Annotated in this window: 54 protein-coding genes, 3 tRNA genes, 1 rRNA gene, 1 pseudogene and 1 riboswitch (1 of these 60 running past the window's edge); of the genes and pseudogenes, 28 read left to right on the top strand and 31 right to left on the bottom strand. The window is 70.3% G+C overall.

Annotation, left to right across the window (positions count from 1 at the left end; all coding sequences use genetic code 11):
• Positions 1-283 (bottom strand): 23S ribosomal RNA (locus tag V3W47_RS10295); the annotation flags it as partial.
• A gap of 220 nt (positions 284-503) precedes the next feature.
• Between V3W47_RS10295 and V3W47_RS10300 the strand changes: the two genes are divergently transcribed.
• Positions 504-1,247: a phosphodiester glycosidase family protein gene (locus V3W47_RS10300; protein ID WP_331825124.1), complete on the top strand. Its 744-nt coding sequence runs from the start codon at positions 504-506 to the stop codon at positions 1,245-1,247.
• Between the two features lie 118 nt (positions 1,248-1,365).
• Here V3W47_RS10300 and V3W47_RS10305 read toward each other — a convergent pair whose 3' ends face one another.
• Positions 1,366-3,672 (bottom strand): DUF937 domain-containing protein, encoded by a 2,307-nt coding sequence (locus V3W47_RS10305; protein WP_331825125.1) that lies wholly within the window; start codon positions 3,670-3,672, stop codon positions 1,366-1,368.
• Between the two features lie 306 nt (positions 3,673-3,978).
• Here V3W47_RS10305 and V3W47_RS10310 point away from each other — a divergent pair, with 306 nt between their 5' ends.
• Both V3W47_RS10310 and V3W47_RS10315 read left to right on the top strand, forming a co-directional pair.
• Positions 3,979-4,737: an NAD-dependent epimerase/dehydratase family protein gene (locus V3W47_RS10310; protein WP_331825261.1), complete on the top strand. Its 759-nt coding sequence runs from the start codon at positions 3,979-3,981 to the stop codon at positions 4,735-4,737.
• 8 nt (positions 4,738-4,745) lie between these two features.
• Positions 4,746-5,135 carry a RidA family protein gene (locus tag V3W47_RS10315; protein WP_331825126.1) on the top strand — a complete coding sequence of 130 codons (390 nt, stop codon included), beginning with the start codon at positions 4,746-4,748 and terminating at the stop codon, positions 5,133-5,135.
• An 8-nt stretch (positions 5,136-5,143) separates the two neighbouring features.
• Here the strand turns inward: V3W47_RS10315 and V3W47_RS10320 are convergent, their stop codons facing one another.
• Positions 5,144-5,338 carry a hypothetical protein gene (locus tag V3W47_RS10320; RefSeq protein WP_331825127.1) on the bottom strand — a complete coding sequence of 65 codons (195 nt, stop codon included), beginning with the start codon at positions 5,336-5,338 and terminating at the stop codon, positions 5,144-5,146.
• A 150-nt stretch (positions 5,339-5,488) separates the two neighbouring features.
• On the opposite strand from V3W47_RS10320, the gene V3W47_RS10325 reads away from it, so the two are divergent.
• Entirely contained in the window at positions 5,489-6,448 is a 960-nt protein-coding gene (locus tag V3W47_RS10325; RefSeq protein WP_331825128.1) for an aldo/keto reductase, read from the top strand.
• 1 nt (position 6,449) lies between these two features.
• Here the strand turns inward: V3W47_RS10325 and V3W47_RS10330 are convergent, their stop codons facing one another.
• Positions 6,450-7,151, bottom strand: coding sequence for a HepT-like ribonuclease domain-containing protein (locus V3W47_RS10330; RefSeq protein ID WP_331825129.1), 702 nt, complete (start codon positions 7,149-7,151; stop codon positions 6,450-6,452).
• 114 nt (positions 7,152-7,265) lie between these two features.
• On the opposite strand from V3W47_RS10330, the gene V3W47_RS10335 reads away from it, so the two are divergent.
• The 3 genes from V3W47_RS10335 to V3W47_RS10345 are packed head-to-tail and all read left to right on the top strand — an operon-like array spanning position 7,266 to position 9,009.
• On the top strand, positions 7,266-7,664 hold the full coding sequence (locus tag V3W47_RS10335; RefSeq protein WP_331825130.1) for a 4'-phosphopantetheinyl transferase superfamily protein: 399 nt from the start codon (positions 7,266-7,268) through the stop codon (positions 7,662-7,664).
• On the top strand, positions 7,664-8,482 hold the full coding sequence (locus tag V3W47_RS10340; protein WP_331825262.1) for an HAD family hydrolase: 819 nt from the start codon (positions 7,664-7,666) through the stop codon (positions 8,480-8,482). Before V3W47_RS10335 ends, V3W47_RS10340 begins: the two co-directional genes overlap by 1 nt.
• 35 nt (positions 8,483-8,517) lie before the next feature.
• Positions 8,518-9,009 (top strand): hypothetical protein, encoded by a 492-nt coding sequence (locus tag V3W47_RS10345; protein WP_331825131.1) that lies wholly within the window; start codon positions 8,518-8,520, stop codon positions 9,007-9,009.
• Positions 9,010-9,318: 309 nt separating this feature from the next.
• Here the strand turns inward: V3W47_RS10345 and V3W47_RS10350 are convergent.
• From V3W47_RS10350 to V3W47_RS10365, 4 genes and pseudogenes are all read right to left on the bottom strand, one after another.
• Positions 9,319-9,987 (bottom strand): annotated as a pseudogene (locus V3W47_RS10350) (MFS transporter); the annotation flags it as partial.
• A complete protein-coding gene (locus tag V3W47_RS10355; RefSeq protein WP_331825263.1) occupies positions 9,981-10,850 on the bottom strand; it encodes an MFS transporter in 870 nt (289 codons plus the stop codon). The pseudogene V3W47_RS10350 and the gene V3W47_RS10355, both read right to left, overlap by 7 nt.
• Before the next feature lie 101 nt (positions 10,851-10,951).
• Positions 10,952-11,422, bottom strand: coding sequence for a MarR family winged helix-turn-helix transcriptional regulator (locus V3W47_RS10360; RefSeq protein ID WP_331825132.1), 471 nt, complete (start codon positions 11,420-11,422; stop codon positions 10,952-10,954).
• Positions 11,423-11,472: 50 nt separating this feature from the next.
• Complete coding sequence (locus V3W47_RS10365; RefSeq protein WP_331825133.1) at positions 11,473-11,937, bottom strand: NUDIX domain-containing protein; 465 nt, start codon at positions 11,935-11,937, stop codon at positions 11,473-11,475.
• A 47-nt stretch (positions 11,938-11,984) separates the two neighbouring features.
• Positions 11,985-12,101: riboswitch (TPP riboswitch) on the top strand.
• A gap of 56 nt (positions 12,102-12,157) precedes the next feature.
• Here V3W47_RS10365 and V3W47_RS10370 point away from each other — a divergent pair.
• From V3W47_RS10370 to V3W47_RS10395, 6 genes are all read left to right on the top strand, one after another.
• The gene (locus V3W47_RS10370) at positions 12,158-13,189 is read left to right on the top strand and encodes a thiamine ABC transporter substrate-binding protein (RefSeq protein WP_331825134.1); all 1,032 of its coding nucleotides are present in this window, start codon (positions 12,158-12,160) and stop codon (positions 13,187-13,189) included.
• A gap of 465 nt (positions 13,190-13,654) precedes the next feature.
• Positions 13,655-15,193, top strand: coding sequence for an ABC transporter permease (locus V3W47_RS10375; protein ID WP_331825135.1), 1,539 nt, complete (start codon positions 13,655-13,657; stop codon positions 15,191-15,193).
• 37 nt (positions 15,194-15,230) lie between these two features.
• Positions 15,231-15,494, top strand: coding sequence for an AbrB/MazE/SpoVT family DNA-binding domain-containing protein (locus tag V3W47_RS10380; RefSeq protein ID WP_331825136.1), 264 nt, complete (start codon positions 15,231-15,233; stop codon positions 15,492-15,494).
• Positions 15,491-15,823: a type II toxin-antitoxin system PemK/MazF family toxin gene (locus V3W47_RS10385; protein ID WP_331825137.1), complete on the top strand. Its 333-nt coding sequence runs from the start codon at positions 15,491-15,493 to the stop codon at positions 15,821-15,823. Before V3W47_RS10380 ends, V3W47_RS10385 begins: the two co-directional genes overlap by 4 nt.
• Positions 15,820-16,797, top strand: a complete 978-nt coding sequence (locus V3W47_RS10390) for an ABC transporter ATP-binding protein (RefSeq protein WP_331825138.1) — start codon at positions 15,820-15,822, stop codon at positions 16,795-16,797. Before V3W47_RS10385 ends, V3W47_RS10390 begins: the two co-directional genes overlap by 4 nt.
• Complete coding sequence (locus V3W47_RS10395; protein WP_331825139.1) at positions 16,794-17,414, top strand: thiamine diphosphokinase; 621 nt, start codon at positions 16,794-16,796, stop codon at positions 17,412-17,414. The genes V3W47_RS10390 and V3W47_RS10395 overlap by 4 nt, the downstream gene beginning before the upstream one ends.
• 54 nt (positions 17,415-17,468) lie before the next feature.
• Here V3W47_RS10395 and V3W47_RS10400 read toward each other — a convergent pair whose 3' ends face one another.
• Positions 17,469-18,845 (bottom strand): alpha/beta hydrolase family protein, encoded by a 1,377-nt coding sequence (locus V3W47_RS10400; protein ID WP_331825140.1) that lies wholly within the window; start codon positions 18,843-18,845, stop codon positions 17,469-17,471.
• Between the two features lie 206 nt (positions 18,846-19,051).
• Between V3W47_RS10400 and V3W47_RS10405 the strand changes: the two genes are divergently transcribed.
• Entirely contained in the window at positions 19,052-19,723 is a 672-nt protein-coding gene (locus V3W47_RS10405; RefSeq protein WP_331825141.1) for a hypothetical protein, read from the top strand.
• Between the two features lie 453 nt (positions 19,724-20,176).
• Here the strand turns inward: V3W47_RS10405 and V3W47_RS10410 are convergent, their stop codons facing one another.
• Complete coding sequence (locus V3W47_RS10410; protein WP_331825142.1) at positions 20,177-20,692, bottom strand: tetratricopeptide repeat protein; 516 nt, start codon at positions 20,690-20,692, stop codon at positions 20,177-20,179.
• A 76-nt stretch (positions 20,693-20,768) separates the two neighbouring features.
• On the opposite strand from V3W47_RS10410, the gene hemL reads away from it, so the two are divergent.
• From hemL to V3W47_RS10425, 3 genes are read left to right on the top strand one after another with little or no spacing between them, the layout of a single operon-like run.
• Positions 20,769-22,127, top strand: coding sequence for a glutamate-1-semialdehyde 2,1-aminomutase (gene hemL / locus V3W47_RS10415; RefSeq protein WP_331825143.1), 1,359 nt, complete (start codon positions 20,769-20,771; stop codon positions 22,125-22,127).
• Positions 22,124-22,552: a CoA-binding protein gene (locus tag V3W47_RS10420; RefSeq protein ID WP_331825144.1), complete on the top strand. Its 429-nt coding sequence runs from the start codon at positions 22,124-22,126 to the stop codon at positions 22,550-22,552. Before hemL ends, V3W47_RS10420 begins: the two co-directional genes overlap by 4 nt.
• A 40-nt stretch (positions 22,553-22,592) precedes the next feature.
• Positions 22,593-23,621 (top strand): NAD(P)/FAD-dependent oxidoreductase, encoded by a 1,029-nt coding sequence (locus V3W47_RS10425; protein ID WP_331825145.1) that lies wholly within the window; start codon positions 22,593-22,595, stop codon positions 23,619-23,621.
• A gap of 79 nt (positions 23,622-23,700) precedes the next feature.
• Here the strand turns inward: V3W47_RS10425 and meaB are convergent, their stop codons facing one another.
• The 5 genes from meaB to V3W47_RS10450 form a co-directional block, all read right to left on the bottom strand.
• On the bottom strand, positions 23,701-24,636 hold the full coding sequence (meaB, locus tag V3W47_RS10430) for a methylmalonyl Co-A mutase-associated GTPase MeaB (RefSeq protein WP_331825146.1): 936 nt from the start codon (positions 24,634-24,636) through the stop codon (positions 23,701-23,703).
• A 207-nt stretch (positions 24,637-24,843) separates the two neighbouring features.
• Positions 24,844-25,173 carry a DUF1905 domain-containing protein gene (locus V3W47_RS10435; RefSeq protein WP_331825147.1) on the bottom strand — a complete coding sequence of 110 codons (330 nt, stop codon included), beginning with the start codon at positions 25,171-25,173 and terminating at the stop codon, positions 24,844-24,846.
• A gap of 47 nt (positions 25,174-25,220) precedes the next feature.
• Complete coding sequence (locus tag V3W47_RS10440; protein WP_331825148.1) at positions 25,221-25,934, bottom strand: histidine phosphatase family protein; 714 nt, start codon at positions 25,932-25,934, stop codon at positions 25,221-25,223.
• Entirely contained in the window at positions 25,931-27,013 is a 1,083-nt protein-coding gene (purM, locus tag V3W47_RS10445) for a phosphoribosylformylglycinamidine cyclo-ligase (RefSeq protein ID WP_331825149.1), read from the bottom strand. Before purM ends, V3W47_RS10440 begins: the two co-directional genes overlap by 4 nt.
• A gap of 229 nt (positions 27,014-27,242) precedes the next feature.
• Entirely contained in the window at positions 27,243-28,088 is an 846-nt protein-coding gene (locus tag V3W47_RS10450) for a 1,4-dihydroxy-6-naphtoate synthase (RefSeq protein WP_331825150.1), read from the bottom strand.
• A 70-nt stretch (positions 28,089-28,158) separates the two neighbouring features.
• Between V3W47_RS10450 and V3W47_RS10455 the strand changes: the two genes are divergently transcribed.
• Positions 28,159-28,692, top strand: a complete 534-nt coding sequence (locus tag V3W47_RS10455) for a DUF6174 domain-containing protein (protein ID WP_331825151.1) — start codon at positions 28,159-28,161, stop codon at positions 28,690-28,692.
• A 121-nt stretch (positions 28,693-28,813) separates the two neighbouring features.
• Here the strand turns inward: V3W47_RS10455 and ribF are convergent, their stop codons facing one another.
• Together ribF and V3W47_RS10465 are read right to left on the bottom strand one after the other, a co-directional pair.
• Positions 28,814-29,725: a riboflavin biosynthesis protein RibF gene (ribF, locus tag V3W47_RS10460; protein ID WP_331825152.1), complete on the bottom strand. Its 912-nt coding sequence runs from the start codon at positions 29,723-29,725 to the stop codon at positions 28,814-28,816.
• Positions 29,722-30,237: an NUDIX hydrolase gene (locus V3W47_RS10465; protein ID WP_331825153.1), complete on the bottom strand. Its 516-nt coding sequence runs from the start codon at positions 30,235-30,237 to the stop codon at positions 29,722-29,724. Before V3W47_RS10465 ends, ribF begins: the two co-directional genes overlap by 4 nt.
• 101 nt (positions 30,238-30,338) lie before the next feature.
• Here V3W47_RS10465 and V3W47_RS10470 point away from each other — a divergent pair, with 101 nt between their 5' ends.
• On the top strand, positions 30,339-31,457 hold the full coding sequence (locus V3W47_RS10470; protein ID WP_331825154.1) for a deoxyguanosinetriphosphate triphosphohydrolase: 1,119 nt from the start codon (positions 30,339-30,341) through the stop codon (positions 31,455-31,457).
• Between the two features lie 91 nt (positions 31,458-31,548).
• Here V3W47_RS10470 and pxpA read toward each other — a convergent pair whose 3' ends face one another.
• The 5 genes from pxpA to V3W47_RS10495 are packed head-to-tail and all read right to left on the bottom strand — an operon-like array spanning position 31,549 to position 38,146.
• The gene (gene pxpA / locus V3W47_RS10475; protein WP_331825155.1) at positions 31,549-32,319 is read right to left on the bottom strand and encodes a 5-oxoprolinase subunit PxpA; all 771 of its coding nucleotides are present in this window, start codon (positions 32,317-32,319) and stop codon (positions 31,549-31,551) included.
• On the bottom strand, positions 32,319-33,578 hold the full coding sequence (locus V3W47_RS10480; RefSeq protein WP_331825156.1) for a hypothetical protein: 1,260 nt from the start codon (positions 33,576-33,578) through the stop codon (positions 32,319-32,321). The genes pxpA and V3W47_RS10480 overlap by 1 nt, the downstream gene beginning before the upstream one ends.
• The gene (locus tag V3W47_RS10485) at positions 33,487-36,519 is read right to left on the bottom strand and encodes an Eco57I restriction-modification methylase domain-containing protein (RefSeq protein WP_331825157.1); all 3,033 of its coding nucleotides are present in this window, start codon (positions 36,517-36,519) and stop codon (positions 33,487-33,489) included. The genes V3W47_RS10480 and V3W47_RS10485 overlap by 92 nt, the downstream gene beginning before the upstream one ends.
• A 39-nt stretch (positions 36,520-36,558) precedes the next feature.
• Complete coding sequence (locus V3W47_RS10490; RefSeq protein WP_331825158.1) at positions 36,559-37,515, bottom strand: 5-oxoprolinase subunit C family protein; 957 nt, start codon at positions 37,513-37,515, stop codon at positions 36,559-36,561.
• Positions 37,508-38,146: a 5-oxoprolinase subunit B family protein gene (locus V3W47_RS10495; protein WP_331825159.1), complete on the bottom strand. Its 639-nt coding sequence runs from the start codon at positions 38,144-38,146 to the stop codon at positions 37,508-37,510. The genes V3W47_RS10490 and V3W47_RS10495 overlap by 8 nt, the downstream gene beginning before the upstream one ends.
• A 53-nt stretch (positions 38,147-38,199) precedes the next feature.
• On the opposite strand from V3W47_RS10495, the gene V3W47_RS10500 reads away from it, so the two are divergent.
• From V3W47_RS10500 to V3W47_RS10515, 4 genes are all read left to right on the top strand, one after another.
• Positions 38,200-39,450 carry a nitrilase-related carbon-nitrogen hydrolase gene (locus V3W47_RS10500; protein ID WP_331825160.1) on the top strand — a complete coding sequence of 417 codons (1,251 nt, stop codon included), beginning with the start codon at positions 38,200-38,202 and terminating at the stop codon, positions 39,448-39,450.
• Between the two features lie 67 nt (positions 39,451-39,517).
• Positions 39,518-39,605: transfer RNA gene (locus V3W47_RS10505), tRNA-Ser, on the top strand.
• Positions 39,606-39,643: 38 nt separating this feature from the next.
• Positions 39,644-39,735, top strand: a tRNA-Ser gene (locus V3W47_RS10510).
• A 29-nt stretch (positions 39,736-39,764) separates the two neighbouring features.
• A tRNA-Arg gene (locus V3W47_RS10515) sits at positions 39,765-39,841 on the top strand.
• Positions 39,842-39,852: 11 nt separating this feature from the next.
• Here V3W47_RS10515 and V3W47_RS10520 read toward each other — a convergent pair.
• From V3W47_RS10520 to V3W47_RS10540, 5 genes are all read right to left on the bottom strand, one after another.
• Positions 39,853-40,926, bottom strand: coding sequence for a LacI family DNA-binding transcriptional regulator (locus V3W47_RS10520; RefSeq protein WP_331825161.1), 1,074 nt, complete (start codon positions 40,924-40,926; stop codon positions 39,853-39,855).
• Between the two features lie 136 nt (positions 40,927-41,062).
• Entirely contained in the window at positions 41,063-42,670 is a 1,608-nt protein-coding gene (locus V3W47_RS10525) for an FAD-dependent oxidoreductase (RefSeq protein WP_331825162.1), read from the bottom strand.
• 4 nt (positions 42,671-42,674) lie between these two features.
• On the bottom strand, positions 42,675-43,565 hold the full coding sequence (locus V3W47_RS10530; RefSeq protein ID WP_331825163.1) for a carbohydrate ABC transporter permease: 891 nt from the start codon (positions 43,563-43,565) through the stop codon (positions 42,675-42,677).
• On the bottom strand, positions 43,555-44,469 hold the full coding sequence (locus V3W47_RS10535) for a carbohydrate ABC transporter permease (RefSeq protein WP_331825164.1): 915 nt from the start codon (positions 44,467-44,469) through the stop codon (positions 43,555-43,557). The genes V3W47_RS10530 and V3W47_RS10535 overlap by 11 nt, the downstream gene beginning before the upstream one ends.
• A gap of 28 nt (positions 44,470-44,497) precedes the next feature.
• A complete protein-coding gene (locus tag V3W47_RS10540) occupies positions 44,498-45,730 on the bottom strand; it encodes an ABC transporter substrate-binding protein (RefSeq protein WP_331825165.1) in 1,233 nt (410 codons plus the stop codon).
• A gap of 80 nt (positions 45,731-45,810) precedes the next feature.
• Between V3W47_RS10540 and V3W47_RS10545 the strand changes: the two genes are divergently transcribed.
• From V3W47_RS10545 to V3W47_RS10555, 3 genes are all read left to right on the top strand, one after another.
• The gene (locus tag V3W47_RS10545) at positions 45,811-46,515 is read left to right on the top strand and encodes a hypothetical protein (protein WP_331825166.1); all 705 of its coding nucleotides are present in this window, start codon (positions 45,811-45,813) and stop codon (positions 46,513-46,515) included.
• Between the two features lie 194 nt (positions 46,516-46,709).
• Entirely contained in the window at positions 46,710-48,068 is a 1,359-nt protein-coding gene (locus V3W47_RS10550) for a phosphotransferase (RefSeq protein ID WP_331825167.1), read from the top strand.
• A 248-nt stretch (positions 48,069-48,316) separates the two neighbouring features.
• Complete coding sequence (locus tag V3W47_RS10555) at positions 48,317-49,243, top strand: hypothetical protein (RefSeq protein ID WP_331825168.1); 927 nt, start codon at positions 48,317-48,319, stop codon at positions 49,241-49,243.
• 398 nt (positions 49,244-49,641) lie between these two features.
• On the opposite strand, the gene V3W47_RS10560 is transcribed toward V3W47_RS10555, so the two are convergent.
• Positions 49,642-50,838 (bottom strand): aminotransferase class V-fold PLP-dependent enzyme, encoded by a 1,197-nt coding sequence (locus V3W47_RS10560; protein ID WP_331825169.1) that lies wholly within the window; start codon positions 50,836-50,838, stop codon positions 49,642-49,644.
• 93 nt (positions 50,839-50,931) lie between these two features.
• Between V3W47_RS10560 and V3W47_RS10565 the strand changes: the two genes are divergently transcribed.
• The gene (locus tag V3W47_RS10565; RefSeq protein WP_331825170.1) at positions 50,932-52,281 is read left to right on the top strand and encodes an FAD-dependent oxidoreductase; all 1,350 of its coding nucleotides are present in this window, start codon (positions 50,932-50,934) and stop codon (positions 52,279-52,281) included.
• 69 nt (positions 52,282-52,350) lie between these two features.
• Here V3W47_RS10565 and V3W47_RS10570 read toward each other — a convergent pair whose 3' ends face one another.
• Positions 52,351-52,644 carry a recombinase family protein gene (locus V3W47_RS10570; RefSeq protein ID WP_331825171.1) on the bottom strand — a complete coding sequence of 98 codons (294 nt, stop codon included), beginning with the start codon at positions 52,642-52,644 and terminating at the stop codon, positions 52,351-52,353.
• Positions 52,645-52,657: 13 nt separating this feature from the next.
• Between V3W47_RS10570 and V3W47_RS10575 the strand changes: the two genes are divergently transcribed.
• Complete coding sequence (locus V3W47_RS10575; protein ID WP_331825172.1) at positions 52,658-52,861, top strand: hypothetical protein; 204 nt, start codon at positions 52,658-52,660, stop codon at positions 52,859-52,861.
• A gap of 177 nt (positions 52,862-53,038) precedes the next feature.
• Here V3W47_RS10575 and V3W47_RS10580 read toward each other — a convergent pair whose 3' ends face one another.
• Positions 53,039-53,677 (bottom strand): SDR family NAD(P)-dependent oxidoreductase, encoded by a 639-nt coding sequence (locus tag V3W47_RS10580; protein ID WP_331825173.1) that lies wholly within the window; start codon positions 53,675-53,677, stop codon positions 53,039-53,041.
• 193 nt (positions 53,678-53,870) lie between these two features.
• Positions 53,871-54,860 carry the 3' portion of a low temperature requirement protein A gene (locus V3W47_RS10585; protein WP_331825174.1) on the bottom strand. 291 nt of this gene lie beyond the right edge of the window, so 990 of the gene's 1,281 nt are visible here — the last part of the coding sequence; its start codon lies off the right edge, out of view; it ends in the stop codon at positions 53,871-53,873.

The raw sequence follows: 54,860 nt of genomic DNA on the forward strand, positions 1-54,860 counted from the left end.
TCCTACAACCCCGGAGGGTGAACCCTCCGGTTTGGGCTGATCCGTGTTCGCTCGCCGCTACTGACGGAATCGATGTCTCTTTCTCTTCCTCTGGGTACTGAGATGTTTCAGTTCCCCAGGTTCCCTCCCACTTGCGTGGGTCCCCCTTGCGGGGTGGGTTTCCCCATTCGGAAATCCCCGAGTCAACGCCTCTCTCCGGCTCGTCGGGGCTTATCGCAGGTAAGCGCGTCCTTCATCGGCTCCAGTGCCAGGGCATCCACCGTGGACCCTTGCTATCTTGACCCTTCCTCTTCACACACCCAGGCTCCGCAGAACCTGGGCGTGAACAACGCTATTTCTCGCACACCTCTTCGCTTGTCATGCTCCGCGCCTCAACTGAGGCTCAGAAAAGATACAGGCCAAGTTCAGAGCTGTCAACTCCCCCTCGACCCGTAGGTGAAGAGGCGTGGTGAGCGGCCTTACCGTCACCCGGACCTCATGGCAGGCGGGCATCATCGGCGCTGATGAGGTCCCTTCGCCCACGCGCCCTGCTGGCCGCCGCCCTTCTCTCCGCCCTCACCGCGTGCTCGGGAGCCGGGGGACTGGCGGTGGAGCGCGTGGAGGCTGGAGGGCGGCTATACACGGTGGCAGTGGTGGACCTGCGGCGGGACACGTTGCGGCTGCACTGGAAGGACCCGGCGACGGGGGAGCCTTACCGCACCCTCCGGGCCGTGCGGGAGCGAATGGGCCGGACTGGACAGAACGTCGGGTTCGCCACGAACAGCGGTATCTACGCGCCGGGACCGAGACCGCTCGGACTGCATGTAGAGAATGGGCGGACGCTGGTGAACGTGAACAACGCGCGTTCGGGGGGCAATTTCGCGCTGCTGCCCAACGGCGTCTTCTGGGTGAAGGGCGAGCGGGCGGGCGTGACGGAGACGCAGGCCTACCGCCGCCTGAACGTGGCCCCGACCTACGCCACGCAGTCCGGGCCGCTGCTCGTGCAGGGGGGTCGCCTGCACCCGGCCTTCAACCGAGGCGGGACGAGCTTCAAGGTGCGGAGCGGCGTGGGCGTGTGCCGGGACGGGCAGGTGCGCTTCGTGGTGAGCGCCGGGCCGGTCAACTTCTACACCTTCGCGGTGTTCTTCCGGGACACGCTGGGTTGCCCGGACGCCCTCTACCTCGACGGCAGCATCAGCGCCTACGCGACGCCGGGAACCGACACGCAGTTCGCGGATTTCGCGGGCATCTGGACGGTGAGCCGCTAACGGGGTGGGTCGCCGGTCGTCAGGTTCCAGTCGCCAGAAGAACAGGGGCAAGAGAAGGAGGCCATCCCCGGTGGAACGGCCCCCTCATTCCTCATTGCTCGGCACTCGTCACCTGCTCCTATGGACGAACTGTCAAATTCACCACGCTCAGCGGCTCGGCCTGCGGGTCGTTCAGCGGGCGGACCTCGTAGGTGACGCGCCCCACGCCGGGGCGGCTCTGGTAGCTCCAGCCGCAGGAGGGGTCAAGGCGAATGGTCCTGGTGCCGACGACGCGGGAGCCGCGCCGGATCGTGACCTGGTAGCCCTGGCCCTGACCCTCGCCACCGAAGCGGAAGGGCTGAGTGACCGTCTGGCCGTCGCCGATGCTGAGGGTGTAGTCGCGGGTGCAGGCAACGGTGCTGTCCGCCGCGTTGAAGGCCTGCACCGTGACCTCCACGCGGGCGAGTTCGGGAGTACCCGCCCCGTAGAGCGTGTAGGCGTGGGGACCCTCGCCGGGGCTGGGCACCGCCAGGCTCCAGGTGCCGTCGGTGCCCACGGGTACACTGCCGAGGCTGGTGTCGTCCTCCAGCACCTGCACGATCTGGCCGGGAACGCCCGTGCCGCGCAGGGTGAAGCCCCCGGCGGGCAGGGTCGCCCCCGAGGTGGGGTCGCTGATGGTGTAGTCGTCGCTGGCGGAGGCACCGGACGCTGTGCCCGCGTCGGTGCCTCCCGAAGCGGTGCCGCCCGTCGTGTCCCCCACCGCCGCACCCTCCCCGCCCGCGCCGCCGGCGTTCGTGCCACTTCCCTCCGCACCCACGTTGACGTTGACCTCGCCGCTGGTCGCCCCATTTCCGCCGCGCACCTCGTAGGTCTGCTCGCCCGGCGCGGGGGCGGGGACGGTGGCCTGCCAGGTGCCGTCGTCCCCGACCTGCGTCGTGGCGACCTCCTGACCATCACTTCGAATGGAGAGGGTGTCGCCCGGCGTCCCCTGCCCGGTCATGGTGAACGCGGCGGCGGGGACGCTCGCCCCGGCGGCGGGCGTGGTGACGGTGAGGCCGCCGGCCTCCCCTCCGGCCCCGGTCCCAGTCCCGGCGACGGTGGGCGTGGACGGACGCTGGGTCAGCAGGTAGCAGCCCCCCAGCAGCAGGAGCAGCAACGGCACCCACCACCAGCCCACGCGCCGCCGCCCGTCCGAGGTGGGCGGCGGAGGAGTCGGGGCGGCCTGGACAGGTGTCGTGCCCGGCGCGGTGCGGGCGACGAGCCGTTCCCCGGCGGGGGTGGCCGTCGTCGGGATGGTGACGGTGGGCGCGTCGGCCCTGAGCAGCGGCGCGAGGCTGGACATCCCCGCCGGGAGCAGGCCCGGAAGTTGCCCCTCCAGGTTTCCCAGCAGCGAACTGAAGCCGGACGCGTTCAGGCCCGCCGAGCGGGCGCGGCCCACGACCAGCCCCAGCACGAGCGGCGTGAGGAGGGCGAGCAGCCGCCCGGTGTTCTCCCCCGAACCGCCGATGGCCGATCCCAGGCGGCCCCGCACCCGGTCCGCGTCGCCGAAGAGGGTGCCCAGCAACCCCCGGCCCTGCCCCTCGATCTGCGCGACGCGGGCGGGATCGTCGAGCAGGTGGGGGTTGAGTTCGCCGTTCGGCTCGGCCAGCCGCTCGAAGTCGCGCGTACGGTCGAGGAAGGTGCCCGCTCCCGCCTCAGTGCGGCCCCTCTGGACGAGGCCGCCGAGAATGACGGGCAGCGCGGCCTGCGTGGCGCGGGTGGCCGAGGCACCGCTGAACCCCGCCAGCGTGCCGAGGCGGGTGGCGGTGGTGCCGCCCAACTGCGAGCGCAGAACCTCGACCAGCGCCGGGGCGGTGAGTCCGGCGGCGGCTCCGGTGGTGGCTCCGGTGGCAGGCGTGGGGCCAGGAGTCACGGTGGGCGGAGTGACCTCCGGTGGCGTGATCGTCGGCGGAACGATGGTCGGTTGGGAGGTCACGACGATGGTCTCGATGGGAGCTTTCCCCGCTCCCGCTGTCAGATTCCCGAGGTCCCCGGCCCCCACGCCGCGCTGACGCAGGAAGCTCAGGAGCAGGGGGAGAGCCATGTCGAGGAGGTTCTGTATGGCGGCGGGAGAGGAAGTGCCCGCCACCTCCCGCGCGATGGTTCCCGCGCGCTCCCCCAGCAGGGCGGGGCCGAGAAGCCCTCCGGCCTGTTGCAGGGTGTCCGCCCCTCCGGGTTCACCCAGCGCCGCCCCCACGCCCCCGAAGGCGGGCAGGCTTTCCATCGCCTCGGTGAGTTGCTCCCGTCCCCCCGGCGTGCGGGCATGGTCGGCGAGGGCGGCGAGTTGGCGGGGCAAGCCCTCGCGCAGGGCGCGTTCGGCCTCGGCCCCGCTCAGGCCCGCCGCACGCCCCAGCCGCTCGGCGTCGGCGGGACCAAAGTACGTTTGCAGCAGCTCGGTGACGTTCATTCCTCACTCCTCACGGGAAGGCGGCGTTCAGTCCGTCCCACTCCAACGAATCCCGCGCCGCACCGGGACCTCATCTGTGGACACCTTAACGCGCCGGGGGGCCGAAATGTGAGGAAGTTCAGGTGAGCGGCACGATGGATTTCCTGCGGAGGTCGCAGAACCCCATGCTCTCGCCCTCGGCCTTCTGCATCCTCAGCATCCACCCTCGCAGGAGGTCTAATGGACTGACATGACCTTCTTCTCCCCTCCCCCCTTCCTCCCACGCCGCCTCCTGATCACCAGGACGCCGGAGCAGTCGGCAGCGCCCTGCGCGATTTTCTCCCCGACGATTCCACCGTCCTGCGCCTGATCGACGTGCGGGACCTCGGGGACGCGCGACCCGGCGAGGAACTCGTAACCGCCGACCTGACAAGCTCCACTGAGATGCGGGCCGTAATGGAGGGCGTGGACGCCGTGATCCACCCCGGAGGAATCGCCGGCGAGGACACCTACGGGCACATCCGGGACGTGAACGTGGACGGGACCTATGACGTGCTGAAGGCCGCGCGGCAGGCGGGGACGCGGCGGGTCGCCTTCGCCTCCAGCATCCACGCGGTCGGGCTGTACCCGCGCACCGATCTCATCGGGCCGGAGGTGCCCGTGCGCCCCGACACCTCCCACGGGGTGAGCAAGGTGTACGGCGAGGCGCTGGGGCGGATGTACGCGGAGAAGTACGGCGTGACCTTCGTGAGCGTCCGCATCTGCTCCTTCCGGCCCAGGCCGCGCGACACCCGGCACCTCAGCACGTGGCTCTCCCCGAGGGACGCCGCCCAACTCTTCGCCCGCGCCGTGACCGCGCCCCCCGAGGTTTTGCCGCACGGCTTCCGCAGCGTCGCGGGCATCAGCGGAAATGCCCGGCGCTGGATGACCCCGGAGAGCTGGGACGCGCTGGGCTACGTGCCCCAGGACGATGCCGAGAGCCACGCCGCCGAGGTCGAGAGCCTGCGCGGGGACCCCGACGACCTCACCGAGCAGCGGCAGGGCGGGGTCTTCGTCTCGCCGAACTATCGGGGACGGACGGGGTAGGCTCCCCCATGAGACGGAATATCGGCGGTTCCTCCCCCTGGGAGGCCGTGGTCGGCTACTCACGCGCCGTGCGGGCGGGGAACGTGATCCACGTCGCGGGCACGACGGCCACCGTGAACGGCGAGGTCGTGGCCATGGGGGACGCCTACGGGCAGACGCGCGTGATTCTGGAAATCGTCCGGCAGGCTCTGGAAGCGGCGGGCGCGGGCCTGGAACACGTCGTCCTCACGCGGATGTACGTGACCGACATCTCGCGGTGGGAGGCCGTCGGGCGGGCACACGGGGAGGTCTTCGCGCACATACGCCCCGTCTCCAGCATGGTGCAGGTGGCGGCCCTGATCGACCCCCGGCACCTCGTGGAGATCGAGGCGGAGGCGGTGGTGCCGGAAGGGACGTGACCGCCGCTTCAGGCCGTGAGGCGTGGGGCGCTGAACGCCCGCTGCCGCATCAGCAGCCCGAACCCCACGCTCTCGCGCGGAAGGCGACCGACGGCGTTCAGCGCCCGCAGGGTGGGCAGGTGGTACAGCTCGCCGTCCTCGCCGCGCACGATGTCGGCGGAGTCGTAGGGAACTACCTTGAGGGCTTTGCTCGTGGGGTCCATTCGCTCTCCTCCTCGCCCGCCGCACCAGATGAAGGGCTTCTTTATCTGAGCTTTATTATCCCAACGCTTCCTTTCGTCCTTCTGACAGGGGTGGCACCGATCTAGACGAAACTTCCGGTCCCTCGGCGCGGCTGCGGAGCATATGGGGCGATGACTCCTCCCCTGTTCCCGCCCGCCGACGTGCGGCTCGGCCTCGGTCTCGCCGCATTGGGACGGCCCGGCTATCTCAACCTGGGGCATGGGGTGGACGTGGGCGCTGTCAAGGACGTGGACGCGATGCGGGCGCAAGCCCAGGGCGTTCTCGATGCGGCATGGGAGGCGGGCGTGCGGTACTACGACGCGGCGCGCAGTTACGGTGAGGCCGAGGCGTTCCTGGGCGGCTGGCTGCGGGAGCGCGGGCACCGCACCGCCGTGGGCAGCAAGTGGGGCTACACCTACACGGCGGGCTGGCGGGTGGACGCCGAGCGGCACGAGGTCAAGGACCATACCGCCGCCACCCTGGAGCGGCAGTGGCCGGAGACCCTGGAAGCATTGGGCCAACAGCCCGACGTGTACCTCATCCACTCCGCGACGTTGGAGACGGGCGTGCTGGAGGACGAACGGGTCCTCGCCCGCCTCGCCGAACTCTCGCAGGGGGGCGTGCGCGTCGGCCTGAGCACGAGCGGACCCACGCAGGCCGAGACGCTGAGGCGGGCATTGGCCGTACGGGTGGACGGCGTGAACCCGCTGAGCGTGGTGCAGGCGACGTGGAATCTGCTGGAGCCGTCGGCAGAGGAGATGCTGGCCGAGGCCCACGCGGCGGGCTGGGCTGTCGTCGTCAAGGAGGGGGTGGCAAACGGGCGGCTGACCTCACGTGGGACGATTCCACCCGCCCTCGCGGAAGTCTGCGCCGACCTGAGCGCGACCCCGGACGCCGTGGCCCTCGCCGCCGTCCTCGCGCAGCCGTGGGCGGACGTGGTGCTCAGCGGGGCGACGACGGGCGAGCAACTGGAGAGCAACCTCGCCGCTCTGACGGTCAACCTCACGCCCGCCCAGCTCGACGCCCTGCGCGGTCTCACGCAACCTGCGGTGGACTACTGGCGGGAGCGGTCGGCGTTGACGTGGACGTGAGCTACTCCTCCTGCCCGTCCGCGAGGGCCTGAAGCGCGGGGCGCAGGGCCGGGAGGTCCACCCGCGCCGTGTGCCACACGAGGGCCGGGTCGATGCCGAAGTAATCGTGCGAGACGAGGTTGCGGATATCACGGAGCAGCACCCACGGCACCTCGGGATGACGGTCCTGCACGGACTGGGGCAGGAACTTCGTCGTCTCGCCCAGCCGCGCGAGGTTGCGGAGCACGGCGTCCCGCGTGCGCTCGTCGGCGAGGAAGGTGGTCAGGGTATGGTCCCGCGTGTAGGCGGTGATGCGGTCCACGGCGTCCAGCAGGTCGAAGACCCGCCAGCGCCAGCGTTTGGCCCGGTGGAGAATGGGAAGTGGCGCGGGCACGGCGAGCACGTCCACCGCGTCGGCCAGAATCTCGCCACGCAGAGGAGCTTTGAGGGCACCCTCCGTCATCACGTCCACCCGGCGGCCCACCAGCTCCTCAAAGACGGCACGGGCACGCATCAGGTCAAGGAGGCCGACTGCCCGTCCCGGCGCGAAGTCCACGAGCAGGTCCACATCGGACGCCGCCCCCGCCTCGCCGCGCGCCACCGAGCCGAAGACCCGCACGCGCTCGACTCCGACGGCCCGCCACAGCGGTTCATTCTCCCGCAGCACCCCGGCGACGGTGGGCAGGCGCAGGTCGGGGAAGAGGGGCGTGGGAGGGGGCGTCATCGGGGACAGGATAGGGCGGTGGGTTGCAGGAGGGGGAAGTAGGCAGGGCCGGTCGTTGCATCATCCCTCCCCCACACGCCACAAGCCACACGCCCCATGTCACCATCTTCCCTGATGATCGTCGCCATCGGACATGACCTGATCGAGATCGAGCGCATTCGCGGGATGCTGGCGCGGGAGGGGCGGCGGGCGGAGAAGCTGTTCGCCCCCGCCGAACTCGCCTACTGCGCGCGGCTGGCCGACCCTGCCCCCAGCCTCGCGGCCCGGTTCGCGGCGAAGGAGGCGTTTCAGAAGGTGTGGCCGCGCCCCCACGGCTGGCGGGACGTGTGGGTGGAGCGCGAGCGGACGCCGGACGGACCGTTCCCCTTCGCGCCGCCTATCCTCGGTTTCGCGCCCGAGATCGCGGCGGAACTGGAGGCGCGCGGCTGGGTCGCCCACCTCACCCTGACCCACACGAAGGAGCACGCCTCGGCGGTCGTGGTGCTGGAGGCGCAGCGAGAGGGTAAGGGGTGATCCGCCTCATCGCCACCGACCTCGACGGCACCCTCCTGCGGCCCGACCTCAGCGTGAGTGCGAGGACGCGGGCGGCGCTCGACACGGCGAGGTCGGCAGGCATCCACATCGTTCCCGTCACCGCCCGGCAACCACGGGGCCTGCGCCTCATCGCGGAGGCGGCGGGCTTCACCGAGTACGCCCTGTGTGGGAACGGCGCTTACGGCATCCACCTGGGCACAGGCGAGCTGCTGTTCGAGTCCCACGTCAGCGTGGCGGCACAGCGGGCGCTCGCGGAGGCGCTAGCCGTCCGGGTGCCCGGCGTCCTCTTCGTCAGCGTGCGGGAGGGCGGTGAGGTCTTCGTGGCGCAGGAGGGGTACGCGGCCATCACCCACTTTCAGGACCACAAGCGGGAGCCGGAGGGGCTGGGCCTGCACACGCTGGACGACGTGCTCGCCGCCCCCAGCCTCAAATTCATCGTGCGGCACGCGACGTTGACCCCGCGTGAACTGCTCGCCGAGTTGCGCGCCCTGAACCTCGGCGGCTTCGCGGTGACGCATTCCGGTGCCCCCTTTCTGGAGGTGCTGGCCGAGGGCGTGAGCAAGGCATGGGGTCTCGCCCTGCTGTGCGAGCGGCTGGGGATGCGGCGGGAGGAGGTCCTCGCCTTCGGGGACGCCCCCAACGACGCCGAGATGCTGGCGTGGGCCGGGCGCGGCGTGGCGATGGGCAATGCGGAGCCGGAGGCGATGGAGGCGGCGGACGAGGTGACGCTCACCAACGACGAGGACGGCGTGGCCCACGTGATCGAACGGTTAATGGCCCAAACGTCGCCCCGCTGACACCCGCCGGGAGAGGCGGACGCCTACGCTGGGGCATGAAGCCCCGCTCGCTGCTGTTCGCCGCGCTGCTGGTGTGCGCGTCCCTTCCCGCCCTCGCGCAGACGACCCCGGCCACTCCGGCCCCGGTCGCCCCGGTTCCAGTCGCCCCGGCACCCGCCACCGCCGCCGAGCGTCAGGCCCTCACGCGGGGGCGCGAACTCATCGCCGACTTCTACGCGTTGCGGGTGGAGCGGGTGTGGCAGGCGTTCACCACGCAGGCGCGGGCCGACTGGGGCACCCTGAACGCCTTCCGGGCCTTTCGTGAGGCGGGGGTGCAGACCTACGGGGCCGAGAAACGGATGCTGCGCGAGCGGACCTTCACCGACGACGGCGTGACCTACTACGTCCGCAGCGCGACCTTCGAGGGCGACACGCGCAACGTCTGGGCGCTCGTCTTCGGCTTCGACGCGGTGGGCCGGGTGGGCGTCTTTGCCATCGCCGCCGAGGGCGAGCAGGAGCCGGAGCGGGTGGCGTTCGCCGGGCGGTGACTAGACCTCCTGCGAGAGGAGTCGGCGAGGGGCGCAGAAGGTCGAAGGCAGAAGGCGAAGGCTCCTGATGGTGGCCTAGTGCTCTTCGCCTTCTGCGACTGTTGCAGGACAGTCCAGAGCAGTTGACGCCACAGCAGTTGACGAAAGAAGAAAAGAAGAGTTGTCACCCTGAGCGCCGCGAAGGGCCTTCCGTCACACGCTGGGGGATGCTTCGCCGCGCTCAGCATGACGGTGTTCTTCTGTCAAACGCTTTGATGAGACGAGGGACGCCCCCCGTGTGGAAGCGTCCCCCTCACGTCGTGACGATCCTCAGTCGGTGGCGGGTGCCATATCTCCCTCACGCGGGGCCGAGCGCCCGGCGAGGGGCCGTTCGGGCAGCGCGAGCATGACGAGGAAGGCGAGGCCGACGAGCACAGCCGCGATCAGGAACACGTGGTCGATTGCGGTCGCCATCGCGCCCCGCAGGGCCGTCAGGATGGGGCCGAACAGGTCGGGGGTGCCGAGCCGTGCCAGGGCCTCCTGAAGCTGCGCCGTCGCCTGCGGGCTGGTGAGGAGGTTCGGGCTGGCGAGGGCGTCCTGAACGGCGGCGGGAAGCGCCTGAGCCTGCGCGGGCAGCCGGGCGGCGAGCTGCGAGGCGAGCTGCGCGTTCACGAGCGCCCCGAAGAGGCTCACCGCCAGCGTGCCGCCGATCTGCCGGAAGAACTGGTTGCCGCTCGTCGCGCCGCCGAGTTCGCGCCGGGGCGCGGCGTTCTGCACCACGAGCGTGAGCTGGCTGTTCACCGGCCCCAGCCCCACGCCGAGCAGCACCATCAGCCCGGCGGCGACCCACAGCGGCGTGGCCGTACCCAGCGTCGAGGACAGGCCGAGGGCGACCGTGGCGACGAGCGCGCCGCCGAGGATCAGGCCCTTGTAGCGCCCGGTCCGGCTCACGAGCTGGCCGCTCAGGGTGCTCGTCACGATCATCCCGAACATCAGCGGCGCGAGGGCGAGACCGCTGCCACTCGCGGAGGAAGCCTTAGCGGCGCGAGGGCGAGACCGCTGCCACTCGCGGAGGAAGCCTTCACGCCCTGCATATACAGCGGCAGGTACAGCACGGCGGCGTACATCCCCGCGCTCGTGAGGAAGCCCGCCAGCGAGGCGAGGGCGATGGCCGGGTCGCGCAGCAGGCGCAGGTTGAGGATGGGCCGTTCCTGCGCGCGGCTGTGCCACACGTACCACGCGCCGAGCGCCAGCGTCGCCCCCAGCAGGCCGAGGATGCGGGCGCTGTCCCACGCGTAGGTCCCCCCGCCCCACGAGAGCGCGAGCGTCAGGGTGGTCACGGCCCCGCCGAGGAGGAGCGCCCCCAGCCCGTCGAAGTGCCCCCTCGCGCCAGGCGCGGGCAGCCGGAAGAAACGCCAGATGAAGAACAGCGCGAGCACCGCGAAGGGCAGGTTCACGAAGAACACGCTCCGCCAGCCCAGGTGATCGGTGAGGAAGCCGCCCACGAGCGGCCCCACCACGCTGCTCACGCCCCAGACCGCGCCCGTGTAGCCCTGATACCGTCCGCGCTCGGCGGGGGTGAACAGGTCCGCGATGGCCGTGAAGCTCATCGCCATCAGGGTGCCGCCGCCGATGCCTTGCAGGGCACGCAGCGCGATGAGCTGCCCCATGTTCTGCGCGAGGCCCAGCAGCACGCTTCCCAGCGCGAAGACGGCGATGCCCGCCAGCAGCAGCGGACGCCGCCCGTAGCGGTCGCTCACGGTGCCGACGATGGGAATGGTGATCGTGGTGGCGAGCGAATACGCGGTGAAGGCCCACGCGTACAGGTGGAAGCCGCCCAGATCGGAGATCACGCGCGGCATGGCGCTGCCGACCACCGTGAGGTTGAGGCTCGACAGGAACAGCACGGTCAGAATGCCCACGAAGGCGAGCGTCTTCTCGCGGGCCGAGAGGGTCAGGGCGTTCACGACAGCACCTCCTCGCGGGCCGGGGCCATGCCGAGGCGGGCCTCCACCGCCCGCAGCCCTGCGAGCGCGGCGTGAACCTCTGCGGCGGGCAGGTCGCCGAAGCGGGCGCTCACGATGTCCTGTGCGCTTGAGCGGGTGCGGGCGCGGGTCGCCTCGCCCCGCTCGGTCAGCCGCAGCCGTTGCCGCCGCAGGTCGCCGGGGTCCACCACCCGCTCCACCAATCCCAGCCCCGCCAGCTTCGTCACGAGGCGCGTCACCGTCGGCGCGGGCAGACGCTGGCGCTCCGCCACGGCACCCGGCGTCTCCGCCCCGTCCATGATCGCCGCCAGCACGAGAAGTTCTTTGGTGTTCAGGCCCAGCGCCTGTTCCAGCGGCTCGTCCAGCACGTGAAGGAAGCGCCGCGAGAGCCGCAACGTCAGCCGCACGAGGTCGTACAGCTCGTCTTGGGAGTGAGGAGAATCGGTCATTTCGTTTGAAATTATTTCATACGGAAGGACCTATGTGCTTTAGTTCTTCGTTACCTTGCCGGGAACACGCGCACGCCCTCCACCCCATCGAGCTGCTCGGAGAGCCACGCGCCCCGCGTCAGGTGGGCGGCGAGGACGCCCGGCAGCCAGGGCAGGCAGTCCATTGGCAGTGCATTCGGGGCGAACCAGCCAACCTCCGAGGTCTTCTCCAGCGGCGCGGGCACGCCCTCCCACGTGTCGGCAAGGAAGAGGAAGTCCACCCCCTGTACCGGACCGTGGAGACCCTGCACGTCGTAACGGCTGACCCCGAGGGGCCGCAGGCCGGAGGGGAGGACGACCACGCCGACCTCCTCCCACGTTTCGCGGACGACCGCCTCGGCCAGTCCCTCGCCCTGTTCGACCGCACCGCCCGGCAGATTCCACAGCCCATCCGCGACGGTCGTTCCCGAACGCCGCCCCAGCAGCACGCGCCCGGAGGCGTCCCGCAGCACCAGCCACACGATGAGGTAGGTCACGGCCCACTCTAGAACGGCGGCCCGCCCCCCTTGCGCTATGCTGCCGGGTGCGTCACCGGGGGTGCCCACGCCATCAGGCCATCACAGGCCGGGGCGGGGCTGAGAGAGACCCCAGGAACCTGATCCGGGTCATACCGGCGGAGGGAGCGTGATGCGCGGGTCTGCCTCCCACGGCGGCCCGTGTGCCCCTGCCCCTTCGTGACGCGAGGGGGAATTTTTCATGCGGAGACTGATCCTGTTGACGGCGCTCGCCCTGGGCACCCACGCCACCGCCCAGACCACATTGACCGTCATCACCCACGATTCCTTCGACGTGGACAAGCAACTGGTGGCGGGCTTCGAGAAGGCAAATGAGGCTCGCGTCCGCTTCGTGCGGGGTGGGGACGCCGGGGAACTTCTCAACCGTCTCATCCTCACCCGACGCGCCCCCGTCGCCGACGTGGTGTACGGGCTGGACAACTCGCTGCTGGCCCGTGCGAGGCAGGCCGGGATTCTGGAGGCGTACCGGTCCCCCGCCCTCGCCCGCGTGCCCGCCGCCTACCGCCTGGACGAGAAGGGGCTGTTGAACACCGTGAATTACGGCTTCGTGGCGCTGAATTATGACCGCGCCGCCCTTGCCAGGACGGGCCTGCCGCTGCCCAAGACATTGGACGACCTGAAAAAGCCCGAGTACGCCCGCCTGACCGTCGTCTCCTCCCCGGCGACGAGCAGCCCCGGCCTCGCCTTCCTGCTCGCCACCGTGAACCACTACGGCGAGGCGGGCGCGTGGACGTGGTGGCGTGAGGCGCGATTGAGCGGCCTCAAGGTCACGCGCGGCTGGTCGGACGCCTACAACAAGGAGTTCAGCAAGAACGGGGGCCGCTTCCCCATCGTGCTGAGCTACGCGAGCAGCCCCGCCGCCGAGGTCTACTACGCCGACGGCTACGACCCGGCGAGGCTCCCCGCCCAGTCTCCCACCGCCAACCTCCTCCTGCCCGGCAGCACCTTCCTCCAACTGGAGGGCGTGGGCGTGCTCAAGGGCGCGAAGCGACCCGCCCTGGCACGCAAGTTCGTGGACTTCATGCTCTCGGGCGGCGTGCAATCGGACTTCCCCACGCGCATGTGGGTCTATCCCGCCGTGACGGGAACGAAACTCGACCCGGTGTTCGGGTTCGCCCAGCGGCCCGACGTGGCGCAGGTGAAGGCGAGCGTGACCGCCAATCCGCAACGGCTGGTGGACGCCTGGGTGACGAATGTTTTGCGGGCGCGGTGAGGTGAAGTTGGGCATAAATGGGCGTGGCTCGGTCGCCTCGTTCACCCCCTCCCGACCTCCCCCCTCAAGGGGGAGGAGTAAGGGCGTTGCTGGCAGGTGTTGGGCAGTGGGGCCGTCACGTCGCCCCCTCACCCCGGCCCTCTGCTCCGCAGCTCTTCGAGTCACCCACGAGGGGAGAGGGAGCAATAAGAGCCGAAGCTCTTGCTCTCCAAAAACCGTCACTCTTGACGACCAATTCTTGCCCGTGAGCCGACGCCCCATCCCACCACCACGTCGGCTCGCGCAGCGAGACGGTGGGCCTTCCAAACGGCACGCAACAAGATCAAATGTTGCCACGCTGAGAACCCGTCCACACGTGCAGTCAACAGGCCCTTTGCCTAGCGCAGCGCCACTCCCCCTGCCCCCTCTGGGGGTAGGGGGCTGGGGGGTGGGGGCAAACCGTCGCAAGATGCCCCGCCCTTCCCCATGACCCCCTTCCCCTGGCTCCTCGCCCTCCCGCCCCTCCTCTTCCTCCTCTTCTTCCTGGCTCTGCCCCTGACCCGAACGCTTCTAGAAGGCGGTGTCAACCTTGCCATCTGGCAGGACCCCTACTTCACTGGCCGCCTGACGTGGACGCTCGCGCAGGCCACCCTCACCGCCCTGATCGCCCTGATCGTCGGCGCTCCCCTCGCCTACCTCCTGTCCCGCTACAGCGTGCCCGGCAAACGCCTCCTCCTGCGCCTGCTGCTGCTGCCCTTCGTGACGCCGACGCTGGTGGCGGTGCTGGGCATCACGGCCCTGCTGGGACCGCGCGGTTGGCTGACGGCTCTGCTGGGGGTGGACCTGGAGGGAACGCCCGCGCTCCTGATCCTGGGCAACCTGTTCTTCAACCTGCCCGTGATGGTGCGCCTTGCCTATGGGGGCTTCTCGCGCGTGCCACCCGCTCTGACGGGTGCGGCGCGGACACTCGGCGCGTCGGGCCTGCGGGCGGCGTGGACGGTGGCCCTACCGCTCGCGCTGCCAGGGCTGGCTGCTGGCTTCATCCTCGTCTTCCTGTACTCGGCTCTGAGCTTCGGGCTGCCGCTGGCGCTCGGGGGCGAGCAGTACGCGACGCTGGAGGTGGAAATCTACACCCTGACCGCCTATCAACTCCGGCTGTCCGAGGCGAGCGCCCTCATCGCCGGGCAACTCGCGCTGACGCTGACGGCGACGTGGGCCTACGTGCGCCTGTCACGCGGCGGGATGGGCGTGCCTGCCCACGGATTGCCGACCCCACGGGGAAGGGTGGCCGCGCTGCTGTGGGCACTCGTGGCGGTCGTGGTCCTCGTGTGCTTCGGCCCGCTGGTGGCAGTGGCGGCGCGGGGTGTGCTGGGATCGGAGGGACCGACTCTGAGCTACTGGCGCGGCGTGCTGGCCGATCCAGATACACCGCTGCTCATCGGGAACACGGTGCGCTTCGGTCTGCTCGCCCTCCTCGGCGCGACGCTCCTCGGCGGATTACACGCGCTGGCGGCATGGCTGGCCCGCTCGCGTGCGCTCGACCTGCTTTCGCTGCTGCCGCTGATGGTCTCGCCCGTCAGCCTTGCGGTGGGTTATCTCCTCGCGTACCCGGCGCTGTCGGCGACCCTCCCCCTGCTGATCGCGGCGTACACGCTGCTGGGTTTTCCCCTCGTGACGCGCAGCGTGCTTCCAGCCCTGCGTGCCCTGCCGCCACGTCTGCTGGAGGCGGCGCGGACGCTCGGCGCGGGCAGGCGGGCGGCCCACCGGACGGTCACTTTCCCCCTCACCCTCCCGGCGCTACGGGGCGGCGTGGCGCTGGCCCTCGCCACGGTGCTGGGCGAGTTCGGCGCGACGCTGGTGCTGACCCGGCCCGAGTGGGCGACCCTCAGTACGGGGCTGTACGAGCGGCTGGGCCGTCCCGGCGAGCGCAATCTGGGGGAGGCGTGCGCGCTGGCGACCATCCTCCTCCTGCTCGCCGCGCTGAGCTTCACGCTGCTCGACGGCGGGGAGGGGGAGGTGACATGAGACCAGGTGTCATACACTGTCAGATAGGAGGCAGAGGGTGCGCGTGAAATTGAACAAACATGGCAACAGCCTGGGGTTTGTGGTGCCCGCCAGCGTCGTTCGGGAGGGAGGGTTGGAGGCCGGGCAGGAGTATGAGTTGGAGGTGACGGAGGGCGGCGCATTGCACCTGATGCCTACCCACCGCCCCGTCTGGCGTCCTGACCTGAGCATCGACGACCTGCTGGCCGGGCTACCGGAGGAGCCGCTGAAGTACGAGGATGTTCCCGAGTACGTCCCGGTGGGCCGAGAGCTGGACTGGTGAGTACGCCGGAAAGGGGGCAGCTCATCTGGGCCACCTTCGACCCCAGCCTGGGTCACGAGCAGGGAGGACGCCGCCCGGCCCTGGTGGTGAGCAACACTCGGTACAACGCGCGGACGGGTCTGATGATTTGTATGCCGATCACCTCCCAGGCAAAGGGGTATACGACTGAGATCGCGCTCCCACAGACCCTGGGAACACGTGGAGTGGTGCTGGCGTCGCACATCTACACCATGGACTGGCGGGCACGGGATGTTCAGATGATCGAGGCCGTTCCGCCGGAGGTTCTGGCCGCAGCCCTGCAACGTCTGGCCGTCATTCTCCTGCAATGAGTCAGGCTGCTCTCAGTCTCCACCGTCTTTCCAAACGCTTCGGCCCGACCGTCGCGGCGCAGGGCGTGTCCCTCACCGTCGGCGTGGGCGAGACGGTCGCCCTGCTGGGGCCGAGCGGCTGCGGCAAGAGCACGGTGCTGCGCTGCGTGGCCGGGCTGGAGCGCCCCGATGCGGGCCGGGTGGAGGTCGGCGGGCGGGACGTGACGGCGCTGCCGCCCGAGCTGCGGCACGTCGGCCTCGTGTTTCAGGACTACGCGCTCTTCCCGCACTTCAACGTCCTCGGGAACGTCGCCTATGGCCCCCACATTCGCGGCGCGGGCCGGGGGCAGGCCGAGGAGAGGGCGCGGGAGGCGCTGGCCCTCGTCGGGCTGGAGGCGCTGGAGGGGCGGCGGACCACCGAACTCTCGGGCGGGCAGGCGCAACGGGTGGCCCTCGCGCGGGCGGTGGCGACGGGTTCGCCCCTGCTGTTGCTGGACGAGCCGCTGAGCAACCTTGACGAGCCGCTCCGCGCCCGATTGCGGGGCGAGTTGCGCGCCCTCTTCGCCCGGCTGCGCGCTGGAGTCCTCCTCGTCACCCACGACCGCCGGGAGGCGCTGGCGCTCGCCGACCGGGTGGCGGTCATGCGGGCGGGGCGGCTCGTGCAGTTCGGTGCGGCGGCGGAAGTTTTCGCCCGGCCCGCGACCGCATGGGTGGCCGCCTTTCTGGGACACCCGAACGTCCTCGCGCGTGGGGACGGCACCGCCCGGCTCGTCCCGGAGACCGCCGTGGCCCTGGGGGAAGGCGACCTCCTCCCCGTCACGGCGCGGCGGGCGACGGCCACGGGCGCGGAGGTCACGGTGGCGCACTCGCTGGGGCCACTCACCCTGAATCTCAGCGCGCGGGAGGCGGCGGAGGTGGAGGACGATGGGCTGCGGCTCTGGCTGGACGAGTCGCGGGTCCTCACCCTCCCCGACGACCGGGAAGCCCCGGCTTGATCGCGTGGATTCTGGTGGGGGGTCGGCTCGTTCCGACGGACGCGCTGCACGCCCTTCCCCACCCCGACCTCGTGATCGCGGCGGACGGCGGCGCGCGGCACGCTGACGCTCTCGGCGTGACGGTAGACGCCTGGGTGGGCGACTTCGACTCCTCGGACGGCTTGATGTTGGATGCGCCGCGCGAGGTCCACCCCGCTGCGAAGGACGAGACGGACGCGGAACTCGCCGTCCGGGTCGCTCGTGAACGGGGGGCGACCGACCTCGTGTTCCTGGGAGCTTTCGGCGGGCGCTTCGACCACACGGCGGCCCTCGTCCTCGGAGGCGTGCGGCTGGCGCGGGAAGGCTTAAAAGTCCTGCTCCACAGCGGCGACGAGAGCGGGCACCCCCTCCTGCCCGGCGCGGACGTGCGCCTGAGCCTCCCACCCGGAACCACCCTGAGCGTCCTCGCCCTGAGCGACTTGCACGGCCTCACGCTGGACGGCGTGCGCTGGCCCCTGCGCGGCGCGGACGTGTCCCTCGGCAGCGGGTGGACGGTGAGCAATGAGGCGGCGGGTGGGGAGGTTACGGCGCGGCTGGAAGGCGGTCTCGCCCTCGTGACCGTGCTCTGGCCCGAATGAAGAGGGGCGGAGGGGCACCCATACTCGCCCCTCCGCCCGACCCAACCTCTCCTCCTACTGCCCAGTCGCGCAGGCCGCGACACCCTGGCGCGTGCTCCGCGTGTAGGTGCAGCCGTAGTTCGTATTTGCGACCGTGGTGGGCGTGAGCACATCGTCCCCGGCAGGTTTAACGCCCGTCGCCTCCCATTTCACGAGGTCGTTGAACGCCTCCACGATCTCCGCCCCCACGAAGTCGCAGTGGCCGGGCGCGCGAATGGCCCGCTGGACGAGGCGGTCGCCGTTGCCCGCCGCCTGCGCCGCCTGGCGGTACTTCTGCTGGTGGGCGAAGGGCACGTAGAAGTCCCCGAGGGTGTGCAGCGTCAGCACGGGCACGCTGAACTCCCCGTTCACGCGCGGCAGCCAGCGCAGGCCGCCCGGACGGGCGCGGTTCGCGTTCGCGTCGGCGGTCACGCGCAGGATGCTCGCGTTGAAGGCCGTCTCGGCGGGGGTGATGTCGCCCGTCGTCCAGCGGTAGACCGTGCCCACGTTGCCGTAGAGATTCTTGTTCAGGATGCCGTTGATCGTGCCGTCCGAGCCACCTGTGCCGAAGACGGCGTTCTGCAAGCCGCCGACGCGGAAGCCGAGGTCGAAAACGGGACGGTCGCCGCCCGTGAGGTTGCGGGCAATTTCGCGGAGCTTCGCGCCCTGTACGGCGTTCTCCTGCCAGAGCGTGCCCGACGTGCTGTCAAAGAGTGCCGCCTTGATGTCGGGCAGCAATGTCTGGTAGTCGCTCTGCGGGAAGGTCCGGGCACCATACCCGGCGAGTTGCGCGGCAGCGGTGGTGTAGTCGCCGAGCCATTTGAACTCGTACTCCTCGTCCATCACGCCGCACATGGGGAGGGCGGCGGCGTAGTTGACCCGGCTCCGGGCGCTCGCCAGCGTCTCCTTTTCCACGGCGGCCCCGGCGATGTGCCCGCCCATCGAGAAGCCCATGATGAGGTATTTGCCCGGCGTCTGGTACTTGCCGCCCGTCAGCGTGCCAAAGGCGAGCGCCAGCGCGTTGGTGTCCTCCACCCCGGCCCGCACGTCGTAGTAGTTGGCCGAATAGCTGCTCGCCGCCCACGCGTAGCCCTGCGAGATCAGGGACTGCCGGATGGAGGGTGGATCGACCGTCAGCTCCGCGCCCGTGCCCCGGTAGCCGTGGGTGTACATGACGAGCGTGCCGTTCCAGTTGTCGGGCACCTCGATCAGGTAGCCCGCCGGACCCTGAATGCCCGCGTAGCTCCCGCTGTAGAGGGTCGCCCCCTCTATGGCGGTCGTCGTCGGTGCCGTGACGGTGAAGGTGCGGCTGTCCTGGGCGCGCGTCTCGGTAGGGGCATCGGTCAGTCCGCACCCCGCCAGCGCGAGCGTACAGGTGAGGGCAGTCAACGGGCGGAAGAGGTGAACGGGCATGAAACCTCCAGAGGACGAGGAGAGCCGGGTCCACCGAAAGGGAGAACACGGGCGGTGCTGTGCGCCTGGGCGACGCGACTTTGAGCCTGGGATGAGCGTCCGTATTTAAGAGCGCCCGCCGGTCCGCTGTCAACCGAGGTTCGATCAACATGATTCGAAAAGCTCTGCCGGGAACTCCGCTCACCCGCGCCCCGTACTTTGAAGGCATGAGAAGACGTGGTGGGCTGGGATGCGGTTGCCTGGGCTGTGGGGGCGGCACGCTCATCGTGCTGGCGGTGCTGGGGGCGCTGGCGTGGTTCCTCGTGATTCAACCCGTGCGCGGGTTTCTGGCGGGGTGGAATACTCCCCCGGCCCAGACGCAGACGGGTGTTCAGACGCCGGGCCTGCCGAGCGGGAACGCCAACACGGGCACGACACCCACCCCGAGCGGCGACGCGGCCACGCCCCTCACGCAGGCCGACGTGCGGCGCTTCGCCTCGGTGCGGCGCGACGTGAGCACGGCGCTGGGCGGCAGCCTCACCAGCCTTCAGACGGTCTGGACCGACATTCAGAACGGACAGACGCCGAACATCCTCACCATCGTCAACGTGCTGCGCGACGCGGGCACGAGCATTGGCCGCGCCCGGCAGGCCCAGGCCACGGCCCTGTCCCGCGAGGGCATGAGCGCCGAGCGGTACGCCGTCGTCCGCAGCGCCGTCAACCGTGCCCTCGGCGTGCCCAACATCGACTTCGCCCGCGCCGCCGAGGCGTTGCAGTCGGGCCGCCTCCCCGACCTGAATACGACCGTGCAGACGGCCACCGAGCAGGAGCGGAACCTGATCGCCCCCTTTCGGCAGGAGCTGACGCAGACGGCGGCGGTGGGGCTGCTGGGGTTGTAGGGCGGAGGGAAGCGACGCAGGGGCGGGCCGAGGGGTGCCGCCCCTGCTCCTTCCAAGAACGCTTCGCTTTTCAACTGCTGCCCAGACATTAATCTTGAGAAGGTTCTCCTATGGCATATTACACTTCTATTGACTGACCGATATGTAACGGCTCTGCCTTGTTCTTTCGGAGAGCTTCTACTGGCGACTTCCTATTTCTCTTCTGTCCCGAATGCGACGCCATATGGCTTGACCCACAAAGAACTGAAGCGGACGAAGCTCTTCTTCCCGACTCACAGGAGCAATGGCGTATTCCCGGAACTTCCGCCGCACTCAAGGGAGGTCAGGCGGGTTGGGCGATCCTCGAAGAAATCAGGGCGGCAGGCTACGGAGAGATGGTCGTAGGCAACTACGAAGAAAAGGAGTTTTGAGGGCAGAGGAAAGTTGCCGCCGCATAGGAACGCCCTCCCTCGATCAAGCCTCTGGGTCCGTGCCCTCTACCAACTGCCGGGCGTACCGGGCCACCGAACGGTTGTAGCGTGGCAGGAGGGGTGCCAGGGCCGTCAGCGCCACCGCCACCGCCTCGCGCTCGCGGCCCAGGTCGGCTAGCGCCAGCGCCAGAAACGTCGCCACCGCGCCGTCCAACGGGTCGGAGGGCATCTGCGCCTCGGCGGTCAGCAGGGTGACGGCCTCCTGGGGCCGCCCCAGATTGCGGAGCGAGCTGGCGAGCTGAATCACCGCGCGTCGGCGACGCTCGCCCGTCAAACCCACCGTGAGCGCGGCCTCGTACAGCGGCACGGCCTGGTCGGGGGAACCGGTGGAGTCGTGGGCCGCGCCCCGTTCGAACAGGCCCACCGCGCTGTCCGGCGGCAGTTCGGCTGTCAGCGTCGCCATCCTGACGACGAAGGCGAGGCCGTCACCGTCAAAGGTCTCCAATTCGGCCCACAGCGCGGTCAGTCGGCGCTCCCACTCGGCCCCCGTCGCGGTCATCCGTGCAGGATACGCCGCGTCCAACTGTCATCCTCCCCGCCGCCCGCCCCTGTCAGCCTGCCGTAAGGTGGGCGGCATGACGACGCAGACCCTTCCTTCCTCAACGGCACATCCGCCGACCACCCAGAGCGAGGCGCTGTTCGCGCGGGCGCGGGCGGTGACGCCGGGCGGCGTGAACAGTCCGGTGCGGGCCTTCCGCTCGGTGGGCGGCACCCCGCGCTTCATCCGCGAGGCGCACGGCGCGTACCTGACGGACGTGGACGGCACCCGCTATGTGGACTACATCGGCTCGTGGGGGCCGATGATCCTGGGGCACGACCATCCGGCGGTCCGGGAGGCGATCCTGGAGGCGCTGGCGGGCGGCACGAGCTTCGGCGCTCCCGGCGAGCGGGAGGTGAGGCTGGCCGAGACGGTCACGCGGATCACCGGGGCCGAGCGCGTCCGCTTCGTGAACAGCGGCACCGAGGCGACGATGAGCGCCCTGCGGCTGGCGCGGGGGTTCACGGGCCGGAAATACATCGTCAAGTTCCGGGGCAACTACCACGGTCACGCCGACGGCCTGCTCGTGGAGGCGGGCAGCGGCCTGATGACGAACGCGGAGGGCGGCCTCGGTGAGTCGGCCCCCAGCAGCGCGGGCGTGCCGGAGGAATACGCGCGGCTGACGCTGGTGGCCGAGTACAACGGCCCGGCGGGGTTGGACCTCCTGATGCGGGAGCGTGGGCACGAGATCGCGGCGGTGATCTTCGAGCCGGTGGTGGGGAATGCCGGGGTCCTCATCCCCACGCCGGAGTTTCTGGCCGCCCTTCACCGGGTCAAGGACGCCGGGGCGCTGCTGATCGCCGACGAGGTGATGACGGGCTTTCGCCTCTCCATGAACGGGGCGACGGGATTGCTCGGCCTCTCCCCCGACCTCACCTGCTGGGGCAAGATCATCGGCGGCGGGCTGCCCGTGGGTGCCTACGGCGGGCGGGCGGACGTGATGGACTGGGTTTCACCGCAGGGACCCGTGTATCAGGCGGGGACGCTGAGCGGCAACCCGCTGGCGATGGCGGCGGGCCTCGCCACGCTGGAAGTGCTGGAGGGGGACCCGGACGTGTACGCGCGGTTGGAAGCGTACACCTCGCGGCTCGCGGACGGGCTGCGGGAGGCGGCGCGGGAGGCGGGCGTGCCAATCAGCCTCAACCACATCGGCTCCATGCTGACAGCCTTCCATCAGGACGCGCCGGACGGCTCGGTGCGGACCTACGCGGACGCGGCGCGGAGCGACGTTCAATCGTTTGCCGGGTGGTTCCAGCACATGCTCGCGCGGGGCATCTACTGGGCACCGAGCCAGTTCGAGACGATCTTCGTGAGCGCGGCGCACACCGACGCGGAGCTGAACGCCACGCTGGAGGCCGCCCGCGCCGCCTACGCGGGCCTGGGGGCGGGGCGATGACGCGGCTGCAGGGCAATCCCGACGTGGTTCGCATCCTTCGGGAGAACCGGGTCGTCGCCGTCGTGGGCTTCCACCGCGACCCCATGAAGCCCGCCTACTACGTGCCGGAGTATCTGCACCGTCAGGGCTACACCATCATCCCCGTCAATCCGGCGCTGGCGGCGCGCGGCGAGAGCTTCTTCGGGCACCGGGCCGTCTCCACCCTCGCCGAAATCAGCACGCCCGTGGACGTGGTGGAGGTCTTCCGGCGCAGCGACAAGGTGCATGAACACCTCGCCGACATCCTGAGCATGGCCCCGCCGCCGCGCGTGGTGTGGATGCAGCAGGGCATCCGCGATGAGGCGACGGCGCAGGCGCTTACCGCTCGTGGCATTGACGTGGTGCAGGACCGCTGCATGTTGGCGGACCACCGGGCGCTGTTGTGAGAGCCGTCAGCCGTCAGCCGTCAGTTTTCAGCGGGGCAGCATGAGTTCACCGGACCTTCTCATCGTCGGGGCGGGGTTGGGAGGGCTGGCGCTCGGGCAGGACACGGTGCGGGCGGGGCTGAACGTGCAGGTCCTCGACAAGTCGCGCGGGGTCAGCGGGCGGGCGGCGACGCGGCGGGTACCGCTGGACGACGGGCGCGAGGCACGGCTGGACCACGGGGCGCGGTTCTTCACGGCGCGTGGGGCGCGGTTGCGGGCGCTCGCGGAGGGCGGCGTGCGGGATGGCTGGCTGCGCGTATGGACGCGCTCGGTGGGCGAGTGGCGGGGGGGCACGGTCACGGTTCCGCCGCCCGCTCACCCCCGCTACGTCCCGACCGCCGGGATGAGCGCGCTGGGACGGCACCTCGCCCACGGCCTGAGCGTCACGACGGGCGCGGAGGTCACGAGCCTGGAACGCACCGGGGACGGCTGGCGCGTCCACGCCCGCGACGGGTCGAGTTGGACCGCCCCGCGCCTCGTCCTCAACCTGCCCGCCCCGCAACTCGCGCCCCTGCTGGGCGATCTGGTGGACGACTTTCCCACCCTCGCCGAGGCCGCGCGGGAGGTGGGCCGCGTGCGCTATGAGCCGTACTGGGCGGCGGGCATCGTGCTGGAGCGGGACCTGGACGCCGAGTGGGTCGGACTGCGGCTCCACGACCACCCCATGCTGGAATGGGCCGCCCGCGAACATACCAAACGCGAACCGGGCCAACCACCCGCCCTGATGCTGCAAGCAACCCCCGCATGGAGCACCGCCAACCTCGAACGCCGCCCCGAGGACGTGTTGCCCGAACTGCTGGACAGTACACGGAAGACGCTGGGCGACTTCACGCCTCTGCACGCCTTCGCCCACCGCTGGCGCTACTCCACGCCGACCGTTCGTGCATCCGGCCCGGCCCACTGGGACCCGGCCCTGAGCGTCGGCTGGTGCGGCGACTGGCACACGCCCGACGAGCACGGCCCACGGATGGAGGCGGCGCTCCTGAGCGGCTGGGCGCTGGCGCGGTGGGTGCTGGGCGAGGAGGGGTAGGCGGGGGAAGCGGGGCGGCACACCCTCCCCCTTCGTCCGCGCGGGGCACCGAAGACCGGCGCTCTTCCAACGCCCGACCTCAACTTCCCAACAGTTCCTCGGCGGCGGCGTCCGCGTCCAGTTCGCCGCTCGCCACCCGCGCGTAGAGGTTTCCCCCCAGCTCGCGCGCCCGCCTCAGCACCCGCTCCTGCACGAGCGTCCTGACCTCAAACTCGGCGCGGCGTTCGCGTCCGGCCCGCAGCCCCTCCTCCCCCAGGTGGGCGCGGTGGGCGAGGACGGCGGCGACGACCTCCGCGACTCCTTCCCCACGGGCGGCGACCGTCTTCACCACCGGGGCAAACCACGTTCCCGCGTCGTGGGCACCGAGACCCTGAGCCGCCTTCAACTCCCGCACCATGCGGTCGGCACCCGGCAGGTCGGCCTTATTCACGGCGAGCACGTCGGCGATCTCCATGATGCCCGCCTTGAACGCCTGCACCCCGTCGCCCCCGGCGGGCGTCAGCACGAGCAGGGTGTGGTCGCACACGGCGGCCACGTCCACCTCCGACTGGCCCACGCCGACCGTCTCCAACATCACCCAGTCGAAGCCCGCCCCCTCCAGCAGCGCGAGGACGGGCAGGGTGCGCGGAGAGAGGCCCCCCAGCGCCCCCCGGCTGGCGAGCGAGCGCACGAACACGCCCGCGTCGGCGTGGTGCCGGAGCATGCGGATGCGGTCGCCGAGGATCGCCCCGCCCGAGTAGGGGCTGGAGGGGTCCACGGCGAGGACGGCCACCCGCTTGCCCTCCGCCCGCAGGTGCGTGATCAGCCCGTCCGTCAGGGTGCTCTTGCCACTGCCGGGGCTACCCGTCACGCCGAGGACGACCGCGCGCCCGGCCCGTTCTCGTGCAGCACGCAGCAGGGGACGCGCCCCCTCCAACCCGCTCTCGGCAAGGGTGATCGCGCGGGCGAGGGCGCGGGGATCGCCCTCCCGGTAGCGGCTGAGGAGGGAGGCCGTCGGGGCGAGTGGGGCGGTCATCCCGCCTCCGGGCAGGGCAGAGGGGAAGGAAGGGGCATGTCCGCCCACCCTAGAGCGTTTGACGTGGGAAGGGGAACTGTGGAGTCGCCAGTCGCCAGCTTCCAGTCGCCAGGAGACTTGCGGGGCCGGGCCGTCGTGCTGTTGTCAACTGCCCTGGAACAGGTGGGCCGGGCAGGTCATCCGCGCCGTTCGGGAGAGGCCCGCCGTTCAAAACGCCTCCGCCTCGTCCGGTGTCTTCCGGGGACGTTGGCCGGACCGCACCTCCAGCCGCAGCGTCACCGTATCGCCCTCCTCCAGCCCCTCGGCCCGGCGAACGCTCGCCTTGATTGGCACCAGGTAGCGCCCCTCCTGCGGAAACAGCGAGGTGGTCCATAGGGTCTCACCGAGGCCTACCTGTACGGGAATCATGCCCCAGCCGTAGGTCACGAGCGACGAGGCGGCCTTCAGGGTCTCACACCCCTCCGGCGGCACGGTCACGAAGTACCACGGTGCGGGACCCCGCCAGTGCCAGAGGGGACCGCTGAAGGTCAGGCTCACCCCCGGAGTGTAAGGCGAAGGTCTCTTCGAATGGACCGACGCACGCCTTATGGAGCTTGCCCCAGCACGTCGTCCGCCTCGGTCGCCTCCAGCAGATTCTCCAGGTGCGCGTCGTCGTTGAAGCCGAGCAGGGTGCCGCTCTCCTCGCCCAGCAGGACGCGGGTGATGCTCGTGTTCGTGACGCTCAGGCGTGCCCAGGCGTGGACCGACACCCCGCCGAGCGCGAGGCCGACGGCGACGCGGACGACCCCGCCGTGGGTGAAGACGAGGACGCGCCCCCCCGGATGCCGGACGCGCAGGGCGTGGAAGGCCGCGCCGCAGCGGGAAAAGAGGTCCTCCATGCTCTCGCCACCGGGTCGGCGGGTGCGCCACGGGTCGGCGCGCAGGGCGGTGAGGTAATCGGGATGCCGCACCTCGATGTCCGCCATGACGAGGCCGCCGAGTTCGCCCACGTCGATCTCGCGCAGGCCGGGGTCGGGCTGCACCTCGGGCGCTCCGGCGAGGCGTTCGGCCACCATGTCGGCGGTCTGGGAGGCGCGGGCGAGGTCGCTCGTGTACACGGCGGCGAAGCTCTGCCCGGTCAACCGCTCGGCGAGGCTGGCGGCCTGGAGAATTCCGATATGGCTCAGCGGCACGTCGGTCTGCCCCTGATACCGTCCATCGGCGTTCCAGGTACTCTCGCCGTGGCGCACCACCCAGAACTCGGTGGCGGTGGCCCGGTCGGGCGGCACGAAGCCGAAGGGGGCGCGGCGCGTGGTCAAGGGCTGACCCCACTCACGGCCTCGCCCGGCGTGCCCCCGGAGAAGGTTACACCCTGCCCGGCCACCATCTCCCCGATGACCCAGGGCGATTCCCCGGCGGTTCGAAGGGCTTCCAGAGCCGCCGAGACCTGATCGGCGGGCACCATGAACAGGAAGCCCACGCCCATGTTCAGCGCGCGGAACGCCTCGGCGCGGTCCACCCGCCCCTCGCGCACGATCAGCTCGAAGAGGGGCGGCACCGTCCACGACGCCGTATCCACCCGCATTCCCACCCCCTCGGGGAAAACGCGCGGCGGGTTGTCCACCAGCCCGCCCCCGGTGATGTGCGCCATGCCGTGAATCGGCACGCCCGCCGACCGCAGCGCGTCGAACGCCCCCAGGTAAGCGCGGTGCGGCACCGTGAGGAGGTCCTCCAGCCGCTCGCCACCGAGGTCCGCGCGGGCTTCGGTCCAGTCCAGGCCGTCCAGCGCCATGCGCGCGAGGCTGTAGCCGTTGGTGTGGAGGCCCGTACTCGGCAGAGCGATCACGGCGTCCCCCGGCGTCAGGCGCGAGCCGTCCACGAGGGCGGGGCGGTCCACCACGCCGACCACGGTGCCCACGATGTCCAGCTCGCCCTCCATATACACGCCGGGCATCTCGGCGGTCTCGCCCCCTAGCAGGGCGACGCCCAACGCCTCACACGCTCCCGCCGCACCCGTCACCACCTCGGCGACGACCTCGGGCCGGAGCCTCCCCATCGCCACGTAGTCGAGGAAGAAGAGGGGCCGCGCCCCCTGCACGAGGATGTCGTTGACGCAGTGGTTCACGATGTCGGCACCCAGCCCGGCGAAGCGCCCTGTGCGGGCGGCCACCTTCGTCTTCGTGCCCACGCCGTCGGTGGAGGCGACGAGGACCGGATCGCTCAGTCCCGCGAAGTCCGGGCGGAACAGTCCGCCGAAGCCGCCCAGGCCACCCAGCACGGCGGGCGTGTGCGTCCGCGCCACCGCGTCCCTCATCAGGGAGACGGCCCGGTGCCCCGCGTCGATGCTCACGCCCGCCCGCTCGTATGCCGACCCCGCGCTCCCGTTGCCTTCCGTCATGCTTCCCCCACGTCCCGCCCTCGGCGAGTTCGGCAGGCAGTGTAGCGGAGCCGCGAATGTGGAGGGTCGGTCGCTTAGGTGTTCCTCCCTCTCCCCTTGCGGGAGAGGGCCGGGGAGAGGGGTGGCAAGCCCCGCTTGCCCTTGCTGTTGGAGTGTCCAAGCCTGCGCATTCGGTATGGACGCCAGGCCCGTTCACCCCCTCCCGGCCTCCCCCCTCAAGGGGGAGGAGCTAAAAGCCCTCCACAAATAGCGGCAGCGACGACTCCTTCACCGCCCCCACCTCCACTGCCCGGCGGTGCAACTCGCGCACGGCCCGCTCGCCCTCCTCGCCCACGTCGAGGGAAAAGTCGTTCACGTACAGGTCGATGTGGGCGCGCATCACGTCGTCGCTCATCTCCAGGGCGTGCTGGCGGATATAGCCCATCGGCTCCTGCGGGTGGGCGTGGGCGTACTCCAGGCTGGCCCGGACCGCCGCGTTCAGGCCGCGCTGCACGCCCGGCGGGAGGTCACGACGGACCAGAATCGCGCCCAGCGGCAGCGGCAGCCCCGTCTCGCCCTCCCACCATGCGCCGAGGTCGAGGAGTTTCACCAGCCCGTGTGCCGGATACGTGAAGCGCGACTCGTGGATGATCAGGCCCGCATCTACCTCGCCCCGCGCGACGGCGGGCATCACCTCGTCGTAGCGCAGGCGGACGAGGCGCACGTCGGGGTAGGCGAGGCGCAGCAGGAGTTCGGCGGTCGTCAGGGCACCCGGCGAGGCCACCAGCCTCCCGTTCAGGTCCCCGACCTCGCCCCGTGCGACCACGAGCGGCCCCACCCCGCGCCCCAGCGCCCCGCCCGCGCGCAGGGCCACGTAGCGGTCCATCACCTCAAAATAGGCGCGGTAGCTGATCTTGGTGATGGGGAGGCGGCCCTCCACCGCCCACTCGTTGAGGGTCTGCACGTCCTCCAGCCGCTCGCGCACGGGGAGGGGCGAGGAGACGCGCCCGGCGTGCAGCGCGTAGAAGATGAACGTGTCGTTCGGGCAGAAGGAATACCCGAGGTCGAGCGTCGTGACGGCATCGAGGTTGGTCATGGGGTCAGGGTACGCCCGCTCCTCACCGCGCATCAGGGCCGCGTCACATCCCGGTGGGTAGGCTGGGAGCATGTTCAAGGTGCTGCCGCCCGTCCTCCTCGCCCTGAGCCTGTGCGCGTGCGTGCCGCCCCAGACGGAGGCGCAGGAGGAAAGCATTCCTCTCGGCAGCTCCTCCGGCAAGGTTCTTTGCGCGCCCGGCTATACCCGGCCCAACTTCGCGGCCCTGCGGCGCGAGCTGACCGCCGCTCAGGTGGTCTGGGAGACGGCGAATGTCCGCGACTACAGCTACAGCTTCGCGCAGATCGCCGCGCCCGTCCGCTTCCCCACCGTGCGCGTGACCGTGCGGGGCGGGGTGGCTCAGCCCGTGACCCTCGCCGCCGGGGAGACGGGCGAGCCGGGGACGCAGGCGCGCGGGGCGGTAGAGGACCGCTTCGCCGACATCGCGCAGAAGCTGGCCTATCAGGAAACGCAGCCCTGCCCCGTCGTGGAGGTGAGCTACGACGCGCGGAACGGCCACCCCACCCGCCTCTCCACGGGCACCGGTCAGGAGAACATCGCGGACGGCAACGGCGAGTGGACGGTGACGAACTTCACGCGGCCATAAAGCTCAGGAGTCGCCAGTCGCCAGCAACCAGTCGCCAGAACAGCGGAGACATGCTCATCCCGACTGCCGAACCGCCGAATTCCTACCTCATCCCTTATCCCTCATCCCTCATCCCTCATCCCTACCCCACGTCCCGCAGCACGGCCCGCGCCGCCTCCGCGTCCCGCGCGAGTTGGGCCTTCAACTCGTCCAGCCCGCCGAACCGCTGCTCGCCGCGCAGCCGGGCGAAGAACTTGACCTGCACCTCCTCGCCGTAGAGGTCGCCCTCGTAGTCGAAGAGGTGGACCTCGAAGCGCCGCGCCGTGCCATTCACGGTGGGCCGCACGCCCACGTTCGCCATGCCGTGCCACCTCTGGCGATTACCCGGCCCGCGCTCGGTGATCGCCACGACTGCGAAGACGCCCAGCGGGAGCGCCTTGCCCTCCGGCACTCGGATGTTGGCGGTGGGCCAGCCGATGGTTCGTCCCAGGCGGTCGCCCTGCACGACCACCCCCTGCGCGTCGTAGTGGCGGCCCAGCAGTCGGCCCGCGCCCTCCACGTCGCCCACCCGGAGGTATTCGCGGATGCGGGTGCTCTTGATGTCGTCACCGCCGAGCTGGTGCATGGGCAGCGCGACGACCTCGCGCGTCACGTCCCGCAGATCGGCCACGCCGCCCGCCCGCCCGCGCCCGAAGTGGAAGTCCTCGCCCACCACGACGGTGCGGGGGTGCAGGGCGCGCAGATCGTCCAGAAACGCTTCTTTGGGCCGGGCCGCGAACTCGGCGGTGAAGGGCACGGCCACCGTCTCGTCCACCCCGTAGCGGGCGAGGAGGTCGAGTTTCTCCGGCAGCGTGGACAGGAACTCGACCCCCTGCGTCAGCACGCGCGTCGGCGGGTCGAAGGTGTAGACCACGCTGGGAACGCGGTGTTCGCGCGCCTTCGCCTTGAGCTGCGCGATGAGCGCCTGATGGCCCAGATGCACCCCGTCGAAGGAGCCGACCGCCACCACCGTCCCCGTGTCGGGGCGCTGGGAGGGCGAAACGTAGGTCTTCACCCCTCGCCCCCTGCAAGAGCCTGCACCCCGTAGAGGGCCGCCGTGACCGTGCTCGCGCTGCCGATGATCGTGCCGTCGCGCAGACCGTCCAGCACGAGGTGGGGCGGCATCCACACGACCTCGATTTCCTCGTCCTCGTCGTGGTCGAGCTTGCTGTCACGCAGGTTGCTGGCCCGGAGGACGTACAACAGCTCGTCGCAGAAGCCGGGGCTGGAGTAGAAGCGGGTCAGCAGGGTCATGTCGCCGTCCAGCCCCGCCTCCTCCTGAAGCTCGCGGCGGGCGGCCTCCTCGGGGGTCTCGCCGTCGTCAATGAGGCCTGCCGGGGCCTCCAGCGTCATCGCGTCCACCGCTCGCCGCCGCTGGCGCACGAGCAGCATCTCGCCCGCGCCATTCAGCGCGAGGACCGCCACCGCGTCGGCGTGGCGCACGATCTCCCACTTGCCCTCCTGAAGTTCGAGCCGGACGATGTGGCCGTCGTAGATGATCTGAGTGCTGGAGTCGGGGGTGGTCATGCGGGCAATCTAGTGGATGCAGCAGGTCGAAGACGGAAGGCAGAAGGGTTAAGATTTGGGCCTTTTGCCTTCTGCCTTCCGCCATCTGCCAAACTGCCCCCATGCTCACCCGCGCCGACCTGGAGGCCCGCGAGGCGCGCACCCTCGCCCCCTACGCGACCCTGAGTGCAGGAGCGCGCGGACGCGAGTACCCCGAACCCGAGAGCGGGACCCGCACCGCCTTTCAGAAGGACCGCGACCGCATCCTCCACACGACGGCCTTTCGGCGGCTGGAGGCCAAGACGCAGGTGTTCCTCAACGCGCAGGGCGACCACTACCGCACCCGCCTGACACACACGCTGGAGGTCTCGCAGGTCGCCCGCTCGGTGGCCCTGACGCTGGGCCTCAACGAGACGCTGGCGGAGACGGTCGCCCTCGCGCACGACCTCGGGCACCCACCCTTCGGGCACGCGGGCGAGCGGGTGCTGAACGGGCTGATGCGGGAGCACGGCGGGAGCTTCGACCACAACACGCAGGCCCGCCGCATCGTGACCCGGCTGGAGGACCGCTACCCCAGCTTTCCGGGACTGAACCTCACCCTCGACACGCTCGACGGCCTGAACAAGCACGCGCGGGCCGGGCTGGGACCGCCGGGGCTGGAGGCGCAACTCGTGGACGCCGCCGACGCGCTGGCGTACACGGCGCACGACTTGGACGACGGGTTGCGGAGCGGCCTCCTCACCCCCACCCAGCTCGCGGACCTGCCGCTGTGGCGCGACCTCCTCGCCCGCGTGCCACCCACCACGCCCAACCTCACCGACCGAGACCGCCGCACCCTCCACCGCGAGTTGCTGGGCTGGCTCATCACCGACCTGACGCACGCGAGCCACGCGGCCATCGTCGCCAGCGGGATTCAGAGCGCCGAGGACGCCCGCGCCCACACCGGGCCAGACGGCGGGCGGCTCATCACGTACAGCGACCCTACGCGCGCCCTCCTGCGCGAGACGAGCATCTTCCTGCGCGAACACCTCTACCGTCACTGGCAGGTGGAGATGCAGGTGGAGCAGGCCACCCGCGTGCTGACGACCCTCTTCACGGCCTTTCTCGCCCGGCCCTCCATGCTGCCGCCGGGCGTGCGTGCCCGAGCCGAGGCGGACGGCCTGCCCCGCGCCGTGTGCGACTTCATCGCGGGGATGACGGATCGGTATGCGATGGAGACGTACCGGGCGGTGACACCGTGAGCGGTCAGCTTTCAGCTATCAGCCGTCAGCAGTTGAGTTCTCGTTGGGTGCGAGGAAGTGTTGAACCCACCGTGAGGTGAGGGCGTCCGCCTCAGCCTTTCCGCTGAGAGCTGAACGCTGACGGCTGACGGCTCACCTTCACCCCCGCCCCCTCCAACGCCCGCCGCAGGTCCCGCGCCAACTCCGCCGCCTCTGCCCCGTCGCCGTGCAGGCAGAGGGTTCGGGCGGGGACACGCACCGTCTCGCCCGTCACCGCCGTCACCGTGCCTTCCAGCGCGAGGCGGACGCCCTGTGCGATGGCCTCGGCATGGGGCAGGAGGGCACCCGCCTGACCGCGCGGCCACAGGGAACCGTCGGGTGCATACCCCCGGTCAGCGAAGCCCTCGCCCCAGGTCTCTAACCCCAGCGCGGCGGCCTCGCGCAACATGACGGACGCCTCCCCCGCCAGCCCGAAGTAGAGCGGGATGCCGGAGTCCTTCACCGCCTGGGCGATGGCGCGGGCCAACTCCGCATCCTTCACCGCCATGTTGTAGAGCATCCCGTGGGGCTTGACGTGCGCTAGGCGGACTCCCTCACGGGCCGCGACAGCCTTCAACGCCTCGATTTGCTCGCGCACGAAGGCCGTCACCTCGCCGGGCGGGAAGTGCATCTCCCGCCGCCCGAAGCCCTCGCGGTCGGGGAAGCCGGGGTGGGCACCCGCCGACACGCCATGTTTCGCGGCGAGGCGCAGGCTGTCGCGCATCGTCTCCATATCTCCCGCATATCCGCCACACGCAATATTCGCGCTCGTGACGAAGGGCATGACGAGCGCCTCGTGCGGACCGCCTTCGCCGAGATCGGCGTTGAGGTCGAGGATGGGCATCAGAACCGCTCCAGGAACCGCTCGACCACGGCTCTCTCGTCCGTGGTCAGCCCATAAAGGTTGTACACCACGTCATTCAACTCCGCCTCTCGCGCCCCAATCTCACCCCGCAACTCCGCCATGCGTGTTCGCCATCCAGCCAGGGTATCCAGGTAGGCCCGCACGTCCGCCCCCCGTTCGGGCACGCGCAGGGCCAGGAGTTCGTCCCGCCCGATGCTGCGCCGCTGTGCCAGCACTTCGCGCACCAGCCGCGCGTGTTCGGCCCCCAGCGTCAGCGTTCCCTTTCCAACCCTCTGCGTGACCTCGCCGGGTTTGCCCAGCAGGCTCTCGCCGCCCTCTTGCACCTTATTCGCCTCCAGCCGTTGCGGCAGCCCTGCCGACTGTGCCAGATTGCCCAGCTCATCCAACTCGGGCAACTCGCCCGTCCCCCGCCGCTCCTCGCTCACGCTATCGGGGAAATCCCGCGCCTGCACTTCCAACCCTCGCAGTTCCCCGGTGAGAGCGGTCAGCTCACGTGCCAGGCGTGAGAGACAATCCCGCTGGGCAGAGGTCGAAGCCGGGATGGGAAGGTCACGGATATAGGCGTCGGCGTAGGAGTAATACCCTCCGCTATAAACAATGCCCGAGGTCTTGATAAAGAAGTCGGCTGGGTGGCTGGAAAGGAGAGTAGCGAAATATTTCGTTAGGGCATTGTCGAGTAACTGAACCCCATAGGCTCCACCCCCTTTTCCCCCAGCCTGAAAAAAATTCCCCATCGTGTCTGAAGCCCCTTGAGATGACCTCCCCAAGAGTTGCATTACAATTTTCCGCCCCGAAGACGCCTCCAAGCTTTGAGGGCGTGCCAAGTCATACCACCGCCACTCATCCTCCCTCCCCACCCTGTACTTCCCGTTCTCCCTTCCCCTCAGCGCCGCCTCATGCGTGTTTAGGTAGGCCCACAGGTGCGGGTAGACGGCTTCCAAGTTGGGAAAGTCGGCGGGGTATCCGGCGAAGACGCGGCGGCCCTCGCGTCTGCCTTTTGCGGCGGTCACGTGGTCGCGGTACTGGGCGGTAGGCATCAGCTTGAAGCCTGCCTCGGTTTCCAGGTAGGGGAAGACGACCCACCAGCCCTGCCAGTCGATGTGCCAGCGTTCCACATCCTTGCCGAACAGGAAGGGGCGCAGGGCGTCACGCTCGATGATGACGGAATCGCCGCCGCCACGGGGCCGGAGGGTGAGGAGGGCACCGTCGGCACTGCGGCTGATCTCGCGCAGGACCATAATGCTGTCGGCACTTGTTTGAATGCCAGCGAAGCCACCGCTGACGGTCGAGGTGTACGTTCTGAGCCTGCGGTATGGCGTGCGTGCATCCCCTCCTCCTAAACTTGAAGTGTTGCTGCTGTGCTGTGCTGTGCTGTGCTGTGCTGTGCTGTGCTGTGCTGTGCTGTGCTGTGCTGTGCTGTGCTGTGCTGGCGCTGTTGAAGGCGGTGCGGCGGGCATGGGCGAGTGCGGTTTGCACGTCCGGGTCCACCTCACGGCCCACGGCGTCCAGCTTCTCGAACACGGCGCGTTCCTCGGGCGGCATCAGGAACCAGCCCGCGTGGGTAAAATCGCGGCGGCCCGCCTCGACCTCACCCGCTCGGGGCGGGTCAACGGTGAGGGCGTCGCCCAACTCACCCAGGTCGGCGGCCTTTCCGGCGCGCAGGTCGGCGTAGGCGTCCCGGACTTGACTCAGGGCGTCGGCGGGATCGAGCGGCAGGGTACGCGGCACAAGGCGCACAGCGGGAAAGGGGGCGGAACTCTCGGGGGTGGCGGGGGTGCCCGCGCGCTTCTGCACGCTCAGGATGGCGGGGTAGACCAGCGCCTCCTTGAAGAGCTTGCTGGCACGGGTTTCATGCGCGGGCTGGAAGGTGGCCGCGCCCATGTTCAGCAAGGAGCGCAGGTGGGCCACTCGGGGCAGGTTCTGGCGCAGCCCGGCGGCGTATCCGGCGTTCATGAAGCGATTGGGGAGGATGTAGGCGAGCCTGCCACCGGGCCTCAGCCAGCCGTGCGCCTCCTCACCCTGACGGCCCAGCAGGGCACGCTCGACGAACGGGATGTAGAGGTCGAAGTTGCCGCTGGCCCAGACGTACAGGTTCTCCCAGTAGCGGCGCAGGTCCTCGGGCAGATTCTGAATGCGGACGTAGGGCGGATTGCCCACCACGTAGTCGTATTTGAGGTAGTGCTTGAGAATCAGGCCCAGCATCAGGTCTTCCAGCGTCTTCAGGAAGCGCCCGTCACCGTGCTTCTCCTTGAGGTCTTTCAGGGTCTCCCAGACCTGTTCCGCGTAGGGGGTCAGGTACTCGACCTGCCCCTGCAACCGCTTCCCCGACGCCTGCCCCCGCGCCAGAAAGGACCGGATGTTCGGGCCGAGGTCGGGAAGGGCCTGCTTGCGGTCGAACGCCTGCGAGCGCAGTTCCACGGCGGCGAAAACGGCTTGCAGGGCGCGCAGCCACTCGCGCTCGTTGTCCACCACGCCCCGGCGCTTGGCTTCCTCGACCTGTGGGAAGGTCAGGTGGACGGTGTGCCCGCTTTTCTTGCCCACGCGGATGGGCAGCTCGATCTGCGCGGTGATGGTGGTGCCGCCGAAGTCCAGGCCGAACATGCTCTGGCCCTTCTGGCTGCCCTGCGTGAAGGCCTCGCCCTCCAAGTTCTCCTGCCGCAGCGAGTCGGTGCGGATGACGGGCAGACGGCGCAGCACGAAGTCCGGGTCCTGCTCGGCGGCGCGGGCGTAGAGCGGCACGAGCAGCGCCGCGAAGTTCACCTGCGCCATGATGACGGCGAAGGGGTTGAGGTCGAACGCGACCAGGGCGTAGTCCTCGGTCAGGCCGCGCAGGGTCTCCACCGGGTCCCGGCCCGCGTTGGCGCTGAGGTAACGTCTCAGCGCCCCGATCAGGAAAGTTCCGCTGCCGGTCGCCGGATCGAGCAGGCGCTCGTGCCGCCCCCCGCCGTACCCGACCTCATCCAGGATGAAGTTCACCACGGCGGGCGGCGTGTAGAACTCCCCCAGCGCCTTGCGGGTCTCGGGGTCGAAGTATTGCTGGTACAGCTCGCCCAGCAGGTCGCCTTCCAGCGTGCTGAAATCGAAGCGCAGCAGGGCGAGCAGCAGCCGGGCCAGGGCGTCGGAGAACGCGGCGGCGGGACCGGGGGCGGCAGCGGCGTAGTCCCGCCACCAGTCGAAAATGTCGGTGGCGTACACGCTGGTGAACAGAGTGCGGGCATAGCGGTCGAACAGGTCGCGCACCGCCTCCGGGTACGCCTTGGAAGGAAGTGTCCCCGTTCGGTCGTCGGCGTATCGCCCCAACTCCGTCAGGAGCTGATCGGCGAGGCTGGTGCCGCCCGTGATGGCTCCGCCCCGGCTGTGGTCCTGAATGACCTTGGCGAGCATCAGCCGCGCGGCGAGGGCGTAGGAGGTTTCCAGCGCGAACGAGAAGCGGTACAGCCCCTCGCCGGAGGTGTCGCTCAGCGCCCCCGAATCCCGCCAGAGCCTCGGGATGTGATCGGCGTCGAGTTCACGCGCGTACACCTTTTTCCAGAAGTCGTAACTGCCGCCCACGAACTCGCTCTTGCCCTGCAAGTCGCCCAGAAGCTGCGCGGTGGCCTGCACGAGCGAGGCGAAGGGGCTGCCCTGCTGTAACCCCAGCGAGTAAAGGAACTGGGCGCTGGGCAGATCGTCCGCGTGCCGGAGGGGCAGGCCTTCACCCTGCGACTCGCGCACCCGGACCTCGACCTGCGCCCGGTCCAGCGGATTCAGCGTCTGCTTGGCAAGGGGCGCAAAGTCGGGTGCCCGCAGTTCGGCGGCTGTTCCAGAGGTCAGGTCAGTCAGGGCCTGTCCGTCCCGGCGGTACAGCCGGAAGCCGGAGCCGTTGGTCAGAATGCCGAAGCGGGCGCGCAGGTCGCGGACGTAGCGGGCCAGTTGGTCCACATGGTCGGTCAAATCCTCGCTGGGCCGCTTGACCTCAACCACAACCTGAATACTGTCGTCGCTGTTGAGCAGCAGGGCATCGGGAATGCCGCTCTTCCCTTTGGGTTTGCGGCGAATATCCCGTCCGGTGCGCTCGTAGCCCAGTGCCTCGTAGAACCTGGTTTCCGTCAGGGTGTGTTCCACGGCATCCTCGGTGAAACCAGCCTTGACACGCCGCGAGAGCGCGTCCAGCGCGGCATTGAATTGATCGGCGTCCATGTACGGCCATCATCTCACGGCAGGGCCGAGGGACGGACCTCATTTCCGCATGTACCACCACGACAGCGCCGCCTCCACCGCCCTCAAGCTCCGCTCCCGTGCCCTGAGTGCCCCGTGCGCCTCCCTCACCGTCACCACCTGGAACCGCACCCGGTCGCCGGGCCGCAGTTGCCCGAGTGCCGGGCAGTCCACGCTCGCCACGACCAACGGTGTGAGGTAGCCGCCGTGCGTCCCCGCGTCAGGAAGCAGGAGGATGGGACGCCCATCCGGGGGAAGCTGCACTGCGCCGGGCGGGTTGGGGAAGCTGATGCGGGTGGGGTCGTGCGGCGTGGGGACGCTCTCGCTCAGACGCACGCCCATCCGGTCCGCCTGCCCGCTCACCGTGAGAGTGGGACCGCAGAGCGCGGCGAGGAGGTCGGGCGTGGCCTCCGGCGTGGGCAAGGCGCGGAGCACGAAGTTGGGTCCGGTCGGTGTCTGGAGATCAGGATTGATGAAGGCGCGCAGCGGTTTGGCGTGTGGCCGGACGAAGCAAAAGAGACGGTCTCCCGCCCGCAACGCCCGCCCCTCCAGCCCACCGAAGCCCGTTCTGAGGTCGGTGGAGCGGCTGCCGAACGCCTCCTGCCCGTCCAGCCCGCCCCGCACGGCGAGAAAGGCCCGCGCGCCCCGCCCCGTGCCGAGGATGGAGAGCGTCTGCCCCGCCCGAATGGGGACAGCTCGCCACAGCGGAAACGGCCCGCCGTCCAGCCTCGCCTCGAAGGGAGCGCCGCAGAGGGAGATGAGGGCGTCCGCGTGGAAGCGCAGAGTGGGTCCACTCAGGGTCAATTCCAACCCCGCCGCGTCCGCTGAGTTGCCGACGAGGGCATTCGCCAGCCGCCGCGCCACCGGGTCGGCGGCCCCACCCTCCGGCACTCCGAGCGCCCGCGACCGTCGCCCGGCGTCCTGTACGGTCGTCAGCAGGCCGGGCCGTTCCACCGTCAGCGAGGGTGATTCAACCATCCAGCTCACTCACATTCTCGAACCGCACCCGGTCCCCCGCCCGCCACAGCACCGGGTCGGCGCGGGCCACGTCAAACAGCACGGCGTCCGTGTGCCCGACGATGCGCCACCCGCCCGGCGTCTCGCGCGGGTACACGCCCGCCCACGGGCCGCCGAGCGCCACGCTGCCCGCCGGAACCCGCTCGCAGGGGGTGTCCAGCCGGGGCATCCGCAACCCCTCCGGCAATCCTGTCAGGAACGCGAAGCCGGGGGTGAAGCCGAGAAAGGCAACCTCTAGCGTCAGCCCGCACAGGGCGCGGACGAGGCCGGGCACGTCCAGCCCAACCCGCTCGGCGCACCACGCGAGGTCCGGCCCGCCGAAGGTGACGGGGAGGGTAAGGGTGCGGCCCGTGTTCTCCGATTGCGCCTCCAAGCCCGACAGCCGCCACGCCAGCGCCGCCGTCAACTCCTCCGGCCCCACCGTGAGCGGGTCGTACAACACCGTCAACACGCCGAGGGCAGGCACCGCCTCCCGCACACCGGGGAGGGGCCGACCCGTCAGGCTGGCGAGCAACTCCCGCGCAAGGGGCGAGCGCACGACGAGCGCCGCGTCGCCCAGCGGGGTGATGTCGGGTGCTCCAGCCTCCAGCATGAGCGCATGATTCCACGCCACCTTCTCAATACAGGCCCGATAGGCTGGTCGGCATGACCCCCGCCGAGCGGACCTTCCGCGCCATCGCCGTGCAGCCGAAGTGGGGTGCCGCCGACTTCGCCACCTCCGACACCTTCCGCGCGTGGATGCGCTCGCAACTGGAGTTGAGCCGCCCGCACCTCGCCCCGGACCATCCCAACCTCGTTGTGCTGACAGAACTCAACGGGCTGCCGCTCGTGCTGCGCGGCGTTCCACTCGCCGTCCGCGCCGGGACGTTCGAGCGGGCGGCGCTCGTGCTGGTCCTGCGCCACTTGCCCCACGTGCTGCCCGTCCTGCTGCGCGAGCGGGTCTTCCCCATCCGCGCGCTGCAACTCGCTCTCAGCGCGGAGAACACCCGCCTCTACCTGGAGACGTGCCGCGACCTTGCCCGCGAGTACGGCGTCTACCTGTGCTGCGGCTCGACCCCGATGCCCCGCTACCGATTGGAGGGACGGCGGCTGGTGCGCGAGCCGGGCACCCTCCACAACGAGACCGCCTTGCTCGACCCGCGCGGGGAGTTGATCGGCGTGGCCGACAAGGTTCACCTCACGCCCGCCGAGGAGGCCGGGGGCGTGGACCTGACGCCGGGGCCGCTGGGAGAGCTGCGCGTCTTCCCCACCCCGGTCGGCGACCTCGGCGTGGCGATCAGCCTCGACGCCTTCCGGGCGGACGTAATCTCGCGGCTGGAGGTGCAGGGCTGCACGGTCCTGTTGCAACCCGACGCGAACGGTGCCCCGTGGACTTCCCTGGAGGGCCTGCCCCCCGACCCGGCCAACCTGCGCGACCAGCCCGTCGCGTGGCTGGAGAGCAGTTGGCAGGCGACGACGACGGGCCAAGCAATCCGTTACGCGGTAAATCCGATGGTCGTGGGCAATCTCCTCGACCTGACGTTCGACGGGCAGAGCGCGATCACTGGCCGCGAGGAAGACACCCCCGACCCCCGCTCCTACGTGCTGACCGACCCCCGCCCCGGCTTCCTCGCCCTCACGCCCTGGGTGGAGGACGGCCCGCCCGACGCTCTGCGCGCCGCAGGGCAGCACCTCGCCGCCCGCAGCGGTCACGCCCGCGAGAACGAGTACCGGACGGACGTGCTCCATGCCGACCTGACTCTGCCACCCAGCCGGGTGCCCGTCCCGCCCCGCACCGAGCACGAGCGCGCATTGGCCGCACTGCTACGGGGAGAGGCGACGCTGCCCCGTTCGCGTCCGCTCTGGCCCCTGCTCGCCGTCCTCGCCCTCCTCCTCGCCATCTGGCGGAGGCGTTGACAAGGCCAGGGGGGGTGCCTATACTTCCTTTCGCGCTTGAGCAGGCCTGGGCGCGCCCCACCACCAGGGGGGGTTGGCCGAGTGGTTGAAGGCAACGGTCTTGAAAACCGTAGTAGGGCAACCTACCGGGGGTTCGAATCCCTCACCCCTCGCCAAGACACAGGGCCAGCGCATGACAATCCGGTGCCTCTTTGGAGAGGTGGGTGAGCGGCTTAAACCAAGCGTTTGCTAAACGCTCGTAGGGGTAATTCTCTACCGCGGGTTCGAATCCCGCCCTCTCCGCCAAGCACCACCGAGCACGACCAATACTGCACGCGCCCGTAGCTCAGCTGGATAGAGCGTCTGACTACGGATCAGAAGGCCAGGAGTTCGAATCTCTTCGGGCGCGCCACACAAGACCCCCTAGCGGGGGTTTTCCTTTTTGGTGGGCAGCTCAGGGCCGGAATGGGGCGGTGGCCCCATGCTCGCGCCCTCCACCCACTCGCAGGGGAGGGTGATGGGACGGCTTGTCTCCCCCGCGAGGAGAGCGGCGAGCATCCGCACCGCCGCGCGGCCCATCGGCGGGCGGGGGATGCGGGAGTGCGCCCAGCCGGGGGGCAACTCACCCTGCGCGATGGGGTCGCCCAGTACCGCGAAGCTGTAAGACGCGGGCCAGCGGTGGCCGAGGGAAGCGGCGGCCCCAACCCACGCGGCGGCGAGCACCTCGTTCTCGAACAGCACGCCCGTCACCCCGGCGGCCAGATGCCCGGCGACGAGGGCGGGCGTCACCTCGTCGGGACGCACCACCGCGCCAACTGTGCCCGTGCCCTCCACCGCCTCCCGGTAGCCGCGTTCCCGGTCGGCGGCGGATTCGTGGACCAAAGGAGCGCCGAGGTACAGGGTGCGGCGGTGCCCGTGGGCGAGCAGTTGCCCCAGGGCATGCCCGGTCGCGGCGGCGTAGTCGGCGGTGACGTGGGGCAGCTCGAAGCCCGGCACCTCCCGCCGCCCGATGAAGACGACGGGGTGGCCCTCGCCGAGCAGCCGGGCGAGGTCGGCGCGGCTGGCCCCGTCCACCTGCCCCAGCATCACCGTGCCGTCGGCGAGGCGCAGTCGGCTCGTGCCGTCGCGGTACAGGGGCCGCGCGCCTCCCCCAGCGGCGGGCCGGGTGTGCAGCAGCAGGTCGTAGTCGAGATCGGCGGCGGCCTCCTCTATTCCCTCCAGAAAGGGAGCGAAGAAGTCCCGGCTCCCCGAGGGGAAGACCGGCTCGTAGGTGAACACCCCCAGGATGCGGTTCTGCCCCCCGGCGAGGCGGCGCGCGGCCACGTTGGGCACGTACCCGACCTCGCGCATGGCCTGAAGCACTTTCTGGCGGGTCGTCTCCGGGATGCGGACCCCGCCGCCCCGCCCATTGAGGACCTGCGACACGGCGGCCTGCGACACCCCGGCGAGTTCGGCGACCTCGCGCTGGGTGGGACGCTTGCGGCGTTCAGGGGTCATGCCGGGTCGGGCACAAGGGAGAGGCTGGGGGACTGCTCGCCCCAGCACACCGGGAGTTGGACCGTCTTCTCTTCAAGGCCCCCGCACTCATCTGCTGACCGCTGAAAGCTGACGGCTGAAGGCTCACCGCTCCCCACTAAAACCCCGGCGAGGGCGTGAGCCGCTGCGCCTCCGGCCAGTGCAGCTCGAAGCCGAGGTCCTGCGAGATCAGGCGCTGAAAATCCGCGAGCAGGCCGGGCGTGTTCCGCACCGCGCGGGGCGTCGTGCCCGTGTTCAAGGCGTGCGCGGCCAGCGCCCCCGCCGCCTCGCCGATGTTCCACTCGACGGGATGCAAGCGGTAACAGCCGTTCGTGATGTGCGTGACTCCGAGGTTCTTCGCGGCGGGGAGCAGGTTCTCCACCCGCAGCGGGATCAGCGCCCCGAGCGGAATCTGGAAGGGCCACGAGGCGATGTCCACGTAGTTGCGCCCCCGTGTGGACGGGTGCAGGTCGATACGGTACTGCCCGATGCCCACGGTGTCGGCGAAAGCTTCGGCCCCCCGAAGCTCCCCACGTGCCTCCACCCCCACCATTTGTTCCAGCACGGTGAACTCGGCCCGGATGCGGCGCGACTCGCGCACGTAGATCGCCTTCGCCAGCCCGTCACGGGTGCCCGTCACGTCCCCGCGCAAGCGCAGGCCGGGGTAGCCCTCGCCCCTCCCGTCGTGCCTCGGCGCTTCCGTCTGCATCCAGTACAGCAGGCTGAGACTGAGGTCCCGCGCGCCGTCCAGATGCTTTTGCCGCTCGGCCTCGTCCACGCCCAGGATCGGCCCCAGCCAGTAGTCGATCTGCGGCCAGTTCACGAGGGTGATGTCGCTGGGGTAGCGGCCCTCCGGGTAGTGGCGGCGGGCGAAGATGCGCCGGAAGTGCCACAGGTCGCCCCCGTGCGGCGTCTCGTCCGGGTTGCCGAACAGGTCGCGGAAGACGGCGCGGTGGGTGATGGGGTGGCAGAGGGTCCAACTGAGCTGCTTGCCCGGCCAGAAGTCGGCCTGATACCCGCGCCAGAAGCTGTACCCGGCGGGCCTATCGATGGTGTGGTCCTCGCCCTCCAGGTGGTCCAGAGCGAAACACCAACTGATCGCCTGCTGGTTGAGGGGATCGGCCTCCGACAGCGCGTGCGGCTCGCCCGTCTCGGCCTGCCCCTCCGCACCGATCACGCTCTCCACGCCGCCGAGGTCGAGGAGTTCGCCCGTCTCGGTCGCGTCGAGGACATAGGGGGCGGTGAGGACCGTGCGCTCGCCCGAGGGGACGTGCTCCACCGTGACGGCCTCCACCCGGTCGCCGTTCATCCCCACGGAGATGGGGCGGGTGTCGAGCAGCACGTCGAGCTGACGGTTCGCACGGTACGGCGCGAGCATCGCCTCCAGAACGGCGAGGGCCACGCGCGGCTCGTGACACAGGCGGCTGACCGTACCCGCGCCGGGGTTGAGGTGGACCTCATTGCGGGACTCCGGGCGTAGCGGGTAGTGCTGACGGTAGTACGCCCGCACGCCCTCCCGGAAGGCGCGGTAGCTCGCGGTGCAGCCGACCTCCTCGATCCACACGCCCTCATCGGGGGGCACGGCCTGGGAGGTGAGCTGCCCGCCGAGCCAGTCGGTCTCCTCGGTGAGAATGACGCGGCGGCCCAGGCGCAGGGCGGAGAGGGCGGCGGCGACCCCGCCCACGCCACCGCCGATGATCAAAATGTCCGTGTGGTGTTCCAGCAAGAGATCAGCCTTTCGTGCCGCTCGCCGCGAGGCTCTCGATGAACTGCCGCTGCGCCAGCAGGAAGGCCAGCAGCACCGGCAGCGCCACCAGGACGCCCGCCGCGAGGGTGAGGTTCCAGTACACGCCGCCCAGGGGGTCGGTGAAGCGTTGCAGCGCCAGCGGCAGGGTGAGCAGCGCCTCCCGGCTGAGGTAGATCAGCGGGTTGAAGTAGTCGTTCCACGAGTTGAGCACCGCGAAGATCGCGGCGGTTGCCAGCGCGGGCCGGGAGAGCGGCAGCAGGACGTACCAGAACACGCCCAGGGTGCCCAGCCCGTCCACCCGCCCGGCGTCCTCCAGCTCGCGCGGCAGGGTCAGGAAGTGCTGGCGCATCAGGAAGACGGCGAAAGCACCCGTCGCGCTGAAGATCTGGAGCAGGATCACGGGCAGGTGGGAGTTGGTCAGGCCCAGGCGGCTGAACAGCACGAACTGGGGTACGGCGGTCAACTCGCTCGGCACCATCATCGCCAGGAGGCTGAGGATGAAGACTACATCCCGCCCCGGGAAGCGCAGCCGCGAGAAGGCGTACCCCGCGACGGCGGCGAGCAGCACCGTCAGCGGCACGACGAGCGCGGCGATGTAGAGGCTGTTGAGGTACTGCCGGGCGAACGGGTAGTTCTGGAAAACTCCCCGGAAGTTCGCCGTCGTCAGGTCCGCCAGCCGCACCTCGAAGGGACTCCCGAATATCGCCGTCGTCGTCTTGAAGGCCGAGACGAACAGCCACAGCAGCGGCAGCAGGAAGGGCAGGCACACGAGGAACAGGACCGCGTACAGCAGCCACGACCAGCGCCGCTCGCGCCGGGCCGCCGCCGGGGAGCGGGTGGCGGGGGGCGCGCCCGTCAGCCCCTCAGTCTTCATAGAACACCAGCCGCCGCCGCAGCGACCACTGCGCGAGCGTCAGCGCCAGCACGAGGACGAACAGTACGGCGGCCACCGCGCTCGCCGAGCCGAACTCGAAGAACTGGAAGCCCTGCTTGAACATCAGCACGATCAGCGTGGTCGTCGCGTCCGCCGGGCCGCCCCCGGTGAGGACGTAGACGGGCGTGAAGAGTTTCAGCGCCCCGATGAGCGTGATGATGAACACGAGGAAGAAGGTGGGCGAGATCAGCGGCAGCGTGATGCGCCGGAACGCCTGCGCGGGGGTCGCCCCGTCCAGCCGCGCGGCCTCGTGGAGTTCGGGCGGCACTCCTTGCAGGGCGGCGAGGAAGATCACGGCGTTCAGGCCCACCGCCTTGATGACCTCGATCACCACGACGGTCCACAGGGCGGTGGAGGGGTTGAAGAGCAGATTCGCTCCCTCCACGCCCAGCCGCCCCAGCCCGGTGTTGATCGGCCCCTCGGGCTGGAGGAGAAACTTCCACACGAGCGCCCACGCGACGACCGGCATGACGACCGGAGAGAAGATGATCGTGCGGAAGAGGCCGATGCCCCGCAGCCGCGCGTTCAGCAGCGAGGCGAGGCCCAGCGCCATGCTGATGTTGAGGACGAGAATGCCGACCGTGAAGAGCGCCGTGACGCCCGCACTCTTGAGGAATGCGGGGTCGGCGGCCAGCCGCGTGTAGTTCCTTAAGCCCACCCACTGCGGCTCGTCCAGCAGCGACCAGCGGGTGAGGGACACACCCAGCACGGCGACCAGTGGCCCCGTCACGAAGACGAGCATCCCCAGGACGTAGGGCAGGACGAGGAGCCACCCCAGCAGTCCCTCGCGCTGGCTGCGCCGCAGAACGCGCCGGGTGGGGGCAGGTCGGGCGTCGGTCGTCATAGGTGGGGAGAGTGAACCCGCGTCCGACTCACAGCCCGTCCAATTGGCGGCAGAGGTCGTTGAGCACGTTCCCTACGTTCGCGCCGGGCTGGTACAGCCGCTCGATGCCGCTGGCGATCACGTCGTTGGCCCGCAGGAAGTTCTCGCCCGTGCGGAACACGCGCGCGCTCGGAAGCTGGTTGACGAGGGCCGTCCGCAGTTCGGCGGTGGGGATGGCCGGGTTGCTGCTCAGGTAGGCCCGGCTGTTCAGCACGCTCTTGCGGGGCGGCGGGAAGAACTTGGCGGTGCGCGCCATCACGGCGGGCGAGGCGAGGAAACGCAGGAACGCCTGCGCCTCGTTCGGGGACTGCGAGCGGGCGAAGACTACATATCCGGCCTGTCCGAGCTGCGTCACCCGGCCCGCCGGACCCTTCGGCAGCGGCGCGACACCCCACTTGAAGGCGGCGTCGCCAAGCTGCGCGCTGAAGCTCACGTTGTCGATGTACATGCCCAGCCGCCCGCTCTGGAAGGTCGTCTGGTCGCCGGGTCGGGGCAGCGAGCCGTCCCGGAAGGTCATGTCGTACATCAGTTGGAAGGCCCGCACGCTGCCGGGCGAGTTGAGCGCGCACTTCAGGTTGCTGTCGAAGGCGTTGCCCCCGTGCGACCACAGCACCCCGAGCGTGCCGCTGTTCCACGCCTTCACGTCCAGCCGCATGATGCGTGCCCCGTAGGCGTCGGTCCTGTCGGTGATGGTCTTGGCCGCCGTGCGGAAGGCCGCGTAGTCCCACGTTCCCCGGCTGTACTGCCGCAGCGGGTCCACCACGACGGATTGCCGGAAGAGGTCCTTGTTGTAGAACAACACCTGCGGCGAGTTGGAGAAGGGCACCCCGTACACCGCCCGCCCCTGCCGCCACAGACTCAGGGCGCTGACCGGGAAGTCCGCGACGTTGAAGGCCCGCTCCGCCGTCAGGCCGCTGAGGTCCCGCAGCGAACGGCTCGCCAGGAAGGTCGGCACGCTCTGTTCGGCCAGCCAGCCCACGTCGGGGCCGTCACCCGAGGCAAGTTGCACGGCGACCTTGCGCGCGTAGTCGGCGAAGGGCGTGACCTCCACCGTGACGTTCACGCCGGGATTCTGCGTGCCGTATTCCCGCGCGAGCTGCTGGAGGAGGGCCAGCCCCTCACCGCCCGCCCAGGTGGAGAAACGCAAGTTGACCTGTTGCGCGTCCGCGAGGGAGGCGGCGAGCAGGACGGAGAGGCTGACGGCCAGACCACATCGGTTCATGGGGACCTCCGGAATTGAGCGGTTGATAATGCGTATTATCAAAAGTGGTCCGCCTGTTGTCAACGCCACCCGGAGGAACCGTGCCCGAACCTTCCCCCCAGCCCATCGGTCGCCTCACCGCCACCCTCCGCGAAGCTCATACCAGGGGTGAACTCGCCCTGATCGCCAGCCTGCCCGCCAACGAGCCGGAGTACGTGACGGCGGCCCAGCGCGGCGGCGCACACGCCCTCAAGCTGCACTTCGGCCTGACCCACCGGGCGAGCGGGCGGCGGCTCCCGACGCTGGAGGAGGGGGCAGACCTCGTTCCACGTCTGCGAGACCTCGCTCCGGATGTGCCCCTCGGTGCCGTCCTCGGTGACACCCCGGAGACGGTGGACCGGGCGCTCGACCTCGCTGCCGAATTGGGGCTGGACTTTATCAGCGCCTACGCACACGCCCTGCCCGCCCGCGCCTTCGATCTGGGCTTCGAGGTCCTCGTCGCGCTGGACGACCGCTCTCCGCCGGGGTGGGCTGCCCACCTTCCCGCCGGGGCGCTGCTGGAGGCGTCCGTCGTGCCCCACGCGGAGTACGGGACGCCTCTGACCGCCGCCGATCTGCTGCGCTACGCCGAGCTACGTGCCCTCACCTCTGCCCCGCTCGTCATCCCGACCCAGAAGCTCGTTCGGCCCGCCGACCTCCCGGCCCTGCGGCGGCTCGGGGCCGACGCACTGATGTACGGGGTCGTCGTGACGGGCGAGGGGGCGGAGGGCTTCGAGCGGATGGCCCGGCGTTACCGGGGTGAGTGAACCGCGAGGAGTGATCTCCTTTGCCCCTCTCCCCAGCCCTCCTCCGCAAGGGGAGAGGGAGAAAAAGACAGTCTCCGGCACGGCAGTTTCCTCCAGCCCAGCCCATCTTTCGAAGGGTAAGACCTCGACTCCTCGACCCCTACGCTAAGCCACCCGGCGCACGCGTCCGGCCCATCCCGCGCGCACACTGGGGCATGACGCAGAACATCCGGGCCACCGTCCGCGCTGTGATCGCCCACGCGGACGGGCAGCGGGTCGCGGCGGTCGGTGGGGCGCTGCCCGTGGCGGTGGCCGGGGACAATACCTTCGTCGGATACGGCCTCGCGGACGCCTTCCCCACTCTCGCGCCGTGGCTGGCCCCGCTGCGGCGGCTACACTTCGCCCGGCTGCCGAACGCGCCGGACGGGACGTGGGAGCGTGAGGCGGTGTGGCAGCTTGACGCCCTGCACGAGCTGACAGGCGCGAATTGGGTTCTCCCGGAGGAATTGCCCGAGGAGGAACAGGCGTGGGCACAGGCCGCCCTCTCCCCCGCCCCGGCTCACCGCCCGGCCTTCGCGCGGGTGGGCTGGGCGGCGGGCGCGCTGGCGTGGCTCGACGAGGAGCTGAGGGAGCAGGGTCTGACCCGCGCCGGGATGCCGGACCCTCTCAAACACTGGGGCATCAGCGCGTTGTGGCGGGTGCCCCTTCGCGCTGGGCCGGACGGGGATGTCGGTCCCGTGTACCTCAAGGCCGTGCCCGCCTTCTTCGCGCGGGAGGTCCCGGCGACGTGCGTACTCTCGCGGGAGGTGCCCGGCGCGGCCCCGCCCGTCCTGGCCGCCGACGAGGGCCGGGGGATGCTGCTGCTACGGCACGCGGGCGACGTGCCCGACGAGGGGGACGACGGCATTACCCTCGCCGTCCACCTCGCGCGGGTGCAGCGGGCGAGCGTGGCGGTGGTGCCCGAATTGCGTGCCCGTGGCATTCCCGAGCACGGTCCGGCGTGGGTGGCCTCGCTCCTCCCAGAACTCTTGCGCGAGGACGTGCTGCTCCTCGGTGAGCCGGAGGGCCTGACCCCCGCCGAGGCCGCGCGGCTCTGGGTGCTGGAGGGCCGCCTCCAGGAGGCGTGCGTGCGCCTGCTCGCCTCGCCGCTGCCGGAGGTGGCCGGGCACGGCGACCTGCACCGCTTCAACGCCGTGCGGGACGCGGACGGGCGCTGGACCCTGCTCGACTGGTCGGACGTGAGCGTGACCCACCCCTTCCTCGACGCGATTCCCGATTACCTTGCGCCCGACGGAACCTCCCCCGACGTACTGGAGGCGGTGGAGACGGCGTACCTCTCGGCCTGGACGGACCTCCTCCCCCTGCCGGAGGGGCGGGCGCTACTGCGGGACGCGCGGCTGGTCGGCGAGGTGTACCGGGCGCTGGGCTACACGCACGGCATCCAGCCCCACATCGAGGACAAGGAGGAGTCGCGGACGGCGCACCTGGAGCACCTACGCCCACTCCAGCAGTCGGCGAGCGCCGCTCCCCTGCCACACGGTCACGGGGAGATGAGGGGGACACACTCGCCTTGAGGGTGAGGTGGCGGGCGACTCCTCAAACGCTTATGTGCAGTGGAAATTGAGCGTCCTAGACGTGCTGTATTCTCCCTCCCTCCTTGTGGGGGACTCGGAGAGCTGCTTGCAGAGGGTCGGGGAGGGGGGTGACGACCACCGCTCGTCCTCCTGCTAGACAGCGAAAACGCCTTAACTCTCCAATTTGCAATTCACATCAGGCGTTCTCAGGGGAGGTGCCCTGAAGGGGCGGAGGGGTCCCGCCCGCTATGCTGGTCATTGGAGGCGCGTGCGTGCAGGACCCCGACAAAATCCAGAGTCGCCTGGTCGCCGACCGCAAGGTGCGGGCCGTCGCTCAGGTGGGGAGTCACGGCACGGAGGACGCCTGGGTGGGCAGCGTGCCGACGCTCGTGACGTTCGAGCGCGGGCTGCTCTCGCCGCAGACGGAGACGCGCGCCGGGGTGACGGTGGAACGCTTTCCGTACGAGAAGCTGGAGGCGTGGCGCGAGTGGGACGCCGCCCGCGAGGAGGCCCCGCTGGCCCGGCTCGCCACCAGCCGCGTCGTGTACGACCCGACCGGGTACTACGGGCGCATCCAGCGCACCCTCTGGACGCTGAGCGCCGAACGCCTCGCCGGGCACCGGGAGGAGTTGCTGGGCCGGGCCGCCGAACGTCTGGAGATCGCCCGCCGTCAGTACACCGGCCCCGGCCACAGCGCGCAGGAGCAGCTTCTGGCGCTCGCCGAGGCGCGGGACGTGGCCCTGTCGTTGCTGTACCCGGCCCTGCTGACGCACCGTCACGGCTGGCCGGAGTTCGAGATTCGCCTGCCGCACGCGTGGCGGGCCGCCGCCGGGCTGCGCTTCCCGAAGGCCGTGTACCGATTGGAGAACCTGTACGGCTTCGGCGGCGAGGACGAGGCGCGGCGGGTGCTGCTCGCCACGCGGGGGCTGGGGCTGGTCGAGCAGGAGAAGCGGGCACGCGCCGCCTTCCAGGCCGGGTACTCCGACGGTGCCGTGCGCTACCTGCGTGACGAGACGGCCCGCACCCACCGCGCCGACCTCGAACGCTGGGGCTACCTCTCCAGCGCCCGGCGCGACAAGCTCGGCGTCCTGATCGGCGTCACCCGCAGCCCGCTCGGTCCCGCCGCCCTTGCCATCGCGGGCGAGCTGCTGGCCGACGCGCGGGAGGGGCGGTAGAGCAGTTGACATAAGAATGATCATGCTGAGCGTCGGCGAAGCATCTTGACACGGGACAAATGAGGCCCTTCGCTTCGCTCAGGGTGACAACCGCTCTTCTATCAACTGCTTTATTTGAGAAGGGACGGTCGGACGAGAAGGAAATGAGAAGCTGTGCGAGTCCCAGTCCTCCCATAGACGCCTGACCTGCAATAGAAAGCGAGCGTGCCAGAGGTGCTCTTTGCTCCCTCCCTCCTTGTGGGGGAGGGTCGGGGAGGGGGTGGCGAGCACCGCTTGTCTTTCTCCTGGACAGTGAGAACGCCTCCACTTCCCGATCCGTAATTCACATCAGGTGTCACAAGGGAGGCACACAACCGTCGAGTTGACAGACGATTCACCAAAAACTCGCGACCTCTCCCCTACCCCAGCGCCTCCCACGCCGCCCGCACCGCCGCGCCCCGCGTGAAGCGCGCGCCGAGACTGGCGAAGGCGTCCTCCAGCATCCCCGCGATGCCCAGAGCGTCGTAGCGGTCGGCGTAGCCCAGGGTGGAGACGCGGAACACGGCGTCCTCGTGGGGGGCCTGACCGGGCAGAGCACGCTGGCCCATCTCGGCGAGGCGGGCGCTGACCTGCCGCCCGGTGAGGGGCGCGGGGGGCCGCAGCACGGCGACGGCGGGCGTGGTACGCGGTGCCCACGTGGGAGCACCGAGCGCCTCCCCGGCGGCGATCAGGGCGTCCGCCTGCCGCCGCTTCTCGGCCCACAGCACCTCCAGCGGCACGGCGAGGAGGCGGTCGAGCGCGAGCGACAGCGCCGAGATCAGGTTGATGGCGGGCGTTTGCGGCGTGTTGCCCGCCTTCTGCCCCTTCAGCTCGCGGGTGAGGTCGAGGTAGAAGCCGCGCCCGGTGTCCTTCACCATCCGCGCCTGCACCTCGGGGCTGAAGAGGACAAAGCCCAGCCCCGGCGGGGTGGCCGTCCCCTTCTGGCTGCCGCTCACGATGGCGTCCACGCTCCACTCGGCGGGCCGCAGCTCCGCGACCCCGTAGCTCGTCACGCAGTCGGCGATGACGATGAGATCGGGGTTGAGCGCCTTTGCCGCCTTTGTCACCGCCTCCAGGTCGTGCAGGGCACCCGTGCTCGTCTCCGAGTGGGTGATCAGGAGGGTGTGGGCGTCCCGCGCGGCGTCGGCCACCTCCTCCGGGTCGAGCACGTCGCCCCACGGGCGGGCCACGATGGACGTGTCGTAGCCGAGCCGCCGCGCCATCTCGCCCCAGCGTTCGGAGAACTTGCCCGCCTGCGCGTTGACGACCCTGCCGCCCTCGGGGGTCAGCGAGACGAGCGCGCCCTCGAAGGCCCCGGTGCCGCTGCTCGTGGTGATCACGGCGTCGTAGGGGGCACCGAGGAGGAGCGCGAGCTTGCGCCGGGCCTCCTGCAACGTCTCCACCCCCTCGGGCGCGCGGTGGTGCATCTGCGGCTGGGCGAGTTCGAGGAGCACGCGCGGCTCGACCTCCACCGGGCCGGGGGCGATCAGGCGGCGGCGGTTGAGGGGGAGGTGGGCGTCCCTCTGTGCCGCCGAGGCAGGGGCCGTCGGGAGGGGGGCGGGGGCGGTGTCCGTCATGCCGCCCATCGTAGCCGGGGGACGGGAGTGTGAAGGCTGGCTCGTCTGACCCCGCAACCTCAGCCGTTCGCGCCGCCCTACGCTGGGGGCCACATGCGAATCGTGGTGGTGGGTGGAGTGGCGGCGGGCATGAGCGCGGCGAGCCGGGCGCGGCGGCAGAGCGGCGACGCCCGTATCACGGTGTTCGAGCGGGGCGACTGGGTGAGCTACGGCGCGTGCGGCCTGCCCTACGTCATCGGCGGCGAGGTCGAGAGCTTCGAGCGGCTGGTGGCCCGCACCCCGGCGCAACTCGGCGAGCGGGGCATCGACGTGCGGTTGCGCCACGAGGTCACGGGCGTGGACGCGGGGGCAGGCACCGTCACCGTGCGGGACCGGGACGGCGGGGAGACGATCACCGAACCCTACGACCGCCTCCTGATCGCCACGGGGGTCAACGCCGTGCGCCCCGATTGGGCCAACACGGACCTCCGGGGCGTCCACGTCCTGCGCGACCTTCCCGACGGGCAGGCCATCGAGGAGAGCGTGAAGGAGGCCAAACGTGCCTGCATCGTGGGCGGCGGCTATATCGGGCTGGAGCTGGCCGAGACGCTGACCACGCGCGGCCTGAGCGTCACGCTGCTGGAGAGGGGGCCGGAGGTCGCGGGCCGGATGCTCGACGTGCCCCTCCAGCGCCGGGTCCGCGCCGAGGTCGAGCGGTGCGGGGTGGAGGTGCGCTGCGGCACGACCGTCCTGGGCCTCACGGGCGAGGGGGGCCGGGTGACGGGCGTGGAGACGGACGGGGGCCGCGTCCCCGCCGACCTCGTGATCGTGGCGGTGGGAGTGAAGCCCAGCACGGACCTCGCGCGGGCGGCGGGCGTCCGACTCGGGGAGACGGGGGCCGTCGCCGCGAACGACCGCCAGGAGACGGGCGTGGAGGGTATCTACGCGGCGGGCGACAACACCGAGAGCCTGCACCGGGTCACGGGCCGCCCGGTCCACATCCCCCTCGGCCTGACCGCCAACCGCATGGGCCGCGTGGCGGGCGTGAACATGGCGGGCGGGGACGCGCAGTTTCCCGGCATCGTCGGCACGGGCATCTTCAAGACCTTCGACCTAGGGGTGGCCCGCACCGGCCTCACCCACGCGGAGGCCGAGCACGCCGGGCTGGACGCCATCAGCGTGGACGTGGACAGCACCGACCACGCCGGGTACTACCGGGACGCGGCACCCATCCACGTGCGCCTCACCGCCGAGCGCGGCACGAACCGTCTGCTGGGCGCGCAACTGCTGGGCCGAACCACGAGCGTCAAGCGGGTGGACGTGGTGGCCGCCCTTCTCCACGGCGGGGGCACCGTGCAGGACCTCTTCGAGCTGGACCTCGCCTACGCGCCGCCCTTCTCCAGCGTGTGGGACGTGCTGCTCGTCGCGGCGGACAGGGCGGGCCGGAGGCTGTGCGGGGAATGAGGACGGAACACCGGGAACGGCTGCCCCGATGGCCCTCCGGTTCGACACCGCCCCTGTGCGGGACCCGGATCAGGGACCGGGGGTGGACGCCGTGGCCCTGTCCACCTCCAACAGATGCAGGGTGGCTCCTTTCTGTTGCAGCCGCCCCAGGATGATGTCCGTCTGGAACAGGTTGCGGCTCAGGCGGTCGCTGTCGCCGACCACGAGCACGTCCCCCCGTCTGAGGCTCTCCACGGCCCGGTGAAGAACCGGGCGTTCCAGATGATCGCCGCTGCTGGTCTCGATATAGACGGCCTGACAGCCATCGGCGATCAGCCGGGTCACCTGCGCGAAGGGTGCCTCCAGAACCTGAATTGACCTCACGTACCCTACTCTCATGCTGTCTCTTTTCTTTCGTCTGAATGGTTGGCGTCTGAATGGGGCGGGGCGGGGCGGGGCGACGCTGCCCGGCGACGCTCAATCCGAAGGTTCGGGCGTCCTCGCCTTTTCCGGGCACGGTGAGGCTGGGGTCTGCGCTTCCGGGGCCACGATCTGCGGCCTGGAGGTCAGGAGCCTGGGAGGGGTCATGGAACGTCCTTGACAGAGGTGCCAGGAAGAGCTTGTCATGGACCCACCCGGTGCGTCTTGCAGTCTGGCATGGCCTCATGATCCCCGGATGCAGGGAGGACCGGACCCGACCTGCTCGACGTGGAACCCTTCAAACAAGAGGGGCGGGACTGCCGGGCCGGGGGTGAGGGCACCCTTCCTGTTCCCCCTCTCATCCCACCCGCAGTTCCTCCAACCCCAGCCCGGAGCGGTCGGCGCGCAGGGCGTCGGCCACCGCCTCCGGGGCGAGGGCACCGCGCGGCACCCGGCCCACCTGCGTCCACAGCCCCGTGTCCACGGCGGGCGGCAGCACGAGCGTCAGCGTCTTGCCCCTTGCCTCCAGCCGGGCGACCTCCAGCAGGCGGGCGACGGCGGCCTTGCTCGCCGCGTACTGAGAAAAGCCGCGCACGGTGACGAGTTCGGGCCGGGCACCGATCACGTACAGTCTCCCATCCCCCGCCAGCCGGGGCAGCCCGTATTTAAGCGTCCACAGCACCCCGAAGTAGTTCGCGTTCCACACCGAGCGCACTTTCAACGCGTCCGCCTCCGCGAGCGGGTGGGGCAGGGCCGCCCCGGCGGCGTAGACGATGGTCTGGAGGCCGTCCACCCCCTCGAACAGCGTCCGCACATGGCTCTCGAAGCCGGCGTCCACCGGGCGCGCCCCGGCCCCGAGGTCGGCGGCGAGGGCCGCCAGCTTTTCCCCATGCCGTCCCGCCAGCGTCAGGGGCGGCGAGTCCGCGAACGCCCGCGCCACCGCCGCCCCAATCCCACCCGTTGCCCCGATGACCAGCGTGCCCCCCGTGACCGTCATGCTCAGCAGTGGACCACAGGGAGATCGGGCGGAGGTGTGGTGGGGGACGCAGAGAGCATGGGTGTTGCTCCCTCTCCCCTCGTGGGTGACTCGAAGAGCTGCGAAGCAGAGGGCCGGGGTGAGGGGGCGACGTGACAGCGCCACCGCCCAACGCCCGCCCTCCCGGCGACTGGACACTGGCGACTGGCGACCCCTACACCGGCGTCCCGCTCGCCCCCAGCTCCTCCTCCATCTTCCCCAGCCGGTGCGTCGCCGGGTCGCGTGCGGTGACGAGCGCGGCCCCGAGGACGATGGCGCAGGCGGCGGCGTGGGTGGCGAGGGTGTCCAGCGGCATGAAGGCGAGCGAGACGCTGGCGGCGGCGGCCACAGCGATGGCGACGACGCTGGGATCGAGGAGGCGGCGTCCGGCGACGTACAGGACGTTGCAGCGCAAGAAGAGCAGGGTGAGGGCCGCCCCGGCGAGCGGCCAGGCGACGAGCTGGCGGTTCACGGCGTCGCGGGCACCGTCCTCGTCAGAGATGCCGTGGCCGAAGCCCACCGCGAGCATCACGACGCTGAGGGTAAAGGGCAGGTGCCCGTACAGCCACGCGAGCAGCGAGCCGACCCGACCGGCCCGGTGCGCCGCGAGGACGGGCAGGGCGCGGGCCTGGTCGAAGTACAGCCGCCACATTCCCACGGCGGTCACGAGCGCGAGCAGCGCCGGGGCCTGCTCGAACCAGCGCAGCTCCTGCTGGCGGCTCCCCGCCACGACCTCGGTGACGATGCCGCCCAGCGCGATGATCTGGAGAAGGCCGACCCGCTCGGGCAGGTGCTCCTGGTGCGGCAGGGCCGCGCGCTGGCGGTCCCGGCCCAGGATGGGCGTCAGCACGTCGATAACGAGTGCCACCCCCCACGCCAGCAATTCCGCCCCGCCCTGAAGGAAGGCGCTGGCGAACCAGAACAGGGCCGCCCCCCCGAAGCCGAGCACCTGCCCCCGCGCGAAGGCCGCACTCTCCGGGTGACTCCGCAGGGTCAGGAGGTACATCCCCACCAGAACGAGGCGGTTGGCCGTGTAGGCGAGGCCGAAGGCCATCCCCGTGTCGCTGAGGTCGCCGCGCAGGGTGAGGGTGAGGGTGCCCAGGGTGAAGAGCTGCACCAGCGTGCCCCAGCGGTAGGCGCGGCTGTCGTTGCCATAGCGGGCGGC

Origin of the sequence: Deinococcus sp. YIM 134068, from assembly GCF_036543075.1 — a bacterium.
Classification (GTDB): Bacteria; Deinococcota; Deinococci; order Deinococcales; family Deinococcaceae; genus Deinococcus; species Deinococcus lichenicola.

Bases quoted from the DNA above. Each gene is read 5' to 3' on its own strand.
- pxpA (WP_331825155.1), bottom strand. From the start codon at position 32,319: ATGCCCATCCTCGACCTCAACGCCGATCTCGGCGAAGGCGGTCCGCAC.
- V3W47_RS10375 (WP_331825135.1), top strand. From the start codon at position 13,655: ATGACCCCCTTCCCCTGGCTCCTCGCCCTCCCGCCCCTCCTCTTCCTC.
- V3W47_RS10455 (WP_331825151.1), top strand. From the start codon at position 28,159: ATGTTCAAGGTGCTGCCGCCCGTCCTCCTCGCCCTGAGCCTGTGCGCG.
- V3W47_RS10345 (WP_331825131.1), top strand. From the start codon at position 8,518: ATGAAGCCCCGCTCGCTGCTGTTCGCCGCGCTGCTGGTGTGCGCGTCC.
- V3W47_RS10325 (WP_331825128.1), top strand. From the start codon at position 5,489: ATGACTCCTCCCCTGTTCCCGCCCGCCGACGTGCGGCTCGGCCTCGGT.
- V3W47_RS10320 (WP_331825127.1), bottom strand. From the start codon at position 5,338: ATGGACCCCACGAGCAAAGCCCTCAAGGTAGTTCCCTACGACTCCGCC.
- V3W47_RS10470 (WP_331825154.1), top strand. From the start codon at position 30,339: ATGCTCACCCGCGCCGACCTGGAGGCCCGCGAGGCGCGCACCCTCGCC.
- V3W47_RS10300 (WP_331825124.1), top strand. From the start codon at position 504: ATGAGGTCCCTTCGCCCACGCGCCCTGCTGGCCGCCGCCCTTCTCTCC.
- V3W47_RS10535 (WP_331825164.1), bottom strand. From the start codon at position 44,469: ATGACGACCGACGCCCGACCTGCCCCCACCCGGCGCGTTCTGCGGCGC.
- V3W47_RS10520 (WP_331825161.1), bottom strand. From the start codon at position 40,926: ATGACCCCTGAACGCCGCAAGCGTCCCACCCAGCGCGAGGTCGCCGAA.
- V3W47_RS10540 (WP_331825165.1), bottom strand. From the start codon at position 45,730: ATGAACCGATGTGGTCTGGCCGTCAGCCTCTCCGTCCTGCTCGCCGCC.
- V3W47_RS10335 (WP_331825130.1), top strand. From the start codon at position 7,266: ATGATCGTCGCCATCGGACATGACCTGATCGAGATCGAGCGCATTCGC.
- meaB (WP_331825146.1), bottom strand. From the start codon at position 24,636: ATGACCGCCCCACTCGCCCCGACGGCCTCCCTCCTCAGCCGCTACCGG.
- V3W47_RS10555 (WP_331825168.1), top strand. From the start codon at position 48,317: ATGCTGGTCATTGGAGGCGCGTGCGTGCAGGACCCCGACAAAATCCAG.
- V3W47_RS10500 (WP_331825160.1), top strand. From the start codon at position 38,200: ATGACCCCCGCCGAGCGGACCTTCCGCGCCATCGCCGTGCAGCCGAAG.
- V3W47_RS10410 (WP_331825142.1), bottom strand. From the start codon at position 20,692: ATGACCGCGACGGGGGCCGAGTGGGAGCGCCGACTGACCGCGCTGTGG.
- V3W47_RS10425 (WP_331825145.1), top strand. From the start codon at position 22,593: ATGAGTTCACCGGACCTTCTCATCGTCGGGGCGGGGTTGGGAGGGCTG.
- V3W47_RS10575 (WP_331825172.1), top strand. From the start codon at position 52,658: ATGCTGTCTCTTTTCTTTCGTCTGAATGGTTGGCGTCTGAATGGGGCG.
- V3W47_RS10390 (WP_331825138.1), top strand. From the start codon at position 15,820: ATGAGTCAGGCTGCTCTCAGTCTCCACCGTCTTTCCAAACGCTTCGGC.
- V3W47_RS10355 (WP_331825263.1), bottom strand. From the start codon at position 10,850: ATGCCGCGCGTGATCTCCGATCTGGGCGGCTTCCACCTGTACGCGTGG.
- V3W47_RS10405 (WP_331825141.1), top strand. From the start codon at position 19,052: ATGAGAAGACGTGGTGGGCTGGGATGCGGTTGCCTGGGCTGTGGGGGC.
- V3W47_RS10330 (WP_331825129.1), bottom strand. From the start codon at position 7,151: ATGACGCCCCCTCCCACGCCCCTCTTCCCCGACCTGCGCCTGCCCACC.
- V3W47_RS10580 (WP_331825173.1), bottom strand. From the start codon at position 53,677: ATGACGGTCACGGGGGGCACGCTGGTCATCGGGGCAACGGGTGGGATT.
- V3W47_RS10560 (WP_331825169.1), bottom strand. From the start codon at position 50,838: ATGACGGACACCGCCCCCGCCCCCCTCCCGACGGCCCCTGCCTCGGCG.
- V3W47_RS10530 (WP_331825163.1), bottom strand. From the start codon at position 43,565: ATGAAGACTGAGGGGCTGACGGGCGCGCCCCCCGCCACCCGCTCCCCG.
- V3W47_RS10305 (WP_331825125.1), bottom strand. From the start codon at position 3,672: ATGAACGTCACCGAGCTGCTGCAAACGTACTTTGGTCCCGCCGACGCC.
- V3W47_RS10360 (WP_331825132.1), bottom strand. From the start codon at position 11,422: ATGACCGATTCTCCTCACTCCCAAGACGAGCTGTACGACCTCGTGCGG.
- V3W47_RS10370 (WP_331825134.1), top strand. From the start codon at position 12,158: ATGCGGAGACTGATCCTGTTGACGGCGCTCGCCCTGGGCACCCACGCC.
- purM (WP_331825149.1), bottom strand. From the start codon at position 27,013: ATGACGGAAGGCAACGGGAGCGCGGGGTCGGCATACGAGCGGGCGGGC.
- V3W47_RS10480 (WP_331825156.1), bottom strand. From the start codon at position 33,578: ATGGTCCTGCGCGAGATCAGCCGCAGTGCCGACGGTGCCCTCCTCACC.
- V3W47_RS10450 (WP_331825150.1), bottom strand. From the start codon at position 28,088: ATGACCAACCTCGATGCCGTCACGACGCTCGACCTCGGGTATTCCTTC.
- V3W47_RS10485 (WP_331825157.1), bottom strand. From the start codon at position 36,519: ATGGACGCCGATCAATTCAATGCCGCGCTGGACGCGCTCTCGCGGCGT.
- V3W47_RS10565 (WP_331825170.1), top strand. From the start codon at position 50,932: ATGCGAATCGTGGTGGTGGGTGGAGTGGCGGCGGGCATGAGCGCGGCG.
- V3W47_RS10400 (WP_331825140.1), bottom strand. From the start codon at position 18,845: ATGCCCGTTCACCTCTTCCGCCCGTTGACTGCCCTCACCTGTACGCTC.
- V3W47_RS10550 (WP_331825167.1), top strand. From the start codon at position 46,710: ATGACGCAGAACATCCGGGCCACCGTCCGCGCTGTGATCGCCCACGCG.
- V3W47_RS10490 (WP_331825158.1), bottom strand. From the start codon at position 37,515: ATGGTTGAATCACCCTCGCTGACGGTGGAACGGCCCGGCCTGCTGACG.
- V3W47_RS10315 (WP_331825126.1), top strand. From the start codon at position 4,746: ATGAGACGGAATATCGGCGGTTCCTCCCCCTGGGAGGCCGTGGTCGGC.
- V3W47_RS10420 (WP_331825144.1), top strand. From the start codon at position 22,124: ATGACGCGGCTGCAGGGCAATCCCGACGTGGTTCGCATCCTTCGGGAG.
- V3W47_RS10495 (WP_331825159.1), bottom strand. From the start codon at position 38,146: ATGCTGGAGGCTGGAGCACCCGACATCACCCCGCTGGGCGACGCGGCG.
- hemL (WP_331825143.1), top strand. From the start codon at position 20,769: ATGACGACGCAGACCCTTCCTTCCTCAACGGCACATCCGCCGACCACC.
- V3W47_RS10465 (WP_331825153.1), bottom strand. From the start codon at position 30,237: ATGACCACCCCCGACTCCAGCACTCAGATCATCTACGACGGCCACATC.